Source organism: Stenotrophomonas sp. 22LJNL06-5-1 (assembly GCF_056861455.1).
The window spans coordinates 168,605-225,078 of sequence record NZ_JBSPUE010000008.1 but is presented as its reverse complement, the minus strand read 5'-3'; the positions used below and the strand labels follow the sequence as shown (position 1 = coordinate 225,078).

Genomic DNA, 56,474 nt, shown 5'->3' with positions numbered 1-56,474 from the left:
TGGCCATTCTAGCTGTCCTTCGGCATTGACTGACCGCCAGTCATTGACCGACGGTCAGTCAGTGGCTACGATGCGCGCACGTCCTCCCCCCGGGATCCACACATGCAACGTTTCCAACGTCCGGCCCTGGTGTTGGCCGCCTACCTCGGCACGTTTCTCGCCTCGCTGGACATCAGCATCGTCAACGTCGCGCTACCCACCCTGCAGCAGGCGTTGAGCACTGACATGGCCGGGCTGCAATGGGTGATCAATGCCTATGCGATCGCGTTGTCGGCGCTGATGCTGTCGGCGGGGCCGCTGGGGGATCGTTGCGGTCATCGGCGGATGTGGTTGATCAGCGTCGCCACCTTCACTCTTGGTTCGTTGCTCTGCGCCTGTGCCAACACTCTTGCGATCCTGGTGGCTGGACGCGCAGTACAGGGCATCGCGGGCGCATTGTTGATTCCCAGCGCCATGCCGATCCTCAGCCACGCCTTCCCCGACGCGCGACTACGCGCACGCGCGATCGGCGGCTGGTCGGCGTTCAGTGCGTTGGCCCTGGTGCTGGGCCCGCTGCTGGGCGGCGTGCTGGTGCAGCGCGCCGGATGGCCCAGCATCTTCCTGATCAACCTGCCGCTGGGCCTGCTCGCGCTGGCGCTGGGCGCCTGGGGAATTCCGGAACGGCGGCATCCGCAGCACGCTGCACTGGACCCTGCCGGGCAGCTGCTCAGCGTCGTCGCGCTGGGTGCGCTGAGTTATGGCCTGATCGCGATCGGCGAGCATGGCCTGCTGGCCCCGGTCACCCTGCTGGCGCTGGGCGTCGCAGCCGTCGGACTGGTCCTGTTCGGCATCGTCGAACGCCGGGTGGCACGCCCTTTGCTGCCGCTGGACCTGTTTGCCGACCGCCGTTTCGGCATGTTCAACCTGGCCTCGTTCGTGCTCGGCTTCACTGCCTATGCCAGCCTGTTCTTCCTGTCGCTGTTCTTCCAGCAGGCGCAGGGGCACAGCGCCGCGCAGGCCGGCTCCCAGCTGGCTCCGCAGTTCCTGTTGATGGGTGTCGTCTCGCTGTTGTTCGGTCGTCTGGTCGCCCACCTCGGGCTGCATGCCGCGCTGGTGCTGGGCTACGCCCTGGCCGGGGTGGCGCTGTGCGCGATGGCCACGTTCGATCCGGCAACTTCGCGCGCTTTTGCCAGTGCTGTGCTGGTGCTGCTTGGCATTGGAATGGGACTGGCAGTGCCGGCGACCGGCATGGTGGTCATGGCCAGCGCGCCGGTCGAACGCGCGGGTATCGCCTCAGCCACGATGAACGCATTACGCCAGGCAGGCATGAGCCTGGGCATCGCGCTGCTGGGCAGCCTGATGGGCCAGCGCGCCGTAGAGCAGTTCGCCGCTTCCGCACAGGAGGCCGGGCAGCGGGGGCTGGTGGCACAGGCGCGCGAAATGATCCTGCAACCGAGCTCGATGCACGCCACGCCGCAGATGCTTGCGTGGTATCGCAGTGCGATGGCCAGCGGTTTCGGCTGGGCGATGGCTGTTGCCGGTGCGCTGGCCCTGCTTGCGGCGCTGGGTCTGTATCGGCAGCGCGCACCGGCCTGACGCGCAGCATTCAGCCCTGCTGGCGTTGCGGGCCCTCTGTCGTGCGTTCGATCTCCTGAGGCTGTTGCTGCTGCTGGCGCGCATTGGCGTGGCGGGCGTGTCCACCCTCACGGCCGATCGTGGCCATGTGCTGGCGGTTGCGGCTGATCGCCTCGCCGCCCTTGCGGCCTGCGACACGTGCTTCGGCCGGACTGAATTCATGCGCGTTGCCGGAGGCATGTGCGGCACGCCCGCCTTTGGCGGCGATCGCGCGCTGCTTTTCCTGGTCCATTGATGCGAAGCCCCGGTTGGAGCTGCGCGGATTCTGCTCAGTCATGTGAAATCTCCTGCGATGAGGGCGTCGCCTTCGTAGACGACGGCATCCATGCTTGGCCATCGCACGCTAAGTCCAGGTCGCCATCTTCGCTACGATTTTCACGCGCCCTGCGCACGCGGCTGATCGCGCAGCCATTCAGGCGGGTGCTGCCTTCGCTGCAGCCAGCGCCATGCCACTGACCACCGCTGCGATCGTCTCCACGTCTGCCAAGGGTGCTCCCTGGTTCAATCGTGCCTGCAGCGCCCCATGGGAGACGGCGAAGACGATCGCCTGGCCGAGCAGGGCGTGGGTGCGCAGCACCGGCTCGACGCCGGATGGTTCGCTGCCGCGCAGGCACGCCACGCACGCGGCCAGCGAGGTGTGCAGGGGTTCGAACAGCGTACGGTGGGCGCTGGCGAACGCGGCCGTTGGTTGGATCTGTTCGCGCGCCAACAGCAGCGTGCGTGGACCCGCATCCGGCGCCGACAGCAAGGCATGGACAAATGCCCGCATCAACTGCTGCAGTTGCTGCGCGGCCTGCCGCGCGCCAGTCGGCGGTGCTGCCGGCAGCGGCAGTCGTTCGGCAATGGCTTGGGCACAGCGCTGCAGCACGGCGGCATACAGTTCCTGCTTGCCGCCGAAATGATACGGAATGGCTGACTGGCTGCAGCCGGCCATGTCCACCAGTTGGCGGGTACGTACACCCTCCACACCGAATGCGCTGAACAGCTGCAGCCCCGCGTGCAGCAGTCGGCCTCGGGTCTGCCCGCTGCGCGTCTCGGCCGCGCGCCGTCGTGCCGGTGTCTGCAGATGGGCGATGAACTCAGGCATCGGCCTGCATCAGCCGTGTCGAGTTTTCATTGAGCGCGGTACCCGCGTCCGCGCCGACGATGACCGTACCGCCGATGTTGGCCATGTGCCGCCCGAATGCACAGTTCGGTTCGAAGGCGAAGCACATGCCAGCCTGCAAGGGCAGTTCGCGCCCGACGGTCGGCAGCGGCGCGATGTGCGCATAGCGCGCGGCCTCCGGCAGCGCTTCGATGCCTGGTGCACGGCCGAAGCCAATCGGTCCATAGGGGTTGAGGCTGTGGACCAACGGATGCACGTGCCAGCCGCCCGCCTCCAGCAGGGGCGCTTCCATCGCGTCGACGACATCGCCGAAGGTATTGCCCACGCGCAGTGCGAACAGGCCTGCTTCGTAGCTGCTGCGGGCGACGGCGGCGGCGCGATGGATGTCCTCGTGCACCTCGCCGATGGCCACCGCGGCCTGATGCTGGGTTTCCATCAGTCCGTACAGTGCGAAGATCTCCGACAACACCAGGTCACCATCGCGCAGGATGCGCGGCGGCTGTGCACGGTACTGCCAGGCGGGTGGTCCCCAGCCTACATACTCGGGACCCGAGCCGAGCAGCACCTCGGCGGTATAGCCCCCCAGCGAGAAGCAGGTGGCGGTCACTGCGGCAACCAGTTCGGCTTCGGAAACACCGGGGCGAGCAGTGGCACGCAGCGCCTCGCTCATGGATTCACCGATCCAGGCGGCATGCGCGATCAGCGCCAGTTCTTCCTGGCTCTTTACCGAGGCGCGCTGGAAGAACGCACGATACACCGGTACGAATTCCGCGCCCGGCACTGCCGCCTGCATGCCCAGCAAGGTGCGAGCAGGCATCGCGCCGTCGAAGTAGAACGGCGGATAGGGCTCCAGCCCCAGCACGCCGATACGTGCCGAGTGCAGGCCACACTGCTGCAGCCAGCGGCCTACCTCCTGCCCGGATTTGCCCACCCACAGCTGTTCGGGTGCGATCCACTGCAGGTCGCCGCGCAGGCCGGCCTGCAGGTGGTCGGCAATCATCAGCGAGGCAAAGGTGAACACCCGGGGTGGCTGGTCGCCGACGAACACCACGATCGAGCCGGGCCGGTCATTGGTGAAGTAGCAGTCCGGCGAGAAGCCGGCCGGTGCAGCGGCTTCCCGGTCGCCATGCACAACCAGGGCATCGAGGCGTTCACTGGCCATGATGTCGCGGGCCAGGGCCCAGCGGCGGTCGCGTTCCATCAGGCTGAGCGGTGCGGGCGGCGTGCGCATGAGGAGTACTCCAGGGGAAGGAGCGCGCAGGCTCGATCACGCAGATGAATGAATCAACCGCTTGAATCGGCATTGCATGTGCGCTGCTGCGGGGGCAGTTGAAGTCGGCGATTGAGCAGCGTTGCCGATCATCGTGATGGGACCACCGCCGCTGTTGATAGGATGCGCAACGACGCCACTCGCCTGGCCACGACAGGGACGTAGAACATGAACCGGATTGGATTGATCGCATTGCTGGCCTGTACCGCCCCCGCCTATGCAGCCAGCCCCCTGTTGTCCGGCAGCTTCGTCCACGTCGGCTACTCGGGCAGCGACGAACAACTGCCGGCCGCGCAGTTGCCGCTGTTCCTGGATGAACTGCAGGACCTGGGCAACGACACGATCATCCTCGGCCAGGTGCGTGCCACGCGTGCCGGCGTGGGATGCGCCAGTGGCGTGCAGGATTTCGAATGGATTGCCGGCTTTCCCGGCAAGCTCGGCACCGTGCTCGACGCGGCGGCCGCGCGCGGCATGAAGGTCGTGGTCGGCACCACCTACAGCTCGGGGCAGTGCGCCACCTTCTGGCAGGGGCAGAACGCAACGGCCGTGGCACAGGATGCCGCGCAGTCGCTGGCGCAGCTTGGCCAGCAGTACGGATCGCATCCGGCGTTCGCGGGCTGGTACATCACCGACGAACCGGCACAGGTGCCGGCTGATCGCGCGCCGTTCTACCGTGCGATCGTGACGGCGCTCAAAGGCAGCACACCCTCACGGCCGGTGATGGTCGCGCCCTACCTGGCGTCATCCAGCGTTGATCCGGCCAGCGTGGGCCGGGCTGCTGCGCAGTTCCGTACGGCCACCGGCGTGGACGTGCAGATCTGGCAGGATGGCATCGGTGCCGCCTCGCATGCACGCTTGTTCCAGTGGGATCGCCCGGGTTATTCCACCGAGGCGTATTACGAGGCGCTGTCGGCGGCACTGGGTGCCAGCGGCCTGTGGGCCGACATCGAACTGTTCAACCATGGCAGTCCGTTGTTCCTGCAGACCGGCAACGGGCTGTCCGGTGCCTATCGGTCCGCGTCGGTGCAGCGCATCAACCAGCAGTTGTGGAGTGCGCGTTCGGCCGGCAAGCGCGTTGCCTGGCTCAACCAGTACCACATGTCCGAGGTGGTCGGCCCCGGCCAGGGCTATGGCGAATCGCCGCGGCTGATGAACACCTATCGCGGGTTGTATGGCATCGGTGCGTCCTACAGTGTCGATCCGGTGCAGACCACCTACAGCTACAGCGTGGCGCCGGATGCGAACTATCCGGACAGCAGCGGTCACGAGCTGTTCGATCGCCGGGTGGGAGATCCGCGCAATCCGATGGATGCCGGCTGGGTGGGCGTGCACGGCAATGTCAGCATCACCATCGACCTGGGCCAGCGCCGGCGGGTGGACTGGATCGGCCTGCATACGATGACCCGCCCGGCGTGGGGCATCGTCACGCCGACGTCGGTGGAGGTGATGTGCGCTGAGCCGGGAACTGCCGCAACCCGCATCGGCGTGCTGTCGGCGCCATTCACCCAGGCCGGGCTGAGCGGTTCGACCGAAGAGGAGTACGTGCTGGGCAATGCCGCGCCGCTTGCCGCGCACTGCCGCACGCTGGAGCTGCGGTTGGTCAATGGCAGCTGGACCTTCCTCAGTGAAATCGAGATGGCAGCTGAGCAGTAGGCGCCTCAGCGCTGGGGTGTGTCGCGCAGTCGCTGCGCGAACGGCCGCTGCTCAAGCGCCTGCAGTGCGTCGCGCAGCACCTGCTCCAACGACTGTCCAAGATCGGCATCGAGGCTGCGCGCCGCGCGAGCCGTGGCCTGCCACTGCGCCTGCAGCGCCGGCAACGCCTGCAGTGCGCGCGGGCTCAACTGCAGGATGCGCTCACGGCTGTCTTCACCGACCGCAGCGTGCAGCCAGCCGTCGCGCACCATTGCTGAAACCGTCTGGCTGAGCGCCGAATGGCTGAGCCCGCAGGCCAGTGCGAGGTCCTTGATGCGGCAGGGGCCTTGCGCCATCAGCGTGCGCAGTACCGGGGTGTAGCGCGGCCGGTAGTCCAGTTTCAGGTCGCGGTAGGCCTGTTCGACCGCCGGGTCGAGCTGGTCGAGCAGGGCCCGCAGCAGCGTTCCCAGGGTGGCGTGTTGGAGATCCATGCTGGCGATGATATATAAGCACTTACATATCATCAACGTGGGGTGCGGTCATGGCGGTTTCGTGGATGCTGGGCGCGCTGCTGGCGGCGTCCTGCCCGGCCCAGGACGCGGTGCTGCAGGCGGCGGCCACGGCGATACAGGCGCAGTACCTGGACGTGGCCGAAGGCGCGCGCATTGCCGAGGCGGTGCGCGGCTGGTCCAGCCAGCAGCGCTATGTGGACAGCTGCGCGGACCCGAAGGCTTTCAGCGCACGCCTGAACCAGGATCTGGACGTGTTCGATGGCCACTTCCATGTCGAGCGGGTGGATGCCAGCGGCGGCCAGGACGACTGGTTGATGGCCTGGCGCGCGGATGCGCGCAGCAATGGTGCGGGTGTGCGTGAGGTGCGGGTGCTGGAAGGCAACATCGGCTACCTGCGCCTGAGCACCTTCTACCCGCTCGATCTGGCCCGGCCGAAGCTGGCCGCGGCCTTCACCCTGCTGGCCGACACCGATGGCCTGGTGCTGGACCTGCGCCAGAACGGTGGGGGCGATGACGGCAGTGCGGACCTGCTGGTGCGGACCCTGCTGGCGGCCGAGATCACCCAGGTACAGTCACTGCAGCGCCGTGGCCAGCGCAGTCCGGTACCGCTGCCACCGGCGAGCCTGGGGCTGTACCTGAAGCCGCTGGTGGTGCTGATCGACCGCCGCACGGGGTCGGCCGCCGAATTCGTCGCGTACTCGCTGCAGGCGCAGGGGCGGGCACGTGTTGTTGGTAGTCGAAGTGGCGGCGCGGCACATATGTTCGATGATCCTGTGCTGCTGCCGGATGGCTATCAGATCAGCATTCCCGACCGGCAGCCGATCAACCTCCGTACCGGGACCAACTGGGAACGTACCGGCGTCACGCCTGATGCAGCAGGCGGTGACGATCCGCTGTTCGTCGCCCGGCAGCTGCTGGCCCGCTCGGCATCGCCAGAATGAACGCACAATTGCAACCGCGCCCTATCGCAGACGACATGCAGCGTGCCTAGAATCGATGCATCCCGGTAGTTCCCGGGCGCTTCGAGTGAATGGACTCAATGAAGATTCTGTTGACCGGCAGTTCCGGGCGGATCGGGCGTGCGATCTTCGGCGCGCTGGCGGCGGCCCACGAAGTGGTGGGGCTGGATCGCAGCCCATTTGCCACCACCCGCATCATTGCCGACGTCACCGATCGCCAGGCCGTGATGCGGGCGGTGCAGGGCGTCGACGCGGTGATCCATACCGCCGCTCTGCACGCACCCCATGTCGGCCTGGTGCCGGATGCGGTATTCCAGCAGATCAATGTGGAGGCGACCGCACACCTGTTGCAGGCTGCCCGCGAGGCCGGGGCACGCCGCTTCGTGCTGACCAGCACCACGGCGCTGTATGGCCATGCGGTGGTGGCGGGCGGTTGCCGCTGGATCGATGAAGATACCGAGCCGTTGCCACGCACGATCTACCATCGCAGCAAGCTGCAGGCAGAGGCATTGGCCGAAGCGGCTGCGGCGCCGGGCTTCAGCGTGCGTGTGCTGCGCATGGCCCGCTGCTTCCCCGAGCCACCGGAGCGGATGGCGATGTTCCGCCTGCACCGCGGCATCGACGCGCGTGACGTGGCCAGCGCACATGCCGCGCTGCTGCACGATGAGGGCGCTGCCTTCGCACGCTACATCGCCTGCGCACCGACGCCGTTCCTGCGCGAGGATTGCCTGGAACTGGCGACCCAGCCGCGCAGGGTGCTGGCCCGCCGCGCCCCGCAGCTGCTGGCCGAGTTCGAGCGCCGTGGCTGGCCGCTGCCGTTGAGCATTGACCGCGTCTACGACAGTGCACTGATGCGCGGCACACTGGGCTGGCAGCCGCGCTTCGGCCCGGACGACGTGCTGCAGCAGTACGCGGTTGGCAGTATCGAGGTGTTGCCTCGGGCGCAGTGGATCAAGGATCGGGTTGCCGAGTAGGACGGATCGGGGCGGGTTCCTGACCCGACCCTGAGCAGGTTCAGGAATGTGCAGGCGGACCGCCTCAACCTCGTTCGCAGGCGGCCGCTAACCCGGTGCGCTTCCAGCGCCGGGGGTGTCCCGGCGGCCGGTGGCCTGCGCGACGGATCGCGCACCTGCGCGGTGCCCTCGCGGTGCCGGTCGTCCTGAACTGCCTTGCGGACCCTTCCATGCCTTCTCCCCGTTCCGCCGCTGCCCGCCGCCCGGGCAGCATCGCCCACAAGCTGATGCTGGGCACCGCTGCGATCGCGCTGCTGTGCTTCGGCCTGACTGCGTTCCTGATCTACCGCCAGGCCAGCGCCAGCTTGATCGATGCCTCGCGCCAGACCATGGCCAGCGAAGCCACCGCCGAAGCCCGCCAGGTTGCGGCCGATCTGGGCACCGCCTTTGCCAGCAACGACGCCATGGTCGAGACCGTGCTGGCCCAGCGTGCGCGCGGCGATGTTCCGGATCGTGCCAGCCTGGCTGCCGTGCTGGGCGAGCAGCTGCGCACCCACCCGGAGTGGCTGGGCAAGAGCACCATGTGGGAGGCCGATGCCTTCGACGGCAAGGATGCCGAGTTCGTCAACACTGAAGCGCACGATGCCACCGGTCGTTACATGAGCTACTGGGCCTGGCACGATGGCAAGCCGCAGCAGTCGACGATGACCGACTACACCGAGACCGCCAGTGGCTCCGGTGACTGGTACATGGTGCCCAGCCGCGACAAGCTGGCGAAGGTGAGTGAGCCCTATTCCTACGACATCGGTGGCCAGCAGGTGCTGATGAGCACGCTGAGCACTCCGATCATCGAGAACGGCAGGTTCCTCGGTGTATTCACCGTCGACTTCTCGCTGGCGGCGCTGCAGAAGCACCTGGCCACGCTGAAGCCGATGGGCGCCGGGCGGGTCGAACTGCTCTCGCCGAATGGCGTGGTGCTGGCCTCGGCGAACGCCGCCGAGATCGGCAAGCCGCGCAACGACGCATTGACCCGCAGCATGCTGGCCGACGTCGCCGCCGACCGCCGGTTCGAAACCTTCACTCCGGATGCCGCCGGCAACGTGCGCGTATACGTGCCGCTGCGCGTGGGCGATGCGCCGCAACGCTTCGCGCTGGGCGTGGTAATGCCGCATGCGGTGATCGTGGCCGAAGCACGCCAGCTGCTGTGGCTGACCCTGCTGGTTGGCGTGGTGGCTGCGCTGACGTTGAGTGCCGGTGTCTATGTGCTGCTGCGCCGGTTGGCGATCCGCCCACTGGCCGAAGCCGTGCGCGTGGCCGGCGACGTCGCCGCCGGCAAGCTGGACAGCACCCTGCCGGCACGCAGCAACGACGAAGTAGGCCGCCTGCTGGACGCGATGCAGGGCATGCGGGGTCAACTGCAGTCGGTGATGGCGGCGCAGGCGGAGATGGCGCGTCGCCATGACGCTGGCGAGATCAGCTACCGCATGGACGCCGCGGCGTTCCCGGGTGAGTACGGCCGGATGGTGGCCGACAGCAACCAGCTGGTGGCCTCCAGCAACGCCGTCACCCAGCGTCTGGTCGACGTGATGCAGCGCTACGCGGTGGGTGACCTGAGCGTGGACATGGAAGTGCTGCCGGGCGAGAAGGCGGTGTTCACCGCTGCAATGGCCACCACCAAGAGCAACCTGGCGGCGATCAATGAGCAGATCCAGCAGTTGGCCGCCGCCGCCGCCGCCGGTGATTTCGCGGTGCGCGGCGACACGCTGCGCTTCGACCACGACTTCCGCCGCATGGTGGAAACCCTCAACACCATGATGCAGGTCAGCGACCACAACCTGGCCGAGCTGTCGACGCTGCTGCGCGCGATCGCCGCAGGCGACCTCAGCGCGCGCATGCAGGGTGACTTCCACGGCGTGTTCGCAGTGATGCGCGATGATGCCAACAGCACCGTGCAGCAGCTGACCCAGATCGTCGGCCAGATCCAGCAGTCGGCGGCCAGCATCCGCCTGGCGGCGGGCGAGATTGCCGCGGGCAACAGTGACCTGTCGCGCCGCACCGAGCAGCAGGCGGCGAACCTGGAAGAGACCGCGGCTTCGATGGAGGAGCTGACCTCCACGGTGCGCCAGAATGCAGACCACGCGCTGCAGGCCAACACCCTGGCCGGCTCCGCAGCGGGCGTGGCCAGTGAAGGCGGGCAGGTGGTCAGCCAGGTGGTGCAGACCATGGAGCAGATCGAGGCCTCGTCGCAGCGTATTGCCGAGATCATTTCGGTGATCGACGGCATCGCGTTCCAGACCAACATCCTGGCGTTGAACGCGGCGGTGGAAGCGGCGCGTGCCGGCGAACAGGGCCGTGGATTCGCCGTGGTTGCCAGCGAAGTGCGCGCGCTGGCCCAGCGCTCGGCAGGTGCGGCCAAGGAGATCAAGGAGCTGATCGACGCCTCGGTGGCGCAGGTTGGGGCCGGTGCGCAGCTGGTGCACGGCGCGGGCCGCACCATGCAGGAAATCGTCGGCCAGGTCGGTCGAGTGAACGAGATCATGGCCGAGATCTCGGCAGCCTCGCGCGAGCAGTCGGCGGGCATCGAGCAGGTCAACCAGACCGTGGTGCAGATGGATGAGACCACCCAGCAGAACGCCGCGCTGGTGGAAGAAGCCAGCGCCGCCGCGCGGGCGATGGAAGAACAGGCCGAGCAGCTGGCGGTGGCGGTCTCGCGCTTCCGTTTGCAGGCCGAGCCGGTAGCCGTGGCACGCCGCGCGGCCTGAAACCAGGCACGCGTACATGAAGACGCCCGGCCAAGGCCGGGCGTCTTCATTTCTGCTCGATGCTGTGCCTGGCCGGAGTGCGGCGGCAGCGCAGCGTCAGAACATGCCTTCGAAGGGGTTCCAGCTGGCTTTGCCCTTCACCTGCTCCAGGTAGTAGCTGTAGTTGGTGCTGGAGGCGACCAGGAAGTTCAAGGCGATGAACAGCGCGCGGGCGACGATCTCCGGCAGGAACAGGGTGACGGCGACCAGCACGATGTTGATGCCGATTACCACCAATGCCTTGCGCCACATGCCCAGAATGAACAGGTAGATGAAGCCGAAGAAGAAGGCGAAGAAATTGATGTTGACCTTGAGGCGGTCGCCGAAGGACAGCGCCTTCCAGGCTTCCTTGAAGCGGGGCTCCTTCGGAGCGCCATGCTGCTGGAAGAAGTTGAAGCGGAACTGCCACTTCGGGCTGAAGCGGGAGAGATCGACTGCGTTCATTGACGATTACGTCCTTGTAGGAAAACGGTTACATGATATGAGGTGGATGGTTCAGGAAACTACCCTCAACCGTCAAAAATGTGACGCGCCCGGCATGTGCAGGCCTGCGGCGGGGCGCCGCACCGTCACCCATCCGCCTTGTTTTTAGGATAGGGTGCGCAGTTCCGCTGCCGCCCCAGCTGATCCCGGGCGGCGGCGGGATGTCCATGGAGGTTGCATGACCACACCTGCTACACCGGAAAACGCACCGGGACCGGTGCTCCTGCCGACACCTGAAGTGGTGCAGGCACAACAGCTGCTCGCACGCCAGCAACTGGCGGTGGCGATGGACCGTGCACGCACGGCCGCTACGCAGAACGCGGCCGCGGCCGCGCTGGAAAGCGAGTAATCCGCAACACCGTCGATCGCGCTGGCCTGCCGCCAGCGCGATCGCGGCGCGCACCGCCGGTCAGAACCGCGCGGTCATGCTCATGAAGTAGCTGCGGCCGGCCACGAAGTAGTCGGTGGAGCCTTCGGCATACAGCTTCTTGTCGGCCAGGTTGCTGACGCCGCCGCGCAGGGTCAGTACCTCGTTGACGTTCCAGGCAGCGGTCAGGTCATACAGCGTGTAGGCCTTGAGGAAGGTCGTCGCCGTGCCGGTCTGCTTGCCGGTGTACTGCGCCGACAGGCTGCTGGAAAACACCGTGTTGGGCGTCCAGTCCAGCGACGAATAGCCGGAGAACTCCGGTGTATCGATCAGGTTCCTGCCGGTGGTCAGGTTCTTGGCTTCCTTCATCCAGGTGGCCGAGGTGCGCCAGCGCCAGTGTTCGCCGAAGCGGAAGTTGAGGTTGCCTTCCATGCCGCTGGTGCGCGCGCGCTGCACGTTGCTCATGCGCGTCCACCAGATTCCGTTGAACTTGCCCAGCGGCGCATACTCGATCTTGTTCTTGAAGTCGGTATGGAAGTAGGTCAGGCCGGCATCGAACAGGTCATTGTCGAAGCTGATGCCGATCTCGCGGTTGGTGCTGGTTTCCGGATCCAGGTCCGGGTTGCCGGCCATGTAGCAGCCACCGCGGGTATAGCCCAGCGGGATCAGCGAGGTGCAGCCGCGGCCGCCGGACTGGGTGGCCGCGCTGGGCGAGTTTTCGGTCAGGCTGGGGGCGCGGAAGCCCTTGGAAACACCACCGCGTATCGTCCACTGTTCGGCCGGGTGCCAGACCAGGTAGGCGCGGGGGCTGACGTGGCTGCCGAACTTCTCATGGTGATCCAGGCGCGCGCCCAGGGTCAGCGCCAGAGTGCGATGCAGCTTCAGTTCGTCCTCGACGAACAGTGCCCAGGTATCCACTTCCAGGTTGGAACCGCTGACGGCATTGCCGGCATAGTCGATCGGCGCGCGGCCGATGGTGTCGGTGTTGGTCAGTTCCTGGCGCTTCCACTGGCCACCGACGGCGAACTGGTGTTCAACACCCAGGGTGAAGGGCGTGGTCAGGCTGCCTTCGATGATCGTATCGGTGGCTTCGGAGCGGCCGGTGGCGCCGATGTCGTTCTTGTATTCGGTCCAGTACGCACTGATCTTCGAGTTGCCGAAGCTCCACTTGCCATCGTGGTTGAGCGCCAGCGAGCTGCGCTTGAGTTCACTGGCACCCCAGGCGCCTTCGTCCTGCTTCTCCAGCGATGCGTCGATGAAGGACTGCTGCACGCCGTGGCCGGCTTCCAGCGACAGTTCCTGCGCATCGCTGAGCTTCCACTGCAGCAGCGCGTCGACATTGCGGTCCTTTTCGCCGGCGTAGGCGTTGCCGTAGACACCACCGTTGGAGCGGTCCGAGTCGCGGCGCATGCTGTTGGCACCGACGCGCAGGCCGAAGCGCTCGCCGAGCGGGCCGGAGAACGTCGCACCGATCTGCTGGGTATCACCGCGCTTGCCATCGCCCGGGCGGGTATAGCTGTGGGTGGCGCTGCCGTTCCAGTCATCACCGATGCGCTTGGTGATGATGTTGATCACGCCGCCCATGGCGTCGGAGCCGTACAGCGACGACATCGGTCCGCGCACCACTTCGATGCGTTCGATCTGGTCGGGCGAGATCCAGTTCAGATCCTGGCGGCCGAGATCGGGGCGGTAGTTGGTCGAGGCCGAGCTGCCCATGCGCTTGCCGTCCACCAGCACCAGCGTGTAATTGGACGGCATGCCGCGCAGCTTGATCTTGGACTGCTCGCCGACCGCACTGAGGCCGCCGGTCACGCCCGGCACGCGGCTGAGCAGGGTGGCCAGGTCGTGCACCGGCTGGCGCTCGATGTCCTCGCGGCTGATCACGCTGATGCTGGCCGGCGCATCCTTGATCCATTGCTGGTTGCCCGAGGCGGTGACCACCACGGTATCCAGATCCTTAGTGGAGGCATCGGCACTGGCCTCTGCGGCGGCCAGGCCGGGCAGGGCAAGCAGGCAGGCGGTGGCCAGGGCGCAGGCCAGGCGGGTGCGCGGCAGTCGCGCGGAAGGGGTACGGAACGACAGGGACATGACGGCTTCCATCGGAGGAGGGGGACCCGGTGGAAGCAGCAGGCGCACGCAGACAGCAGGCAGCCCCCTTCCATGGGTCGTTGGGCGCTGGGTTGGAACCGGCGCAGCTGGGTGGGTCTCGGCCGTGCGGAAGACGGTGACCTGCCTGGTTAATGAAATGATAACCGTTCGCGTTTGTTACGATCCAGTACCTGGGGCGACGAAGTGACATCCGTTCCCCTGCCCCGGCACTCGCCTGCTGTTTGCTGAATGGGGATAAATCCCGGCGTAGACCTTCGCACTCGGCTTACATCCGGCGCCCTAGACTGAGCCGCATTTTCGATTCCGCCCCGTTGGAGATCGTGTGGGTTCCGGTAGTGACAGACAGCGACTGCGTGGCGTGACGCCGACGCAGCCAGGACAAGTGCGGGCGCCGGGAAAGCGCGCCGGGAACCTTGGTGCATGCAGCCCGGCCGGGATGGCCGGCCGTGCCGGCTGCGCGGAGTAGGCGGCAATGGGGGTGCAGACCATCCATGCGGAAGCAGATACGTCCCGGCCTGATGCCGGCTGGACGCTGCTGCCGGCCGAATCGCCGTTGCAGATGCCCGAGCAGACCCTGCGCGAAGGCCAACTGAAGGTTCGCCGCCACCGCACCTCGCCGCGGCTGATCGGCCTGCGCCGGTTCTACATCTTCGGCGGCACGCTGGCGATGACCGCCATCGCCACCCGGATGATGTGGCGGGTGCTGTCGGCCAATGGCATCAGCGTGCTCGAAGCCTGCCTGCTGGTGCTGTTTGTCGGCTTGTTCGCCTGGATCGCGCTGTCTTTCGCCAGTGCAGTGGCCGGCTTCCTGACCGCCGTGTTCGACCGGGGTTACCGCCTCGGCATCGACCCGGACAAGCCGCTGCCGACGGTGCACAGCCGCACCGCGCTGCTGATGCCGACCTACAACGAAGACCCGCGCCGGCTGCTGGCCGGCCTGCAGGCGATCTACGAGTCGGTGGCCGCCACCGGCCAGCTCGACCGGTTCGACTTCTTCGTGCTCAGTGATACCCGCCGCGAAGACATCGCACGGGCCGAGGAGCAGGTGTTCGCCGAACTGCGCGAGCGCGTGCCCGATGGCCAGGCGCGGCTGTTCTACCGCCGCCGTGGCGACAACAGCGGGCGCAAGGCCGGCAATATCGCCGACTGGGTCCGCCGCTTCGGCGGCGCCTACCCGCAGATGCTGATCCTCGACGCCGACAGCCTGATGACCGGCGACAGCATCGTGCGCCTGGTCGCGGGCATGGAACACAACGCCGACGTTGGCCTGATCCAGACCCTGCCGTCGGTGATCGGCGGGCGCACCCTGTTCGCGCGCATGCAGCAGTTCGGCGGCCGCGTGTATGGTCCGGTGATCGCCCGTGGCGTGGCCTGGTGGCATGGTGCCGAGAGCAATTACTGGGGCCACAACGCCATCATCCGCACCCGTGCCTTTGCCGATCAGGCCGGGCTGCCGGCGCTGCCGGGGCGCAAGCCGTTCGGTGGCCACGTGCTCAGCCATGACTTCGTCGAAGCGGCGCTGATGCGTCGTGGCGGTTGGGCCGCGCACATGGTGCCGTACCTGGGTGGCAGCTATGAAGAAGGTCCGCCGACCCTGACCGATCTGCTGGTGCGCGACCGGCGCTGGTGCCAGGGCAACCTGCAGCACGGCAAGGTGGTCGGCAGCCGTGGCCTGCACTGGATCAGCCGCATGCACATGCTGATCGGCATCGGCCACTATTTCACTGCGCCGATGTGGGCGATGCTGATGCTGATCGGCATCGCCATCCCGCTGTTCCAGGAAGGCATCGACTTCAACGCCCTGCTGCACCTGTCACCCAGCGTGTACTGGCGGGCCCAGGACGAGCAGCAGGTGGTGCGCCTGTTCGCGGCGACCATGGCGGTGCTGCTGTTGCCCAAGGTGCTGGGTTACCTGGCGATGCTGCTGGACCCGGTCGACCGCCGCGGGTGCGGCGGCGCGCTGCGCGCGTTCGTTTCGATGCTGGTGGAAACCGTACTGGCCGCGCTGATGGCACCGGTGGTGATGTACGTGCAGTCGCGCGGCGTGGCCGAAGTGCTGTCCGGCCGCGATTCCGGCTGGGACGCGCAGCAGCGTGACGACGGTGGCATCTCGTGGCTGGCGTTGATCCGTGGCTATGGTGGCCTGGGCGTGTTCGGTGCCTTCATGGGCCTGCTGGCCTGGGCGGTGTCGCCGTCGCTGGCCGCGTGGATGGCGCCGGTGGTGATCGGCATGGTGCTGGCGGTACCGGTGGTGGCGCTGACGTCTTCGCGCGGTCCGGGTGCCTTCCTGCATCGCCTCGGCCTGCTCGATATTCCCGAGGAGAACATCCCGCCGCCGGTGCTGGTACGCGCCGCGCAGCTGCGCCGGGAAGCCGCCGAACAGCCGCCGCTGTACTGATCGTCCCGCGGCAGCGGCATAATGCGGCTCGAACTTGAAGGAGCCGCATCATGCTGCAAACGGTGGAACAGGAAACCGGCGCCTCGCCGCAGTGGTCGGTGATCTGGCTGCACGGCCTCGGCGCCGACGGCCACGACTTCGCGCCGATCGTGCCGGAGCTGGTGCGGCCGCACTGGCCGGCGCTGCGCTTCGTGTTCCCGCATGCACCGGTGCGGCCGATCACGATCAACAACGGCGTGCCGATGCGTGGCTGGTACGACATCGTCGGCATGGACTTCCGTTCGCGCGCCGACATGGCCGGCGTGCAGGAATCGGTGGTGCAGCTGGATGCACTGATCGCGCGCGAGATCGAGCGCGGCATCGCGCCGGAGAAGATCTTCCTGGCGGGCTTCTCGCAGGGGGGCGCGATCATCCTGACCGCCGCATTGTCACGCACCGCGCCGCTGGCCGGCCTGATCGCACTGTCCACCTACCTGCCCGAAGCCGACGGCGCAAAGCGCGCTGAAGGCGCGGTGCAGGTGCCGGTGTTCATGGCCCATGGCAGCAGCGATCCGGTGATTCCGCAGGCGGTGGCCGCACACAGTGCGCAGGCATTGCAGGCGCTGGGCCTGGAGGTGGAATGGCACAGCTACCCGATGGCCCACCAGGTCTGCGCCGAGGAGATCCAGGCGCTGGGTGACTGGTTGCAGGAACGCATGGGCGCCGCCTGAGTCATGTCACCGGCCAGCGCTCCGCCCTGGATGCCGGAACTATGCCGCCTGCCGCGGCTGGCGGCGATGCTCGGCCTGGCCGAACTGGTGGTGGTGGTGCTGGCCCTGGCGCCGGATGGCAGCCGCCACTGGACCGTGGGCGAACTGCTGTCGGCCAGTGGTTTCGCGTTGTGGCTGGCGCTGGCCGTAACGGCCAGCCTGTGCCTGCTGCGGAACGCGTTGTCGAGGTTGCCACAGGCCCTGGGGGCGGTCTCGGCCATCGCACTGGCGACGCTGATCGCGGTGGTCTGCGCGGGCATCGTGCATGCCCTGTACGCGGTGCTTGGCGACAACTTCGCCCGCGGCATCAGCTTCTGGCGCTTCACGCTGGGCAGCGCCGCGACGACGGCGCTGATCACTGCGTTGGCCCTGCGCTACTTCTATGTGAGTGATCGCTGGGCCGCGCAGGTACAGGCCAACGCGCGTGCACAGGCCGATGCCCTGCAGGCGCGGATCCGGCCGCATTTCCTGTTCAACAGCATGAACCTGATCGCCAGCCTGCTGCATCGCGATCCGGTCGTGGCCGAGCGTGCGGTGCTGGACCTGTCCGATCTGTTCCGTGCCGCGCTGGGGGCGGGCGAGGGCGATTCCACCCTGCGTGACGAATGCGAGCTGGCCGAGCGCTACCTGTCGATCGAATCACTGCGCCTGGGCGAGCGCCTGCAGGTGCGCTGGCAGCGCGACGAGCCGCTGCCCTGGGATCTTCCCCTGCCTCGCCTGGTACTGCAGCCGCTGGTGGAGAACGCCGTGCTGCATGGCATCTCGCGGCTGCCCGAGGGTGGCACCATCGAGCTGCAGCTGGTGCGCGAAGGCAATGAACTGCAGATCCGCGTGCGCAATCCGGCGCCCGACCCGCAGGCCCCCGGGCTGGCCCTGGCGCGCGGTGCCGGCCATGCCCAGCACAGCATCGGCCATCGGCTGGCCTGGCGCTTCGGCAGCGCCGCGCGGATGACGACTGGCTGGAGCGAGGGCTACTATGCCTGCCAGGTGACAGTGCCGATCCAGTGAGGGAGCGATCGTGAGGGTAGTCATCGCCGATGACGAACCGCTGGCGCGTGAGCGCCTGCGCAGCCTGTTGGCCGCGCAGGACGGCGTGGATGTGGTGGCCGAGGCCGGCAACGGCGAGCAGGCCCTGCACGCGTGCGCGGAGCTGCAGCCGGACCTGGTCCTGCTGGATATCGCCATGCCCGGGCTGGATGGCCTGGAAGCCGCCCGCCACCTGGCCAGCTTCGAGCCACGGCCGGCGGTGGTGTTCTGCACCGCTTACGATGCGCATGCGCTGTCGGCGTTCGAGGCGGCCGCGATTGATTACCTGATGAAGCCGGTACGTGCCGAGCGTCTGGCGGCAGCGATCGCACGTGCACGCACGTTCCTGGCCGGCCGCGACGGCCAGCCGCAAGGCCACCGCGGGCAGCAGGCCCGCAGCATGCTGTGCGCGCGCCTGCGCGGCAGCCTGCGCCTGATTCCGCTGGACGACATCCACTACCTGCAGGCCGAAGAGAAGTACGTGGTGGTGCACCATGCACGCGGAGAAGACCTGATCGAGGAGTCGCTGAAGTCGCTGGAAGAAGAGTTCGCCAGCCGCTTCATCCGCATCCATCGCAACTGTCTGGTGGCACGCCATGAGCTGGTGGAGCTGCGACGTGGCACGGGTGGCCAGGTGCAGGCGATGCTGCGTCATGGCAAGCAGCCGCTGGAAGTCAGCCGCCGCTGCGTGGCGACGTTGAAGCAGGAATTGCGGCATCTGTGAGTGTTCCGCGCGGCCTGCGGCCGCGACTGCTTACGAGCAACGTCGAAAGCAACAGCAACAGCAACAGCCGGTTGGTCGGCTCGTTGTTGCTACGTGCTGGGTCGGGCCGGGGTGGGGTGGCGGGACACGCTGCAAGTACATCCCTGTAAGCTCGATGGCGCCTTGCTCGTGTGCGCTGTCCTGCGCACACGGCAAGACCGGGGTTGGGCGTCCGGCCCAACCCGCCCGAGGCATGCCTCGGGCCCATGGCGCCAACGGTCCCGCCACCCCACCCCGGCCCAACCCTCTCGTTTTTCCCGCGTCGGACAGCAAAGGCATTGTTGTTATCGGGTGGGGAAAGAGGGGTCAGATCCCTTTTCCTGCGGAAAAGGGATCTGACCCCGGAAGCCGTCGGCAGTTGCTTTTGCTTCTGCTCTTTTTTCTTTTCTTTTGATCTTCCGTGGCTGACGCACACGGAAACTGTCAGAGGCCGGGCGGGGTGGGCTGCGCAGGGGCGTGAGCCGCATGGATGCGGCGACCGAGCTTACATGGACGTACTTGCAGCGGCCCCTGCGCAGTCCATCCCGCCCGGCCCAGCACGGCTGTTGCTTCAACCATACCCCCAGCCAGCCACGAGGGGCTCCGCCGTTGGCCGTATCCGCGCCGAAGGCGCGATAATGACCGGATGGAAACCGTCCGCATCGCCACCCGCAAGAGCCCGCTCGCCCTCTGGCAGAGCGAACACGTCGCCGACCGCCTGCGCCAGGCCCATCCCGGCCTGCATGTGGAACTGGTGCCGATGAGCACCCGCGGCGACGAGGTGCTCGACCGTTCGCTGGCCGCGATCGGTGGCAAGGGCCTGTTCCTGAAGGAACTGGAGCTGGCCATGCTGCGTGGCGAGGCCGACTGCGCCGTGCATTCGCTGAAGGATGTGCCGATGGAACTGGATGCGCCGTTCGCGTTGCCGGCAATGCTGACCCGCCACGATCCCGCCGATGGCTTCGTCTCCAATCTGTACGCCTCGCTGGACGCGCTCCCGATCGGGGCACGGGTCGGTACCTCGTCGCTGCGTCGACAGGCCCAGCTGCGCGCGCTGCGCCCGGACCTGGAACTGCTGGACCTGCGCGGCAACGTCAACACCCGCCTGGCCAAGCTCGACAACGGTGGCTACGACGCCATCGTGCTGGCCGTGGCCGGCCTGGAGCGCCTGGGCCTGGGCGCGCGCATCGTCGCGCGCCTGCAACCGCCGCAGTGGCTGCCGGCCCCGGCGCAGGGTGCGGTGGCGGTGGAGTGCGATGGTGGCAATGCGCGCCTGATGGCGTTGTTCGCCCCGCTTGATGACGCGGCCACGCGTGCCTGCGTGGAGGCCGAGCGGGCGATGAACCGTGCGTTGCATGGCAGCTGCCACGTGCCGGTGGCGGCCATCGCGCAGTGGCAGGGCGACGACCTGCACCTGCAGGGGCTGGTTGGCAGCGCCAGCGATGGCCGTGCCGTGCGTGCCGAGGCGGTGGGTCCGGCCAGTGACCCGGAAGCGCTGGGCCAGCGCGTGGCGAAGATGCTGCTGGATGAGGGCGCCGGCGAGCTGCTGAACGTCTGAGCCACCGCAGGTAGTGCCGGCCGATGGCCGGCAACCTCATGCCACCACTTGAATGCAGTTGCCGGCCAGCGGCCGGCACTACCGGAAGAAGAACGGGCGCCCTGGCGCCCGTTCTGCTTATTTGAACTTGTAGACCACGTTCATCGTGGTCAGCGTATCGGTCTTGCGCTTGTCCTCGGCCACGTCACTGTTGTAACGCGCCTGCCAGCCGGCCTTCAGCGCCAGATGTTCGTTCATGCTCACCGAAACACCGAAGTCGTTCTGGCCGAAGGTGTTGTAGGAACCCGATTCGACCAGCAGGGTGTTGACCAGGTCGGTGTTGTCGGTCAGCGAGTACTTCATGTCGAACAGGCCGCGGCCGATCATGCCGGTGCGGGTGCGGTCGTCCTCGGTGCTGTGGGTGCGGCGCACACCGGGGCCGATCTGTGCGTCGAACGAGAAACGCTCGGTGTTCCACAGGCGGGTGCCGTAACCCAGACCGAACGAGCTCTGGCGGTCGTAGGTGGCGAAGTCATCGCGCTCGGTACGCACCGTGGCCGTCAGCTGGCGGTGCTCGCCCAGCTGCAGCGCGCTGCCGGCACTGCCGGTGTAGCGGTTGGCGGTGGTGTTGTTGCGGCGGCTGGTGGAGCCGTCGTCGCGGGTCTCGATCACCTTGGAGCTGGAACGCAGGCCGGCCAGGTCCATGCTGTGCACCCAGTCGCCATCGGTGTAGCGCAGGCGCAGGCGGCCGTTGAAGCTTTCGGTGCTGCTGTTGCCGCGTGCCGAAGCGAAGCCGAGCTCGCCGCCACTGCCGCTCCACGGCGAGGACATCGCCGCCAGTTCGGAGGCATCCTGCGCATACGCGAGCGGTGCGCACAGCAGCAGGGGGATCAGCAGGGACACGCGCAGGGACATCGGGGCTTCTCCGAAGCGGTTGACAGCCGGTGATGATACTGGAAGCGTGATGGCGGTCCGAATCGATCCAAACGGTTTCTTCAGCAGACGTTGCCGCGATCGCCTATTCAGGGCAGATCGACGCGCAATGCCGGGTCGTTGAAGCGCGAATAGCGCAGGCGCAGCTGGAAGCTGCGGCCATTGCTGCTGCCGCTGCGGACGATCTGCCGCGGCAGGCCCTGGGCGTCCACCCAGTACTCCAGGCGTTCGCCGGGCTGCGCGCCACGCAGGCGGTAGTGACGCGTCTCGACCCCGTCCAGCGACTGGCTGCCCAGGTCTTCGGCCTGCAGATCGGCGGGCAGGGCATCGGCCGGCAGCGGGTTGCGCCATTGCTCGAGCAGGCCCGGCGGGGTCGGCACCTGCCGGATCGCGTCGTCGGCCTGCAGGAACATGGTGTCGCCGATGATCGTCTGCGGACCGGCCGGGGTCTGCACCCGGAAGCGGTCGGGGGCGACGAAGTCCATGGCGCTGCGCACCGGCTGCGGCGCACCCAGCACCTCCAGTTCGGCGTGGAAGCTGCGCAGGGCCGAGAAGCGCTGGCTGGCGCCCAGCACCGCCTGCGCCGGATCCGCTGCCGGCACGGGCGCTTCGGTGCTGGCCGGCGCGGGCGCGCGATCACAGGCGGCCAGCAGCAGGCAGGCCAGCAGGGACAGGGCAGGCAACCGGCGCATCGGGTGTTCCAGAGGGGTGGGGGCGACCACGATAGCCCAAACGTCCCACACAAGACCCGCGACTCGGACATAATCGGGGGTATGGACCGATACGAACGCATCACCGCCCTGCATCGTCTGCTCAAGTCCGCACGCTATCCGGTGACGGTGGCGACCCTGCAGGACAAGCTCGGTTGCTCCCGTGCCACCGTCTACCGCGATCTGGCCTTCCTGCGCGACGCGCTGATGGCACCGATCGAGGGCGACGGCGAGGCCGGCTTCCGCTACCAGGCCGACGAGAGCGACCGCTTCGAGCTGCCCGGGCTGTGGCTGAGCTCGGAGGAACTGCATGCCCTGCTGGCCTCGCAGCACCTGCTGGCGCGGACCGGCGGCGGCGTGCTGTCCTCGGTGCTGGCACCGCTGCAGCAGCGCATCGAGAGCCTGCTGGCAGCCCAGGCTGGTGTTTCCAGCTGGCCGGTGGACCGCGTGCGGGTGATTCCGCACCGTGGCCGCAAGTTCGATGAAGGCAGCTTCCGCAGCGTGGCTTCGGCGGTGCTGGAGCGCCGCCAGCTGGCGTTCGAGTACCGCGCCCGCTCCACCGACGAGCCGACCAGGCGCACCGTTTCGCCGCAGCGCCTGACCCACTACCGCGACAACTGGTACCTGGATGCCTGGGACCATGACCGCGAGGCGCTGCGCAGCTTTGCCGTGGACCGTATCCACAAGGCGCGGGTGATCGACAGCACCGCCCGTGACGTCGCCGACAGCGAGCTGGACGAGCAGCTGGGGGCCAGCTACGGCATCTTCTCCGGCGCGCCGAAGGGCTGGGCGACCATCCTGTTCAGCGCCAAGGCCGCGCGCTGGGTGGCCGACGAGCACTGGCATTCCAAGCAGCAGGGCCGCTTCCTGGCCGACGGCCGCTATGAACTGAAGGTGCCGTACAGCGTCTCGCGCGAGCTGCTGATGGACGTGCTGCACTACGGCTCGGATGCCGAGATCGTCGAACCGGTGATGCTGCGCGAGCAGGCCAAGGCGCTGCTTGAGCTCGCCCTGAGCAACTACGACAACTCCTGACACTCCCCCCGAGAACCCTCCCGCCCATGAAGAAGACCCTGTTGCTGCCCCTGCTCGCCGCTGCGCTGGCCCTGACCGCCTGCGGCAAGTCCGGCGAGCCCTCGCAGAAGCTGGTGGTGGCCGCTACGGCCGTGCCGCATGCCGAGATCCTTGAAGTGGTCAAGCCGATCCTCAAGCAGGAAGGCGTGGACCTGGACGTGCGCGTGTTCAACGACTACGTGCAGCCCAACGACCAGCTGGTGCAGAAGCAGGTGGACGCCAACTACTTCCAGACCGAGCCGTACCTGGACGCCTACAACCGCGATCGCAAGACCGATCTGGTGAAGGTGATCGGCGTGCACATCGAGCCGTTCGGTGCGTACTCGCGCAAGATCAAGTCGCTGGCCGAGCTGCGCGAAGGTGCCGACGTGGTGATCCCGAACGACCCGAGCAACAACAGTCGTGCGCTGATCCTGCTGCACAAGGCCGGCGTGATCGAGCTGAAGGATCCGACCAACGCGCTGTCGACCCAGCGTGACATCACCGCCAATCCGAAGAACCTGAAGTTCCGCGAGCTGGACTCGGCGATGCTGCCGCGCGTGCTGGACCAGGTCGACCTGGCCCTGATCAACACCAACTACGCGCTGGATGCGGGCCTCAACCCGACCAAGGATGCACTGGCGATCGAGAGCAAGGACTCGCCGTACGTGAACTTCCTGGTCGCACGCCCGGACAACAAGGACGACGCCCGCGTGCAGAAGCTGGCCAAGGCTCTGACCAGCCCGCAGGTGAAGGCCTTCATCGAGACCAAGTACAAGGGCGCGGTGTTGCCGGCGTTCTGACCATGCGGTAGTGCCGGCCGCTGGCCGGCAATCTGCAAATGCCGCCAAAGATCATGGGGTTGCCGGCCAGTGGCCGGCATTACCTTCAGTCGACGTGGAAGGCGAGGGTGGCCGCCACGGCCTGCTGCCATCCTGCATACAGTTTCTCGCGCCGGGCCACCTCCATCTGTGGTTCGAAGTGCCGGTCCAGGCCCCATTGCGCGGCGATCTGTTCGCGGCTGGACCAGAAACCCACCGCCAGCCCGGCCAGGTAGGCCGCGCCCAGCGCGGTGGTCTCGGTCAACCGCGGCCGCAGCAGTGGCACCCCAAGGATGTCGGCCTGGAATCCGGCCAGGAAGTCGTTGCCGATCGCGCCGCCATCGGCGCGCAGTTCGGTCAGCGCGATACCGGCATCGGATTGCATCGCATCGAGCACGTCGCGGGTCTGGTAGGCCATCGCTTCCAGCGCCGCGCGCACGAAGTGCGCCTTGCGGGTGCCACGGGTCAATCCGAACATTGCACCGCGCACATCACTGCGCCAGTACGGCGCCCCCAGACCGACGAAGGCGGGCACCAGATAGACGCCGCCGCTGTCGGGCACCTGCGCGGCCAGTGCCTGGCTGTCGCTGGCGCGTTCGATCATCCGCAGGCCGTCGCGCAGCCACTGCACCACCGAGCCGGCGATGAAGATCGAACCTTCGAGTGCATATTCCACGCGCCCGTCCAGGCCCCAGGCGATGGTGGTCAGCAGGCCGTTGCGCGAACGCACCGCCTGCGTGCCGGTGTGCATCAGCATGAAGCAGCCGGTGCCATAGGTGTTCTTGACCATGCCCGGCTGGAAGCAGGCCTGCCCGAACAGCGCCGCCTGCTGGTCTCCGGCGATGCCGGCGATCGGGATCGGGTGATCGAAGAAGAACTGTGGCCGGGTATGCGCGTACACGGCACTGGAATCGCGCACCTGCGGCAGCATCGCGCGCGGGATGTCGAGCAGCGCCAGCAGGTCGTCATCCCAGTCCAGTGTGTGGATGTTGAACAGCAGCGTGCGCGCCGCATTGCTGTAGTCGGTCACGTGCGCCTGGCCACCGCTGAGGTTCCACACCAGCCAGCTGTCGATAGTGCCGAACAGCAGCTCGCCACGCTCGGCGCGCTGTTGCGCGCCCTCCACGTGGTCAAGAATCCAACGCACCTTGGTGGCGGAGAAATAGGCGTCGATCAGGAGACCGGTGCGCTCGCGGATCAGTGCCTCGTGCCCTTCGGATTTCAGCCGCTCGCAGATGGCGTGGCTCTGCCGCGATTGCCAGACGATGGCATTGTGGATCGGCTGGCCGGTAGCACGGTCCCAGACCACGGTGGTTTCGCGCTGGTTGGTGATGCCCAGTGCGGCGATATGACGTGGGTCGATCTGCCCGCGGCTGAGCAGTTCGGTCAGCGTGGCATAGACGCTGGTAAGGATCTCGCGCGGGTCATGCTCGACCCAGCCGGGCTGCGGGAAGATCTGCGCGAACTCGCGCTGCGCACTGCCGACGATGTCGCCGGCACGGTCGAACAGGATCGCGCGCGAACTGGTGGTGCCCTGGTCGATGGCCAGCACGTAGCGGGGCGTCATGCAGCGTCTCCGGTGGCGATGGTGTTGGTAGAGTCGAGCTTGCTCGACTGCTTTTCATGTCAATCGAGCAAGCTCGACTCTACCGTCTATCGATCCACCCCTGCAGCCGCGCCACCTGCGCAGCATCCAGCCGCAACCCCAGCTTGCTCCGCCGCCACAGCACGTCCTCGGCATTCAAGGCCCATTCGTGGTCGCGCAGGAAGTCCACTTCGTGGGCATGCAGGCCGCCGCCAAAGTCCTCGCCAAGATCGCCCGTGCCCTGAACGCCCTGCAGCAGCTCCGGGCTGCGGCTGCCGTAGGCGCCGGCCCAGCGGCGCGCAATCTCCGCGGGCAACCACGGTGCCAGCGCCTGCAGGCGGGAGCGCGCCTGTGCGGCGTCTCCCCAGTCGCTGCCTGGCAGTGGGTCTCCAGCTGCCGTCCAGGCCGGTCCCATCTGTGGCAGGGCCGGCCGCAGCAGGTTCAGCGCTTCCTCGGCCAGCATCCGGTAGGTGGTCAGCTTGCCGCCCAGCACATGCAGCGCCGGCGCCGGGCCGGACTGCAGCTGCAGGCGGTAGTCGCGGCTCAGCTTTGCCGCACGCGGGTCCGGGTCGGCCAGTAGTGGGCGCACACCGGCGAACTGCCAGACCACTTCTTGCGCAGTGATCGGCTCGCGCAGATAACGGTTGGCGGCCTCGCACAGGTAGCTCACCTCGGAAGGCAGTACGCTGCAGCGCGCCGGGTCACCGCGGTAGTCGGTGTCGGTGGTGCCGACCAGCAGATGATCGTGGGCGAACGGCAGCAGGAACACCACGCGGCCATCGGGCTGCTGCAGCAGGCAGGCACTGTCATCGGGCCAGGGGCGGCGCAGCACGATGTGGCTGCCCTGTACCAGCCGCAGCGCGGGGCCGCCGCTGCGTGCCTCCATCTGCTCCAGCAGGCCGCCGGCCCATGGGCCGGCCGCATTGGCGACGGCGCGCGCGGTCACATGCTGCTGGCCATCGGCGGATTCCAGCACGGCCTGCCAACGGCCCTGCACAGGGCGCAGCTCGATGCAGCGGCTGCGCACATGTACCTGCGCGCCACGCCGGGCAGCGTCCAGGGCATTGAGCAGCACCAGGCGCGCGTCATCCACCTGCGCGTCGGCGTAGCTGAAGGCCTGCCGCAGATCCCGGGACAGCCAGGGGCCGAGCGGATCACGCTGCAGGTCCATCGCGCGCGAGGCGGGAAATGCCGGGCTGCGCCGGCCCAGGTGGTCGTACAGCCACAGTCCTGCGCGCAGCATCCAGCGTGGACGCAGGTGGGGTTCCCACGGCAGTACGAAGCGCAATGGGTGGACCAGATGGGGCGCCTGCCGGCGAACCACCTCGCGTTCGCCCAGCGCCTTGCGCACCAGGCCCAGCTCGCCCTGTTCGAGGTAACGCAGGCCGCCGTGGATCAATTTGCTGCTGGCACTGGAGGTATGCGCGGCCAGGTCATGCTGTTCGCACAGCAGCACGCGCAGCCCGCGGCCGCTGGCATCACGGGCGATGCCAGCGCCGTTGATGCCGCCACCGATCACCAGCAGGTCGACGTCGTGCATCGTGCCTCCGCATCCTGTGTGTGCTTAGAGTCGACTGTCAGTCGACTGCTCTTGCAAAAGTCGAGCAAGCTCGACTCTACGAAAGGCAGTCGAGCAAGCTCGACTCTACAGAACGCGGGTGACGGAAACGACGACGGGCCCCGAAGGGCCCGTCGCGTTACATCAGTGAAGCAGGTCCAGCCTGGATCAGAAGCGGGCGCCGATGCCGAAGCCGACGGTCCACGGATCCATCTTGGCTTCGCCGATCTTCTCGCCGCCAACCTTCACGTCCGGGCGGGCGCGCATGTAGCGGGCGTCAGCACGGGCGAACCAGGTGGAGTTGATGTTCATGTCCACGCCGACGGTACCGATCACGCCCTTGGCATCCTTGAAGCGGATGTCGGTGTCAGCGCCGTTGCCCAGCTTCTCGTTGCTGAAGCTCGACTGGTAGTAGCCCACGCCCACGAACGGGCGGAACACGTTGTCAGCCTGGCCGAAGTGGTACTGGCCGCTCAGCGCGATCGGCTGCTGCTCGACCGAGCCCAGGCGGGCGTTGTTCGGGCCCTTGAACTTGTTGTCGAACTTGTCGGCGGCGCCCCACAGTTCAACGGCCCAGTTGTCGTTGATGTAGTAGCTGAAGCTGACGGTCGGCGCCGGGCCACCATCGGTCTTCTTCACGCCGGTGATCGGGTCGTTCTTCGGTTCCAGCAGCGAGATGCCGCCAACAACGGCAAAATGCTTGCCCGAAGCGGTGTCGGTGCTGCTGCTGTCCTGGGCGAAAGCGGCCGGCGCGAAGGCGGCGGAGGTCAGCAGGGCGAGACTCAGGATACGGATGGAGCGCATGGGGGTATCTCCTAATGTTTCTTGTTTTGGGCCCCCGGTTGCGGGGCGAGCACACCGTAGTCGCCCCAACATGAATCGAATCCGACGCACGTTAAAAAATAGTTTTCCTTGTTCAGCGACTGGAGCGAAAAGCCTGTTTTCATGGGCTTTCCGGCCTTCGGCGACATTCATGCAGTTGGAGAAGATGTGAGCGAAGCAACGGTGTGCATCGGCCTGCAAGCGCAGGTGAACATGGAGTGCCGAGTGTTGCTGCTAGGTTCGATGCCCGGCGTTGCGTCATTGCAGGAGCAGCGCTACTACGCGCATCCGCGCAATCGCTTCTGGCCTGTGCTGGCCGATATCTGTGGCTTCGACGCGGGTCTGCCCTATGCGCAGCGACTGCAGGCATTACAGGCGGCAGGTGTCGGCCTGTGGGATGTGATCGGCCAGTGCGAGCGGCGTGGCAGCCTGGATGCCGACATCGTGCGTGGCACGGAAGTACCCAATGCGCTGCCGGCATTGATCGCTTCGCTTCCTGAGCTGGAGCTGATCGGCTGCAACGGTGCCGCAGCGCTGAAGGCATTCCAGCGTTGGGTGCTGCCCTGCCTGGAGACCCCGCCAAGGCTGCTGGCACTGCCGTCCACCAGCCCGGCCAATGCGGCCTGGTCGCTGCCGCGGCTGCGCCAGGCCTGGCAGCCGGTAGCCGACGCACTGGCGACATGAAGCGGACATCGTCCGGACAATACGCTACCGACTGGTCGCGGCCGCAACCCATGAGCAACAGCGTGTCCCGGCTGCGTGAGTACTGAAAACACCTGTAACGGTTGGCGCTGGCCCCCGCTGGCCGCACAATAGACGTTTCCCTACACCAGATTGCCGGAGTTATCCCCATGGCCGAAATCAAGGAAGCACTTGTCCCCGATATCGGTGACTACAGCGATATCCCGGTAATCGAGGTGCTTGTCGCCGTCGGCGACACGGTCAAGAAGGACCAGGGCCTGGTGACGCTGGAAAGCGACAAGGCGACCATGGAAGTGCCGTCCTCGGTGGCTGGCGTGGTCAAGGAACTGAAGGTCAAGGTCGGCGACAGCCTGTCCGAAGGCAAGGTCGTGGCCCTGATCGAAGTGGCCGCAGGCGAAGCCGAAGCCGCCAAGCCGGCGGCTGCCGCGCCGGCCAAGGCCGCTGCCCCGGCTGCCGCTACCCAGAGCGCGCCGGCTCCGGCCGCAGCTGCGCCGGCCGCTCCGGCTGCCAGCGGTGGTGCGGTTGAAGCGCTGGTGCCGGATATCGGTGACTACTCCGGCATTCCGGTCATCGAAGTGCTGGTCGCCGTCGGCGACACGGTCAAGAAGGACCAGGGCCTGGTCACGCTGGAAAGCGACAAGGCCACCATGGAAGTGCCGTCGTCGGTGGCCGGCGTGGTCAAGGAGATCAAGGTCAAGGTCGGCGACAATCTGTCGCAGGGTAATGTGGTCGCCATCATCGAAGCCGAGGGCGCTGCCGCGCCGGCGCCGACCAAGGCTGCCGCTGCGGCCGCTCCGGCTGCCGCCGAGACCGCCACCAAGGTCGAGCCGGTCGCTGTGCCGGCGCAGCCGGACAAGCTGGCGGCCCGCGAGATCGCCTCGGCGGGTACCCCGTCCAGCCCGCCGGTGCAGTTCAACGCCGATGGCGTGCTGCCGGCCAAGGTGCCGTATGCCACCCCGGCGGTGCGTGTGTTCGCCCGCGAACTGGGCGTGGACCTGCTGCAGATCAACGGCACCGAGAAGGGTGGCCGCATCACCAAGGGTGACGTGCAGAAGTTCGTCAAGGCCGCACTCAGTGGTGGCGTGCCGGCTGCCGGCGGTGCTGCTGCCGCTGCCGGTGGTGGCCTGAACCTGCTGCCGTGGCCGAAGGTCGACTTCAGCAAGTTCGGCGAGACCGAAGTCCAGCCGCTGTCGCGCATCAAGAAGATCTCGGGTGCGAACCTGGCCCGCAACTGGGCGATGATCCCGCACGTCACCCAGTTCGAGCAGGCTGACATCACCGACCTGGAAGGCCTGCGCGTGGCGCTGAACAAGGAGAACGAGAAGGCCGGCATCAAGCTGACCATGCTCGCCTTCCTGATCAAGGCCAGCGCCGCGGCGCTGAAGAAGTTCCCGGAATTCAACGCCTCGCTCGATGCCAGCGGTGAAAACCTGACCCTGAAGAAGTACTTCCACATCGGCTTCGCCGCCGACACGCCGAACGGCCTGGTCGTGCCGGTGATCCGCGACGTGGACAAGAAGGGCGTGGTGCAGATCGCGCAGGAAACCGGCGAACTGGCCAAGAAGGCGCGCGACGGCAAGCTGGGCCCGGCCGACATGAGCGGCGGCTGCTTCTCGATCAGCTCGCTGGGCGGCATCGGTGGCACCGCGTTCACCCCGATCGTCAATGCACCGGAAGTGGCCATCCTCGGCGTCTCCAAGTCCTCCATCCAGCCGGTCTGGAACGGCAAGGAATTCGCTCCGAAGCTGATGCTGCCGCTGTCGCTGAGCTACGACCACCGCGTCATCGACGGCGCCCTGGCCGCACGCTTCACCACGTACCTGTCGCAGGTACTGGCCGACATGCGCCGCGTGCTGCTGTAAGGCACCGCTTCGCCCCCACCGTGCGGCCGCAGCCCCTGGCGCGGCCGCGTGAACAGATGCAGTGACAGCCCACCGGCCATGCCGGGCGGGCACGAGGAAAACCCACCATGGCCACGATTGAAGTCAAGGTTCCCGACATCGGCGATTACAGCGATGTGCCGGTGATCGAAGTGTTGGTCGCCGTCGGCGACACGGTGAAGAAGGATCAGGGTCTGGTGACCCTGGAATCGGACAAGGCCACCCTGGAAGTGCCGTCCTCGGCTGCCGGCGTGGTCAAGGAAATCAAGGTCAAGCTGGGCGACACCCTGTCCGAAGGCGCCGTGGTCGTGGTGCTGGACGCTGAAGGCGCCGCCGAAGCCCCGGCCAAGGCCGCTGCGCCGGCTCCGGCTGCGGCCGCTCCGGCCAGCAAGCCGCCGGTGACCCCGTCGCACCGCGCCCCGGCTGAACCGGCCGCGCCGAAGCCGGCGCTGTCCAGCGGCAAGCCGGCCGACATCGAATGCGAAATGGTCGTGCTGGGCTCGGGCCCGGGCGGCTACACTGCCGCCTTCCGCGCTGCCGACGTCGGCCTGGATACGGTGCTGGTCGAGCGCTACGCCAGCCTCGGCGGCGTCTGCCTCAACGTCGGCTGCATTCCGTCCAAGGCGCTGCTGCACGCCGCAGCGGTCATCGACGAAGTGGCCCACGCCGGTGATTTCGGCGTCGAGTTCGGCAAGCCGACCATCACCCTGGACAAGCTGCGCGAGTACAAGGAAAAGGTCGTCAACCAGCTGACCAAGGGCCTGGCCGGCATGGCCAAGCAGCGCAAGGTCCGCAGCGTGCAGGGCGTCGGCAAGTTCATCTCGGCCAACGAGCTGGAAATCACTGCTGCTGACGGCAGCACCCAGCTGCTGCGCTTCCAGAAGTGCATCATCGCCGCCGGTTCGCAGGCAGTGAAGCTGCCGAACTTCCCGTGGGACGACAAGCGCGTGATGGATTCCACCGACGCGCTGGAGCTGGCCGAAGTGCCGGGCTCGCTGCTGGTCGTCGGCGGCGGCATCATCGGCCTGGAAATGGCCACTGTGTATGGCGCGCTGGGCAGCAAGGTCACCGTGGTCGAGTTCATGGACCAGCTGATGCCGGGTGCCGACAAGGACCTGGTCAAGCCGCTGGCCGACCGCCTGAAGAAGCAGGGCATCGAAGTGCACCTGAAGACCAAGGCCTCGGGCGTCACCGCCGATGCCAAGGGCATCACCGTGACCTTCGACGCCGCCGAGGAAGGCCAGGCGCCTGCGCTGGCGCAGGGCACCTTCGACCGTGTGCTGGTGGCCGTGGGCCGCTCGCCGAACGGCAAGAAGATCGATGCCGAAAAGGCCGGCGTGCAGGTCACCGATCGTGGCTTCATTCCGGTGGACCGCCAGATGCGCACCAACGTGCCGCACATCTTTGCCATCGGCGACATCGTCGGCAACCCGATGCTGGCCCACAAGGCCACGCACGAGGGCAAGCTGGCCGCCGAAGTGGCTGCCGGCCACAAGAAGGAATGGGTTGCCCGCGTGATTCCGTCGGTGGCCTACACCAACCCGGAAATCGCCTGGGTTGGCGTGACCGAAACCGAAGCCAAGGCCAAGGGCCTGAAGGTCGGCGTGGCCAAGTTCCCGTGGGCCGCCAGTGGCCGTGCGATCGGCATCGGCCGCACCGAGGGCTTCACCAAGCTGATCTTCGACGAGGAGACCCACCGCATCATCGGTGGTGCGATCGTTGGCGTGCATGCCGGTGACCTGCTGGCCGAGATCGGCCTGGCCATCGAGATGGGTGCCGAAGCCGAGGACATCGGCCACACCATCCATGCCCATCCGACGCTGAGCGAGTCGGTGGCGATGGCGTCGGAAGTCTACGACGGCACGATCACCGATCTGTACATGCCGAAGAAGAAGTAAGGCGCCCGCGCCTTCGCGAACGAAAAGCCCTGGCATCTGCCGGGGCTTTTTTTCTTCGATCAGTGCTGCAGCAAAGGGTGGGGCCGCAGCGCGGGTGGCGGGCATTTCGACAAATGTCCCCCGTCGCCCGCCACCCGCGCTGCGGCTCGGCTTGCGGACAGTCCAGAGCTACAGCCTGGCCCGCCTGGATGCGTGACACGCGGGGGGAAGAGGGGCTTGCGTGCGAAGTAAAGGAGGAGGTGACGGCCGTAGGCCGGCGCCGGGGGACATTCGCACGCAAGCCCCTCTTCCCCCAGCGCTCGACCAACCCGCTTCTGCTCTTCTGACAGGAACCCACAAAAAAGCGCGGCCCCGATGTTCCGGAGGCCGCGCCAGGAGAGAGAGCGTGTGGAAGGAGCGGGGGATCAGAACACGAAGCTGACGCCGGCCACCGGGCCCTTGAATTCCTGCTTCAGGCCGATGGTGCCGTCGCTGCCCTTCTTGTCCGCGTCCAGCTTGAACCAGTCGTAGCCGGCGAACACGCCGAAGTTCTTCGTGAAGCGGTAATCGACGATGGCGTTGGCGCGGCTCAGGTCGCCCTTGTAGTCATCGAAGCTGCCCCAGCGCGTGTTGAGGTACTGGCCCTGCAGGGTGATCATCCACTTTTCCGACGGGGTGAAGCTCAGGCGCGCACCGACCACCGGCGCCACGCCGTCGGTCTTCTCATTGAGGAACTGGCCTTCGTAGACGGTGCCCAGATCGGCGTAGGCCTTGGTGCTGACCTTGGCGTACTCGGCACCCAGCTGCAGGCCGAGATCGAAGGTATCGGTGTCCACCACCGAGTAGTCATAGACCAGGCTGGCGACCTGGTACTTCAGCTCACCCTTGACGAAGCTGCCGGATGGCACGTTGACATCACCGAAGGAAATGTCCTGGCCGAGGGTCTCGCGGCGGTCCTTGTCGTACTTGAAGTAGTTGAACAACAGGCGCTGGCGGTTGCTGATGCGGAACATGCCGTCGATGCGCGGTTCCCACTCCTTGCCACCCAGCTTGAAGTCCTCGGAGAAGCCGATGTCCTGGCCGGCCATGTTGGTCTTGCCGCGGAGGGTGTTGTCCGAGTCGATGTTCATCGCACCCAGGCGCAGGGCGAAGCGGTCGTCGCCTTCAGCGGCGTGGGCGGCAGTGGCGAACGAAGCGCCGGCGGCGAGAAGGGAGAGGGCGAGCAGGGTGGGTACAGGGCGCATCGAAGAGTCCTTGCAGTGGTTCATCAGAATGAAGGCCACTGTGCCGGACAGGCCCGTCCACCATCCGTGAACGTATGGTCCATGGCATGTGTACGGTTCAGTGCTGTCGCGACGATGCAAAAAGATGGCCCCGGAGCCGGGCTTCGGGGCCATCGTGGGACCTGCGGGGCGGAGCGTCGACGAGGTTGCTGCAGGCAGGTCGAAAGATCGGACCGGCGCATTCGGCGAAAGTTCCACAGTCTGCGACCAAAGTTCAATACTGCGCTGCAACATCATACGGACGCCATTGTCCCCTGGGTGGCACGCAAAAATGTAACCGTTACCGCAACTTGCGGCCTCCCGGGATGAACAGGGAGCGGTTGTCTCGCAAATTGTCCCATTGCTATAATTTGGCGGCTCGATGAGGCCCCCCTGCTGTAGTCGCCTCAGCCCTCCACTTGCAACCACGCGGGACGTCCTGTGCTGAACTCCGTTGATGCGGGTCGGCGACTGATGCTGCGCGCCGCGGTCTACCCGCTGGCCGCGGTGGCTGTCCTGGCCCTGGCCTTCCTGCTGGTAGGTCCGAAATATGCCCTCGGCGCGCTGGCGTCCGGTGTGGCCATTTCGGCCGGTGGCTGGGTGGCAGCACGGATGGCACTGGGCGGCGGGGCACTGGCCGCAGGATCGGCGATGGCTCGCCTGATCATTGCGATCGTGGCCAAGTGGGTGGTGGTTTTCGGCGTCCTGCTGGTGGGGTTCCTGGTCTTCAAGCTGCCTGCATTGGCGCTGTTGGCCGGTATCGCCGTCGGCTTGATGTTCCAGGTCCTGGCCATGGCCAGGCGTTGACAGAATTCAATTAACTGAAGGTTCCGGACACATGGCGGGCGAGGCTCTAACCCCTACCAGCTACATCCAGCATCACCTGCACAACCTGACCGCGCCGGTCGGCAAGGGTGAGGGTATGTTCTGGCATATCCACGTCGATACCTTCCTCACCGCGGTCCTGATGGGCCTGGTGATCGTGGTCGCGTTCTGGCTGGGGACCCGCAAGGCCACCGCCGGCGTGCCGGGCAAGTGGCAGGCCTTCGTCGAGATCTGCCTGGAGTTCGTCGACCGCCAGGCCAAGGACACCTACCACGGCAAGAGCAAGCTGGTCACGCCGATCGCCATCACGATCTTCTTCTGGATCCTGTTGATGAATCTGCTGAAGATGATCCCGGCCGATTTCATCGCCAAGCCGCTGGAATGGGTGGGCGTGCACTACTGGAAGCCGGTCCCGACCGCTGACGTCAACGCCACCCTGGGCATGGCCATCAGCGTGTTCTTCCTGATGCTGTTCTTCGCGCTCAAGTCCAAGGGCCTGGGCGGCTTCATCAAGGAATTCCTGACGGCGCCGTTCGGCAAGTGGATGATGCCGTTCAACCTGATCCTCAACATCGTCGAGTGGCTGAGCAAGCCGATCTCGCTGGCGATGCGACTGTTCGGCAACATGTTCGGCGGCGAAATCGTGTTCCTGCTGATCTGGGTGCTGGGTGGTGCCGGTTTCTTCGGTGCCATTGCCGGTGGTGTGTTCGGCCTCGGCTGGATGCTGTTCCACCTGCTGGTGATCCCGCTGCAGGCCTTCATCTTCATGATGCTGTCGATCGTGTACCTGAGCCTGTCGGAAGACGCTCACTGAGTTTCAAGCTTCAACGCGTTTCAACCTTCATCCGTTTCATCACCCTTAGCAACTTAAGTTCCTGGAGATAACCATGTACTTCGCCGTCCTGACCAACTTCGCGCAGATTCAGAGCTCCACCGCCCTTGCCGTCGGCATCATGATCGGCCTGGCCGCGCTGGGCGCCGGTCTGGGTCTGGCCATCATGGCTGGTAAGTTCCTGGAGTCGGCCGCCCGCCAGCCGGAACTGATCCCGGTCCTGCAGGTCCGCATGTTCATCACCGCCGGCCTGATCGACGCCGCGTTCATCATCTCGGTCGCCGTCGGCCTGCTGCTGGCCTTCGCCAACCCGCTGTCGGCTGCCTTTGCTGGCGCCGTCACCAAGGCTCTGGCCGGCTGATACAGCGGTTTGAGACGACCGGGTGCTGATGCACCCGGTTTCGGATGAAGGCCGGATGTGCCGCTTCGGCGGCACGTCCACCCCGAAACCAGCGATCGAGCTAACCATGAATATCAATTTCACCCTTCTTGCGCAGGCGCTCGCCTTCGCTGGTCTGATCTGGATCATCGCGACCAAGATCTGGCCGCCGCTGATGAACGCGATCGAGGAGCGCCAGCAGAAGATTGCTGAAGGCCTCGCTGCTGCCGACCGCAGCCAGAAAGATCTGGCCCAGGCGCAGGAGAAGGTCAACGAAGCGCTGAAGGAAGCACGCACCAAGGCCAACGAGATCATCGATCAGGCCCACGCACGTGCCAACCAGATCGTTGATGCTGCCCGTAACGAAGCGATCACCGAAGCCACCCGTCAGAAGGAACTGGCCCAGGCTGAAATCGACGCCGCCGCCAACCGTGCCCGTGAAGATCTGCGCAAGCAGGTGTCCGCGCTGGCCGTGACCGGTGCCGAAAAGCTGCTCAAGCGCGAAATCGACGCCAACGCCCACAAGGCGCTGCTCGACGAGCTGGCCTCGGAGATCTAAGGATGAGCCAGGCCCTCACGCTTGCCCGCCCGTACGCCCGCGCCGCGTTCGCGACCGCGCGCGACGAAGGCGCGTTCGCGCCGTGGTCGGACGCTCTGGCGTTCTCCGCCCACGTCGCCGCCGATCCGCGCGTGGCGGCCCTGCTCGCCAACCCGGAGCTGGGTCGTGACGACGCCGTCGCCCTGCTGGCGCCGGTGTCCCACGGCGAGACCTACTCGCGCTTCCTGGCCATCCTGGCCGAATCGCATCGTCTGCCGCTGCTGCCGGAAATCTCCGGCATGTTCGACGCCCTTCGCGCCGAAGCCGAGCACGTGGTCAAGGCCACGGTGACCTCGGCTTCCGAGCTGTCGGCCGGAGAGCTGGACGCGATCAAGGTTGCGCTGCGCAAGCGCTTCAACCGCGAGGTCGACGTGACCACCGCGGTCGATGCCTCGCTGATCGGCGGCGCCGTGATCGACGCCGGCGACGTGGTCATCGATGGTTCGCTGAAGGGCAAGCTGGCCCGTCTGCAGACCGCGCTCGCTAACTGAATTCATTTAACGTCCGGCCCCGCTGCCGGCACTAGGACTTGACGATGGCAACCACGCTCAACCCCTCCGAAATCAGCGAACTGATCAAGAACCGCATCGAGAAGGTCAAGCTGGCCGCGGAATCGCGCAACGAAGGCACCGTGACCAGCGTGTCCGACGGCATCGTGCGCATCTTCGGTCTGGCCGACGTGATGCAGGGCGAAATGATCGAACTGCCGAACAACACCTTCGCCCTGGCCCTGAACCTGGAGCGCGACTCGGTCGGCGCCGTGGTCCTGGGTGACTACGAAAACCTGCGCGAAGGCGACGTCGCCAAGACCACCGGCCGCATCCTGGAAGTGCCGGTGGGTCCGGAACTGCTGGGCCGCGTCGTGAACGCGCTGGGTGAGCCGATCGACGGCAAGGGCCCGCTGGGCACCGACCTGACCGCTCCGGTGGAGCGCGTTGCGCCGGGCGTGATCTGGCGCAAGTCGGTCGACCAGCCGGTGCAGACCGGTTACAAGTCGGTCGACTCGATGATCCCGATCGGCCGTGGCCAGCGCGAGCTGATCATCGGTGACCGCCAGACCGGCAAGACCGCCATGGCGATCGATGCGGTGATCAACCAGAAGGGCACCGGCATCAAGTGCGTGTACGTTGCGATCGGCCAGAAGGCTTCGACCATCGCCAACATCGTGCGCAAGCTGGAAGAGAACGGCGCGCTGGCCCACACCATCGTGGTGGCCGCGACCGCTTCCGAATCGGCTGCCATGCAGTACATCAGCGCCTACTCGGGCTGCACCATGGGTGAGTACTTCATGGACCGCGGCGAAGACGCGCTGATCGTGTACGACGATCTGTCCAAGCAGGCCGTTGCCTACCGCCAGATCTCGCTGCTGCTGAAGCGCCCGCCGGGCCGTGAAGCCTACCCGGGTGACGTGTTCTACCTGCACTCCCGTCTGCTCGAGCGCGCTGCCCGCGTGTCCGAGGAATACGTCGAGAAGTTCACCGAAGGCAAGGTCACCGGCAAGACCGGTTCGCTGACCGCGCTGCCGATCATCGAAACCCAGGCCGGCGACGTGTCCGCCTTCGTTCCGACCAACGTGATCTCGATCACCGACGGCCAGATCTTCCTGGAAACCGACCTGTTCAACGCCGGCATCCGCCCGGCCGTGAACGCCGGTATCTCGGTGTCGCGCGTCGGTGGCTCGGCCCAGACCAAGATCATCAAGAAGCTGTCGGGCGGCATCCGTATCTCGCTGGCCCAGTACCGCGAGCTGGCTGCGTTCGCGCAGTTCGCCTCGGACCTGGACGAAGCGACCCGCAAGCAGCTGGAGCGTGGCCAGCGCGTCACCGAGCTGATGAAGCAGAAGCAGTACGCGCCGATGTCGATCGCCAACCAGGCGCTGTCGATCTACGCTGTCAACGAGGGTTACCTCGACGACGTGCCGGTCAACAAGCTGCTGGCGTTCGAAGAAGGCCTGCACGCGCACTTCGCCAACACCCAGGGCGAGCTGGTCAGCAAGGTCAACGCCACCGGCGGTTGGGACAACGATATCGAAGGTGCCTTCAAGAAGGGCATCGCCGAGTTCAAGACCACCGGCAGCTGGTAATCGCGGTCCTGTAGAGCGGAGCCGCTGGCTCCGCTGGACCAGATGACAAACGGTTGAACAACGCGGGGCAGCAGCCCCGCGCCACGGGAAACAAGAGATGGCAAGCGGACGCGAAATCAAAACCAAGATCAAGAGCGTGCAGAACACCCGCAAGGTGACGCGCGCCCTGGAAATGGTCTCGGCCTCCAAGATCCGCAAGGCGCAGGATCGGATGAAGACCTCGCGTCCGTACGCGCAGGCGATGAAGCAGGTGATCGGTCACCTGGCCCAGGCCAGCACCGACTACCAGCATCCGTTCCTGGTCGAGCGCGAGCAGGTCAAGCGGGTCGGTTTCATCGTGATCTCCTCCGATCGCGGCCTGGCCGGCGGCCTGAACAACAACCTGTTCCGCAAGATGCTGGGCGAAGCCAAGGCATGGCAGGACAAGGGTGCGGAAGTGGACCTGGTGACCATCGGCCAGAAGGCATCGACCTTCTTCCGCCGCGTGAAGGTCAACATGGTCGGCAGCGTGACCCACATCGGCGACGTGCCGAAGCTGGAATCGCTGATCGGTGTGATCAAGGTCATGCTCGACGCCTTCACCGAAGGCAAGGTCGACCGCGTGTACCTGGTCTACAACCGCTTCGTGAACACCATGACGCAGAAGGCCAGCTTCGATCAGCTGCTGCCGCTGCCGCCGGCTGAGAAGCAGGTCGCTCACCACGACTGGGATTACCTGTACGAACCCGATGCCGCGACCGTGCTCGAGCACGTGATGACGCGTTACATCGAGTCGCTGGTGTACCAGGCGCTGCTGGAAAACGTTGCCTCCGAACATGCCGCACGCATGGTCGCGATGAAAGCGGCGAGCGACAACGCCAACAAGCTGATCGGTGAGCTGCAGCTGGTCTACAACAAGGCACGCCAGGCAGCGATCACCCAGGAAATCTCCGAAATCGTCGGCGGCGCGGCAGCAGTCTGACCGCGTTCGTTCAAAGCACACATTTAGAGGATGCAGCAATGAGTCAGGGCAAGATCGTTCAGATCATCGGCGCGGTCGTCGACGTCGAATTCCCGCGTGAGTCGGTGCCGAAGGTGTATGACGCACTGAAGGTCGACAACACCGAAATCACCCTCGAAGTCCAGCAGCAGCTGGGCGACGGCGTGGTGCGTACCATCGCCCTCGGTTCCACCGACGGCCTGAAGCGCAACCTGGTGGCCACCAACACCGACCGCGGCATTTCCGTGCCGGTCGGCGCTGGCACCCTGGGCCGCATCATGGACGTGCTGGGCCGTCCGATCGACGAAGCCGGCCCGGTGGCCGCCAGCGACAGCTGGGAAATCCACCGTGCGGCCCCGTCGTACGAAGACCAGTCCCCGGCCACCGAGCTGCTGGAAACCGGCATCAAGGTCATCGACCTGATGTGCCCGTTCGCCAAGGGCGGCAAGGTCGGCCTGTTCGGCGGCGCCGGCGTCGGCAAGACCGTCAACATGATGGAACTGATCAACAACATCGCCAAGGCGCACAGCGGTCTGTCCGTGTTCGCCGGCGTGGGTGAGCGTACCCGTGAGGGCAACGACTTCTACCACGAAATGAAGGACTCCAACGTCCTCGACAAGGTGGCGATGGTGTACGGCCAGATGAACGAGCCGCCGGGCAACCGTCTGCGCGTCGCCCTGACCGGCCTGACCATGGCCGAGTACTTCCGCGACGAGAAGGACGAAAACGGCAAGGGTAAGGACGTCCTGCTGTTCGTCGACAACATCTACCGCTACACCCTGGCCGGTACCGAAGTGTCGGCACTGCTGGGTCGTATGCCGTCCGCCGTGGGTTACCAGCCGACCCTGGCCGAGGAAATGGGCGTCCTGCAGGAGCGCATCACCTCGACCAAGAACGGTTCGATCACCTCGATCCAGGCCGTCTACGTTCCCGCGGACGACCTGACCGACCCGTCGCCGGCGACCACCTTCGCCCACCTGGACTCGACTGTCACCCTGTCGCGTTCGATCGCCTCGCTGGGTATCTACCCGGCCGTCGATCCGCTGGACTCCACCAGCCGCCAGATGGACCCGCTGGTCATCGGCCACGAGCACTACGACACCGCCCAGCGCGTCCAGCAGACCCTGCAGAAGTACAAGGAACTGAAGGACATCATCGCGATCCTGGGCATGGACGAACTGTCCGAAGAGGACAAGCAGGCCGTGTCGCGCGCCCGTAAGATCGAGCGCTTCTTCAGCCAGCCGTTCCACGTGGCCGAAGTGTTCACCGGTTCGCCGGGCAAGTACGTGCCGCTGAAGGACACCATCCGTGGCTTCAAGGCCATCGTCGATGGCGAGTACGACCACCTGCCGGAGCAGGCGTTCTACATGGTCGGCGGCATCGAAGAAGCGGTCGAGAAGGCCAAGAAGATGGCCGAGAAGGCCTGATCCGGGACGGGCGGGAGCGATCCTGCCCGACCTGACGCCGGCGCCGGGCAACCGCCCGCGCCGGTGGACTCCCACGGTGGCATTGCGCCGCCGCGAACAGCGAAGAGATTTGCATGAGCACGATCCGTTGCGACATCGTCAGCGCCGAGCAGGAAATCTTCCGTGGCGAAGCGACCCTGGTCGTGGCCACCGGTGAGCTGGGCGAACTGGGCATCGCGCCCAAGCACGCGCCGCTGATCACCCGCCTGAAGCCGGGCAAGGTGGTGGTGACCACGCCGAACGGCGAGCAGCTGGATTTCGCCATTTCCGGCGGCATCCTGGAAGTGCAGCCGCAGGTGGTGACCGTGCTGGCCGACACCGCGATCCGCGCGCAGGACATCGACGAAGCCTCGGTCCGCAAGGCCAAGGAAGAAGCCGAGCGCATCCTGGCCAACCGCGGCGAGGCGATGGAAGTGGCTGAAGCCCAGCAGAAGCTGGCCGAAGCCGTCGTCCAGCTGCAGGCGCTGGAGCGTCTGCGCAAGAACCTCAAGCACTGACACGTGCTCGGGAACCATCGGCAGCAATGCCGGTAGTGATGGAAGATCGCCGGCCCAGTGCCGGCGATTTTCGTTGAGGAGAAGGGAGGCATGCACGGAATGCAGTACGCATCGACCACGAGCATCGGCGCCACGGATGCAGCCCGCTCCCGATGGGCTCGGCCTGAAACGCTGTGGGTGGCAAGCTGGCTGCTGCTGTGCCTGCCGTGGCTGATCGGTACCAAGGTCATTCCGTACGACGCCGTGCAGCAGTTCTTCCCGGCGGTCAGTTTCAGTGCCGAGCAGCTTCGGAACCTGCAGGCCCCTTGGTGGAATCCCTACCTGTTCGGTGGCTATCCGCAGATCGCCGATCCGCAGATGATGACGCTGCAGCCGACCATGGTCCTGCCGCTGCTGCTGGCGCCCGCGTCGTTGCATCTGTTCACCGTGGTGGTGCTGCTGCATGTGCTGGCGGGTGGCTTCGGCGCGCTGCGCCTGGCGCGTTCATTCGGTCTTTCTGCACCCGCACAGTGGTTCTTTGCGATGGTGCTGATGTTCGGTGCGGTGGCAGCCTCCCGCCTGCAGCACACGCCGATGATCGTCAGCTACAGCCTGCTTCCCTGGATCTGGCTGGGCCTGTCGAATGTTCGGAACCAGGGCCGCGCGCGTGACGTGCTGCTGGCGGGACTTGCAGGAGGCCTGTGTGCGCTGCAGCTGACCCAGGTGACCTATTTCATCATCCTGGCGTGTGCCGTGTACGCCGTAGGCGCAGTGCTTTGGGCAACGGGCAAGCGACTCCGCCTCGCATTGCAGCTGTCTGCGGTCGCCCTGATTGCCGCCGCAGTAAGCGCCCCCCAGTGGCTTTCCACGTTGGCCTGGCTGGGTGACACCAATCGCGATGGCATGACCCTGGAGACGGCGCTGGCCGGTGCGATGCACTGGCAGGGACTGGTGACACTGCTTTCGGGAAATGTGTTCTCGCAGGTACGTGGGACCAGCTGGTCCTTCGGCGACATCAGCACCGACTACCTCTATTTCGGCGCGGTGCCACTGGCGCTCTGGCTGGCCTGGGGCGGCAGCGTTGTGCACAGGCAGCGACGCGCCACCTGTTTGGCGCTCGGTGTACTGCTGTTGACGACGCTGGTCGCCCTGGGTGACGTCACTCCGCTGTTCGCGTGGCTCTTCAGCGGGTTGCCGGGTCTTGATCTGTTCCGGCGGCCCTCCGATGCGCTGTTCCTTGCGGTACCGGCAGCGGCCTGGCTGGGTGCACAGGCGTTGCAGGTTGCATTGGAAAAGCGAGCACTGCGCCCGCACCGGGTGTCGTTGGGGGTGGTCGTTGTCCTCGTGTCCGTTGCCTCCTGGCTGGCCGTGAGCCACGGGCATCTGGACGCCTTCGCGTGGTTGGCGGCCAGTGCCGGCATCGGCATTGCCGCAGTACAGCTGCTGCGCCGGCACCCGGCTCCGATGCGATGGCTGATCGCACTGGTCGTGTTCGACATGCTGCTGTTCAACGTGGGAGCACGTTTCAATACATCGGGCGCCCGTCCGCCGGTAATGACGGCCGAGCGCAATGGCGCCACGCAGCGCGCCTATACGCTGCTCGCTGCCGAGCGGCAGGCAGGCCTGCCCGAGCGCGCCATCGTTTTCGGCATCGGCGTGCTGACCAATGGCGCGGCCGTGCACGCGATTCCACTGGCCAATGGCTACAACCCGTTGCTATCCAGTGACTACCAGCAGATGGTCGGCATGCCGACGGAGCCCGTGGCTGCCTTCCAGCAGAAAGCGACGACCCCTTGGGCGCCAGGCATGGACGCCCCCGTGTACGACCTGCTGGGGGTCCGCTGGCTGCTGTCACCGGAGCCGTTTGCAGGGTCTCATGACCAGGGAAGCGACGTGCAGTTGGCGCTGCGTGGGAGTGTGCTGCCGCGTACGCTCAACCCGCAACGGGTGCAGCGGCACATTGAACGCCTGCCACCGGCCGCTGAGTTCAACCAGACGGACTTCAGCCAGGTGGTTTGGCTGCCCACCGGACAGCAGACGGACTGCCCTGAACGTGAGGCGGGCCAGTTGAAGGTGCTCTCGCAGGCCTATCAGCCCGGAAGGATCGCCCTTGACGTGGACGCCGAGCATCCGGCGTGGCTGGTGATCAATGAGGTGACCGCCCAGGGCTGGCAGGCCCGGTTGGATGGCGGAGCGTCGTTGCCGCTGATGCGTGCCAACGGGCTCTTCCACGCGGTGTGCGTGCCTGCGGGGCGGCATCGCGTGGAACTTGGGTACAGCCCGCTGCAGCTGTGGCGGGATGGGCTGCCCAAGCGATTCGCGACGGGTGGAGCAGGCTGAAGGTCTCAGCGGAAGACCACATGGCGCAGCAGCAGGAAGGAGATCAAGGCGATTCCACCTTCGATCAGCGGCTTGGCCAGCCAGGCCCAATCCAATCCAAGGTGGCGGCTGGTCAAAGCGACCAGCACCGTGCTGGCAGCGGTAAGTGCGGCCCAGATCCCCAGGAAACGTGAAAATCGACGCCAGCCAAGGCGCGCGTCACCTGCGTTGGCAAAGGTGTAACGGCCGTTGAGCCAGAAGCCCAGCAGCATCCCGGCCAGGCGACCGGCAATGTTGGCAGGCACCACCGGCAGGCCCAGCGCGGTCGCGGCGACGAACACCAGCCAGTCGAGCAGCAGCTGCACGAGCCCGATGACGAGATAGGTGCTTCCCTGGCGGACGAGGCCCATCAGTGTGGTGAAGGAGGTGGGATGCACATGTTAACGGCCCACGCTCTAGAATCATCGGCAACGAACCACGGACTGCCGTTTCCATGACCCAACCCCTGCACGTCATCATCCTCGCCGCAGGCGCGGGCAAGCGCATGAAGTCGGTGCTGCCGAAGGTGCTGCAGCCGATCGCCGGCCAGCCGATGCTGGCGCATGTGATCGATGCGGCCCGCGAACTGCAGCCCTCGGCGATCCACGTGGTCTACGGCCATGGTGGTGAAGCGGTGCGTCAGCACTTCGCCGACCAGCCCGACCTGCAATGGGCTGAACAGGCGCAGCAGCTGGGCACCGGCCATGCGGTGGCCCAGGCGATGCCGCAGGTGCCTGACGCCGCGCAGGTGCTTGTGCTGTACGGCGACGTGCCGCTGATCCGCGCGCAGACCCTGCGCGACCTGCTGGCGCAGCCGGGTCGCCTGGCGGTGCTGGTCGCCGATGTCGATGACCCGACCGGTTATGGCCGCGTGCTGCGCGATGCCGAAGGCAAGGTCGGCTCGATCGTCGAACAGAAGGACGCTACCGACGACCAGCTGCGTGTGCGCACGATCAACACCGGCATCATTGCCGCCGAGTCGACCGCGCTGCGGCGCTGGCTGTCGCAGCTGTCCAACAGCAACGCGCAGGGCGAGTACTACCTGACCGACGTGTTCGCCTTTGCCGCGCACGAGTACACCCCGGCCGAGATGGCGCTGGTGGCCGACGCGCAGGAAGCCGAAGGGGCGAACGATCCCTGGCAGCTTTCGCAGCTGGAGCGTGCCTGGCAGCGCCGCGCGGTTCGGGCCCTGTGCGCGCAGGGCGCGCGCGTGCGTGACCCGGCACGACTGGATATCCGTGGCACCGTCACTGTGGGCAGCGACGTGCTGATCGATGTCGACGTCGTTCTGGAAGGCAACATCGTGCTCGGCGACGGCGTCACCGTGGGCCCGTTCAACCGGCTGAAGGACGTCAATCTTGGCCCGGGCACCGAAGTGCGCGCGCATTGTGACCTGGAAGGCGTGATCACCGAAGGTGCTGCGCTGGTGGGGCCGTTCGCGCGGCTGCGCCCGGGGACCGTGCTCGCCGACGGCGTGCATGTCGGCAACTTCGTCGAGACCAAGAAGGTCACCCTTGGTGTTGGCAGCAAGGCCAACCACCTGACCTACCTGGGCGACGCGGTGATCGGCAGCAAGGTGAACATCGGTGCCGGCACCATCACCTGCAACTACGACGGCGTGAACAAGTCGACCACTACCATCGGCGACAACGCCTTCATCGGCTCCAACAGCGCATTGGTGGCACCGGTGCTGATCGGTGAGGGCGCCACCATCGCTGCCGGTTCGGTCATCACCCGCAACGCGCCCGATGGCAAGCTGACACTGGCACGTGCACGACAGGAAACCATCGATGGCTGGAAGCGCCCGCTCAAGAAGTCCTGAGCCACGCATCCCGCATGCCGACGAACTGGGCATGCTGCCGGCAATTGAACAACGTGCCGGTGAACTGCTGAAGGGTCACCAGGCCTACCCGGTGTTTGCCGGGCATGGCCTGGACCTGCCGACGCTGCAGGATGGCCTTGAGCGTGAGCAGCTGTGGGTGGTGGATGCGGCTGACGGTGGTATCGCGGGTTACCTGCTGGCCGGTGAGCTCTGCGGTGAATTCCATGTGCTGCAGATGGACGTGGATCCCGCGCACGCGCGCCGCGGCCACGGCCGTGCATTGCTGCGCCATGCGCTGGCACAGGCGAGGATGGACGGCTATGCAGCCGCGGTGCTGACCACGTTGTCCGACGTACCGTGGAATGCGGCCTTCTATGCCAGCGAAGGGTTCGAGGTAGTGCCCGAGGCGCAGTGGAATGACGGCCTGCGCGCAGTCATGGCCGAAGAGGCTGCGCTCGGGTTTCCGATGCACCTGCGGGTGGCGATGCGGCAGGTCTGGTAGGTGCCGATCTTGGTCGGCACATCCACGCATGGCGTGGATCTACCCGATCAACCCACCGGCAACAGAATCGACACGCACAACCCGCCATCGCCGCGGTTCTGCAGTGATACCCGGCCGCCATGCGCTTCCACGATCTCGCGGGTCAAGGCCAAGCCCAGCCCGGTGCCATTGCGCTTGGTCGAATAGAACGGCATCAGCGCATTCTGCAGCACCTGCTCGTTCATGCCCTTGCCGCGATCCAGTACGTCCAGGCGCAGCCACTGCGGCAACCGCGTGAGTTGCACCTGTACGTCATCGTTCGGCGGTTCTGCTTCGGCGCAGGCTTCGTGCGCGTTCTTCAACAGGTTCAGCAGCGCCTGCCCGAACTGGGCGATGTCGATGCGGCTGCTCAGTTCCTCGTCCGGCTCGCGCTCCATGGTGAATGGGATCTGCTGGCGCAGGCTGGACAGGAAGGGGGCCCAGTGCACGGTCTGCAACTGCGGCTGCGGCAGCTTGGCGAAGCGCGCATAGCCGCGGATGAAGCCTTCCAGGTGGCGTGCGCGATCCTCGATGGTGGTAAAGATCTCGGGCAGCCGGTCAAAACGCTCACGCTGCACCAGTACACCGCCGGAGTGGGCCAGCGAGGCAATCGGTGCCAGCGAGTTGTTCAGTTCGTGGCTGATCACACGGATCACCTTCTTCCAGGTCTGTACTTCCTGGCGGCGCAGCTCGGCGGTCAGCAGGCGCACCAGCAGCAGATCGTGCGGACGACCGTTGAGCTGGAAGGCGCGGCGCGAGAGGTGGTAGACCTGCTCGTCATCCTCATCGCCGTCCTCGCCCTCGGCATGCACCGCGAACAGGCTGTCACCGCCACGGGCGATGGCATCGCGCAGTTCCACCGGCACCTGTTCCAGCACGTCCTCCAGGCGCTGGCCTTCCAGCTTCCAGCCGCCATGCAGCAGCTTGCGCGCGGCAAGATTGGAGAACACCACGCGGGCAATGCCATCACCGCCCGAGGCGATCAGCAGCATCGCCACCGGCGTGTTCTGCACCATCGTGTCCAGCAGCAGTTCGCGTTGCACCAGGCCCTGCCGCTGCTCACGCAGTACATCACCCAGTTCGCGGTGTGCCTGCACCAGGTCGCCGAGCTCGTCATTGCCGGACCAGTGCACGCCGAAGTTGTATTCGCCGTCGCGATAGCTGCTGGTGGTACCCGCCAGGGCCCGCATCAGTGACCGCACCGGGGCGGTTGCCCGGCGCAGGGTCCACCACATCAGCGACAGCAGGATCAACGCCGACACCGTGGTCACCACCCAACCATGGTCCATCCAGTAGGCCAGCAGCCACGGCAGTGCCGCAGCCAGTGCCAACACTGGCAGCAGGCGGAGGAACAGGCGGAAAGTGAACGAGCGCCGTTTCATTCGCGCGGGATACCGTGGCGGTCCATGCGCCGGTACAGCGCCTGGCGGCTCAGGCCGAGTTCGGCGGCGGCCTGGGCGATGACGCCATGGTTGCGCGCCAGTACGTCCTCGATGCGTGCGCGGTCGGGGTCATTGCCGGCACTGGGGGCTGGGCGCGGTGCGGCGGCTGCGCGCGGCAGGTTGAGATCGGCCACTTCGATGCGGCTGCCGGTGGCCAGCAGTTCGGCGCGCTGGATCACGTTTCGCAGCTCGCGCACGTTGCCTGGCCACGGGTGCCGCTGCAGGGCCGCGGTGGCGGCACTGGACAGGGGCTTGCCAGCGGTCAGGAAGCGCTCGGCCAGCGGCACGATGTCGCCCGGGCGTTCGGCCAGCGGCGGCAGCACCAGTTCCACCGTGTTGAGGCGGTAATAGAGGTCTTCGCGGAAGGTGCCGTCTCGGATCATCGCCGGCAGGTCGGCATTGGTCGCGCTGACCACGCGGACCTTGACCTGGCGCTCGCGGTTGGAACCCAGGCGCTCAAAGCGGCCGGTTTCCAGCACGCGCAGCAGCTTCATCTGCCCGCCCAGCGACAGGTTGCCGATCTCATCCAGGAACAGGGTGCCACCATCGGCGGCCTCGAACTTGCCTTCGCGCGCCTTGTTGGCGCCGGTATACGCACCGGCCTCGGCACCGAACAGTTCGGCTTCGATCAGTTCCGAGGGCAACGCGCCGCAGTTGACCGCCACGAACGGACCCTTGGCCACCAGGGAATTGGCCTGGATGATCTGTGCGATCTTCTCCTTGCCGGCACCGTTCGCGCCGGTGATCAGTACCGGCAGTTCCGAGCGTGCGACTTGGCAGGCGAGGGCGATGACGCGCTCGCTGGCGGGGTCGGCGAAGACCGCGCCGCACAGGTCGTACTTCTCTTCCAGCGCGTTGCGCTGGCGCAGTTCACGGCTGCGGCGCCGGTCCAGTTCGCGGCGCGCCTCGGACAGTTCCAGCAGGTTGTTGACCGTGGTCATCAGCTTGCGGTCGTCCCAGGGCTTGGCCAGGTAGTCGGCCGCACCGGCCTTGACCAGGTCCACCGCGCTGCTGAGGTGGGTCCAGGCGGTCAGCAGGATCACCGGCAGATCGGGATGGCGTGCGCGGATCTGCGCGAACAGGGCCTCGCCTTCTTCGCCGGAGGTGGTGTCCTCGCTGAAGTTCATGTCCTGGATCACCAGGTCGACCGGCTGCGACTCGAGCAGGGCCAGCCCTTCGGACGGACTCTGCGCCTGCAGGGTGTCGATGTCGTGCAGGGAGAACAGCACGTCCAGCGCGGTACCCACGCTGGCGTTGTCGTCGATGATCAGGATCGCAGGCATCAAGCGGTTCTGCAGAAAGGGATGGGCGGCGCCGTTGGAGCCGTTCGTGTCCACGCACCGGGAGAGCCCGGCGCCACCCATCAAGCATAGCCAAACCCGTGGCTGTGCAGGAGCGGCCCTCGCTCAGCGCCGGGGAGGCGCCGGGGGCGGTGGCGGCGCAGGTGGCGGCGGCACTTCCAGCGCCTGGCGCCAGGTTGCAGCGTTGACCGCCACCGTCAGCTCGCGCTTGTCGCGGCGCAGCAACAGATAGGCGGTGGCTGCGTGGGAATGGCGGAGTGCCTCGGCCAGATGTTCAACCCGGCGCACCGCCGTGTCGTCCACGCGGAGGATGCGATCGCCACTGCGCACGCCGAAGCGCACTTCCGGACTGGCGGCCTCCACGCGCACCTGGCCCTCCGTCGAGCGCAACGACAACCGCGCGGCATCCTGGCGCCATTCCAGTGTCTGCGCGTTGCCACCGCCGGCCAGCGCCGGCAGTGGCAGGAGCAGCATCAGGCACATCGCGCAGGCACGCATCTCACGCGCCCCGCGTGGCGACCGCAGGCGGTACCGCCGCCGCACGCCGTGCAGGACCGAACACCGCGATCTGGCCCAGCACCCACAGCAGCAGCGCACCCAGCGGCAGGTAGTACAGCGGCATGCGCGGCAGCTCGTAAAGGTTCATCAGCGCCAGGTTGATCGCGTAGGCCGCCAGCATGCCCAGCACGATGCCCAGCGTGGCCAGCAGGAAGTTCTCGGTCTGGAAGTAGCGCAGGATTTGCCCACGGGTCGCGCCCAGCGCACGGCGGATGCCGATCTGCTTGCTGCGCTGCTGCACCCAGAAGCTCGCCAGGCCGATGATGCCCAGCGCAGTGACCACCAGCAGCGAGATGCTGACGGTGATCAGCAGGCCGACCATCGCGCGGTCGTTCTTGAAGAAGTCCTTGCGCTGGTCTTCATAGGTCAGCTTGTCACGCATCAGGCGGTTGGGGTCGTTGCGCTCCAGCGCGGCGGCACCAGCATCGAGCACCTCCTGGCGGCGTTCGGGCGAAGTGCGCAGCACATACGTGCCACCTTCGTCGAAGGTGCGCCGCATGGGCAGCAGCATCGAGTTGGTCCAGTTGTCATTCCAGCCATTGGGGGTGCTGAGCGTGTCGACGACGCCGACCACATGCAGCGGCTGCTTGCCCATGTAGTAGGTCTTGCCCAGCGCACTTCCGTTGGGTTCCATCTTGGCGGCGGTGGCTTGGGTGAGGATGACCGGGATCGCGTTCTGCTTGGCGCCGCCCTTGCTGGCGTCTTCGAAGTTCTGATACTCGTCGGGCAGGAAGTCGCGGCCTGCGATCAGGTTGATGCCCATCGTGGCCAGCCCGTTCTCGGACAGGGTGTACATCGAGGCGTTGGTGGTCGGCCGTTCCTGGTCGATCACACGCGAGATGCTGCTGCTGGAGGAGCCGTTGCGGAAGGGGACCTGGTTGATGATGGTGACGTTGCTGACGCCGGGAATCGCGCGCAGCGATGCCAGGTCCTCGCGGGTGCGGGCCATGGCGTCGGTCTGCTTGCCGATGCCACTGACGCGCAGCATCACCAGTTCGCTCTCGGCGATACCGCTGGGCATGCTGATCTTCTCCACGCGCTGGCTGACCAGGAACAGCGCGTTGCAGACGATGGCGCAGGTCAGTGCGACTTCCAGCACGATCAGGGCAGCGGCAGTCTTGTGCCGGCGCAGCGTGCTGAGGATGGGGCGGATGTCCATGGGAGTCCTCGTTCGGGTGCTTACTGCGACTTGAGCTGGATGGCCGGGGTGACCTGCATGGCGCGCCAGGCGGGCAGGAAACCGGCGGCAAGGCTGGCGAGCAGGGTCAGGCCCAGCGCGAGCAGCAGCATGTTGCCGTCCAGATGGGCCAGCTTTGCGTACTCCACCGGTTGCTGGCGCACCGCGAACAGGCCAAGCAGGGCCAGGCCGATACCCAACACGCCACCGACCACGCCGACCGCACCGGCTTCCACCAGGCACTGCAGGAAGATCTGGCCGCGGCTGGCACCGAGTGCACGGCGCACGCCGATCTCACCACTGCGGCGCAGGAACTTGGCCAGCAGCAGGCCCACCGTGTTGACCAGGCAGACACCCAGGAAGCCCAGCGCCAGCCACAGCTGCAGGCGCACGTCGCTGGGCACCGCACCATTGAAGTCCAGCCATTCCATCACGGTGCGCAGGCGCACGTTCGGCGGATGCTTGAAGCGGCCGGCCTCGCGCTGCTGGGTCGAATAGTTCTCCAGGTAGCGGCGGTAGTCGCCGGCCTTGGCCGGGTCCATTTCCACCCAGTACTGCAGCCACGCGCAGGGTGCATTGAGCGAGTAGCTGTTGCCGTCGGGGTTTTCGCCGAAGCAGTTCATGTTGCCGTTGTTGCCGAGCTTCAGGTCGAACGAGGTGGAGATCGGCAGCAGCAGGTCTTCGTTCTTGCCGTAGCTGCCGGTGGTCAGGTCGTAGAAGTGCGGCTCCGGGCTCCATTCCTTCATCACGCCGACGATGCGGTAACTCTGGCCTTCCATACGCAGGTCGCGGCCCACGCTGTTGGCCCCCTGGTACAGCTTGTCGTTGAGCGCCTTGGAGATGACCACCACGCGTGCGCGGCCTTCATCGTCCTCGCGCGTCCAGGCGCGGCCATACTGCATGGGCACCTCGAACATCGGGAAGAAGTCGGCCGAGGTCCAGCGGGTGTCGATGCTGAAGGGCTTGAGGGTGCTGTTGTCCGGTTCGATGGTGCCGCCGCCGCCGCTCATCAGTGCCTGGCGTTCACCCTTGGCTTCGCGAAGCAGCGCTTCACCGTCGAAGCGGGTCAGCTGGGTTTCCGGCTCTTCGCCGGCGACATAGGCGCCGGTCGCGGCGTCGAGCTGCACGTAGAACAGGCGGTCGCTCTTGCCGGGAATCGGGTCGCCGGACAACACGTGGAACACGGTCAACGTGGTCATCGAGGCGCCGATGCCGAGCGCGATGGCAACCACCATCAACGCGGTCAGGATCTTGTTGCGGCGGAAGCTGCGTACCGCCAGTCGGGCGTAGTAGGCGAACATGGGAGTGCCCTCACTCGTTGACGGCGACGATGTGGCGCGGCGGGGTGGCCAGTACCGGCTCGCGGACCAGGTCGGTGACCTGGCCATCAACGATGTGCACGTTGCGCTGCGCGCGCGCGGCCAGTTCCGGGTCGTGGGTAACCATCACGATGGTGGTGCCGGCGGCGTTGATTTCCTCCAGCAGCTCCATCACGCCGCGGGCCATCTGCGTGTCCAGGTTGCCGGTCGGTTCGTCAGCCAGCAGCAGGCGCGGGCTGCCGGCCAGCGCACGCGCGATGGCCGCGCGCTGCTGCTGGCCGCCCGACAGTTCATTCGGATAATGCTTCATGCGCGAGCCGAGGCCGACCTGGCTCAGCGCCTTCTCGATGCGTTCGCGGCGCTCGTTGGCGCTCATCTTCCGATAGCGCAGCGGCACGTCGACGTTGTCGAACAGGTTCAGGTCCGGGATCAGGTTGAAGCCCTGGAAGATGAAGCCGATCTTCTGGTTGCGCAGGCGGCTGCGGGCGTCGTCGCCCAGCGTGCTCACGTCCTGGCCGTCCAGCATGTAGGTGCCGCTGGTGAAGGTTTCCAGCAGGCCGGCGATGTTGAGGAAGGTGGTCTTGCCGGAGCCGGACGGGCCGGTGACAGCGACGAACTCACCTTCCTTGACCTGCAGTTCCAGTGAGCGCAGTGCGTGGGTTTCCACCTGTTCGGTGCGGAAGACCTTGGCGACCGAACGCATTTCGAGCATGTACATGGGGTGTCCTCTCTCCAGGATTCAGGTATCAGGTATCAGTTGACGGAGACGCGTTCGGCGTCCTTGAACAGGTCGCTGCCGGAGACCACGATGCGGTCGCCCGGCTGCACACCCGACTTGATTTCCACTTCGCCCAGGCTGCTGACGCCCAGTTCCACTGGACGCCGCACCGCAGTGCGGCCGTCCATTACGTAGGCGATGCCGTTGCCCTGTTCGACGAACGGGCCGCGCTCGACCTTCAGCACGTCCTTGCGGGTATCGAGCAGCACGCGCACCGACATCCGCTGGCTCTGGCGCAGGCCTTCCGGCTGCGCGCTGGCGAAGCGCACGCGGGCATTGACCTCGCCATTGACCACTTCCGGCGACACCGCGCTGATCTCGCCCGGGAACGGCTGGCCGTTGCCGCCGGTCAGCTGTGCCGGCATGCCGATGGCCAGGTCACGGGCGAAGCTTTCCGGCACCTTGATCTCGACCACGAACTTGGACAGGTCGACCACGCCCAGCACCGGCGCATTGGCGGCCAGGTTGGTGGACTGGACGGCCTGCACCTGGCCGACCTGGCCATCGAACGGTGCACGCAGGGTCAGTGCATCGACCTGGCGCTGCACTTCAGCCACCACGGCCTTCTGGCGGTCGGCCAGCAGGCGCTTGTTGCGGGCATCCAGGTCGGCACCCTGGCTCTGCAGGCGTGCGTCGGTGGTGGCGTTGGCCAGGGTGATGTCGGCCTTCTTCAGCGAGTCCTTGGCCTTGGCCAGATCGATCTGCGGCACCGCACCGCCGTCGTAGCCGCGCTGGTAGCGCTGCAGATCGCGGTCGGCGGCCTGCCGCTCGATGGTGGCCTGGTCGGTTTCCTTGCGCGACTTGGCGCGGGCCAGGGTGGCGTCCAGCGCGGCGCGGCTGGCCTCCGCTTCCAGGCCGGCCAGGGTGGCCTGCTCCTGGGCCAGCTTGCTGCGCAGTTCCGGGCTGTCGATGACCGCCAGCTCCTGGTCCTTCTTGACCACGTCGCCGGCGACCACCTTCAGGTCCACGGTGCCGGCCGAGATGGCGTACAGGATCGGGCTGTTGGCGGCGATCACGCGACCGTCGGCGGCGATGTCGCGGACCAGATCGCCGCGCTTCACTTCGGCGATGCGCACGCGGCTGCTGTCGAAGGAGCGGCTGGCGTTGGACCAGGCGTGCACGGCCCAGCCGATGCCGGCGAGCAGCACGATGGCGCCCAGTGCCGGCCAGCGGTAGCGCTGCCAGTTGGCGCGGGTGGTGCCGGCCGGGGCGGAGGAAACGATCTGGTCCTGTGCGGAAGTGTCGCGGATCATCGGGTGCGTGCCTGACGGTGGTGGTAAGTACCAAGCACGTAGCGTGCCAACTTTATTTCCTTTCAGGTCAATGAGTTGGGAGGCTTGTTGTAGTGTCCGGGTGTCCGCGGACACCTTTCCGGACACTTTCATTAAGCGGACAGGAGGGGGGGCGCGGGCCCGCAGGCTAGAATGCGGTGATCGTCTTCAAGGAAACGCGTGACATGTGTGGAATCGTGGGTGCGATCGCTGATCGCGACGTAGTGCCGGTGCTGATCGAGGGCCTGAAGCGCCTTGAGTACCGTGGTTACGATTCCTCGGGCATCGCGGTGATCGACCATGCCGAACGGCCGGATGTGCGCCGCGTGCGTCGTACCGGTCGTGTGTCGGAAATGGCCACTGCGGCCGAGGCCGAGGGCTTCAACGCGGTGCTGGGCATCGGCCACACCCGCTGGGCCACCCACGGGGGCGTCACTGAGGCCAACGCGCATCCGCACATCAGCCACGGCGTGGCGCTGGTGCACAACGGCATCATCGAGAACCACGAAGAGCAGCGCGAGAAGCTGCGCGCGCTGGGCTACACGTTCGAGTCGCAGACCGATACCGAAGTCATCGCGCACCTGATCCACCATCACCTGAAGGACGGCGACGACCTGCTGGTGGCGCTGCAGCACACGGTGAAGGAGCTGACCGGTGCCTATGCGCTGGCCGTGGTCAGCCGCGCCGAACCGGAGCGCTTCGTCTGCGCGCGCATGGGCTGCCCGCTGCTGGTTGGCCTGGGCGAGGGCGAGAACTTCGTCGCCTCCGACGTCTCGGCGGTGATCTCGGCCACCCGCAAGGTGATCTTCCTGGAAGAGGGTGACACCGCCGAGATCCGTCGCGATGGCGTGCGCATCTTCGACGAGCATGACCAGCCGATCGAGCGCGAGGTACACCTGTCCGATGTGTCGCTGGCGTCGCTGGAGCTGGGTCCGTACCGCCACTTCATGCAGAAGGAAATCCACGAGCAGCCGCGCGCGCTGGGCGACACCATCGAGGCGGCGATCGACGCCGGTGGTTTCCCGGCCGAGCTGTTCGGCAAGAACGCCGAAGCGGTGCTGTCGGGCATCGAGGGCGTGCAGATCATTGCCTGCGGCACCAGCTACTACGCCGGCCTGACCGCGCGCTACTGGGTCGAGGCCATCGCCGGCCTGCCGTGCAGTGTGGAGATCGCCAGCGAGTACCGCTATCGCGCGGCCTACGCGAACCCGAAGCACCTGATCGTCACCATCTCCCAGTCCGGCGAAACGCTGGATACGATGGAGGCGCTGAAGTACGCCAAGTCGCTCGGTCACAAGCACACGCTGTCGATCTGCAACGTTCCGGAAAGTGCGATCCCGCGCGCCAGTGAACTGGTGTGCTACACCCGCGCCGGCGCCGAGATCGGCGTGGCCTCGACCAAGGCCTTCACCACCCAGCTGGCCGCACTGTTCCAGTTGACCGTGGTGCTGGGCAAGCTGCATGGCCGCATCGACGCGGCGCAGGAAGCCGACTACCTGGAGCAGCTGCGCTTCCTGCCGGGCAGCGTGCAGCACGCACTGAACATGGAGCCGCAGATCGCCGCCTGGGCCGAGCGCTTCGCGCGCAAGAGCAGCGCGCTGTTCCTCGGCCGTGGCCTGCATTATCCGATCGCGCTGGAAGGCGCGCTCAAGCTCAAGGAAATCTCCTACATCCACGCCGAGGCCTACCCGGCGGGCGAGCTGAAGCATGGCCCGCTGGCGCTGGTGGACGAAGACATGCCGGTGGTGGTGATCGCGCCCAACGACAGCCTGCTGGAGAAGGTGAAGTCGAACATGCAGGAAGTGCGCGCGCGTGGCGGCGAGCTGTTCGTGTTCGCCGACCAGGACAGCAACTTCAACGAGTCCGAGGGCGTGCACGTGATCCGTACGCCGCGCCATGCCGGCGTGCTCAGCCCGATCGTGCACACCATCCCGGTGCAGCTGCTGGCTTACCACACCGCGCTGGCGCGCGGCACTGACGTGGACAAGCCGCGTAACCTCGCCAAGAGCGTGACGGTGGAGTAAGCCGCGCGGGCACCGCGGATGTGAAAGCAACTGCCTGCAGCAGGTAGTGGAAGCGCGGGGGCCTGGCCCCCGCGCTTTTGCGGGTCATGTCCCGGCCGGGTTGTCATGTCCGCATCATGTTGGCGGCACATAGTGCTTTCCCCTATCAGCAGGCAAAGGCGCGGGGATGGATGTTGCGCCGCCCAGGCTGGCCGAAGGCCAGTTCCGTGTTGACCAGGCGTATGCGGCAGCCCACTTCGGGAAGAGCCTGTTCTGGCAGACCGGTGAGCTGCTGCTGGCGTTTTTTCTCACCGAGGTGGCTGGATTGCCGCCCATGGCGATGGGCGCTGTGGTCGCCACCAGCCTTCTGGCCAGCGCAGCCAGCGATCTGCTGGTCGGCCGGTTCTGGCGGAACTCGCTGGCGTCGGTTGCCGGTGCCGCGCACCTGCAATGGCAGGGCGCGTGGGTGGCAGCCATCGCACTGATCGGCCTGTTTTCCACAGGCCACCTGCCACAGCACGCGAAATTGCCGTTCGCGCTGGCCTTGGCCCTGATGTTCCGCGTGGGATACAGCGTCTACGACGTGCCGCAGAACGTGCTGCTCAGCCTGGCGACCCGTACTTCGGCTGCGCGCAGCCGGATTGCATCGGTGCGGGTCGCGGTGAGCAGCCTGGCAGGGGTGTGCCTTGCGCTGGCGATCGTGCCCCTCCTGCAGGAGCAGCCTCATCAGGAGCGGGCACTGCGTTTCATGCTGCTGACCGTGTTGCTGGCCGTTCTGGCGATTGCCAGTGCGGCATGCCTGAGGCATGTGTTGATCCATGCGCGGG

At 66.4% G+C, this 56,474-nt stretch carries 50 protein-coding genes (1 of these 50 cut by a window edge); 30 read left to right on the top strand and 20 right to left on the bottom strand.

Annotated features, from left to right (window positions below; translation table 11 throughout):
• Nucleotides 1-102: 102 nt before the first annotated feature.
• Entirely contained in the window at nt 103-1,575 is a 1,473-nt protein-coding gene (locus tag AC13GF_RS17510; protein ID WP_483005455.1) for an MFS transporter, read from the top strand.
• Between the two features lie 10 nt (nt 1,576-1,585).
• On the opposite strand, the gene AC13GF_RS17505 is transcribed toward AC13GF_RS17510, so the two are convergent.
• The 3 genes from AC13GF_RS17505 to AC13GF_RS17495 all read right to left on the bottom strand — a co-directional run bounded on the left by AC13GF_RS17505 (nt 1,586) and on the right by AC13GF_RS17495 (nt 3,950).
• Nucleotides 1,586-1,891, bottom strand: a complete 306-nt coding sequence (locus AC13GF_RS17505; RefSeq protein ID WP_483005454.1) for a KGG domain-containing protein — start codon at nt 1,889-1,891, stop codon at nt 1,586-1,588.
• Nucleotides 1,892-2,026: 135 nt separating this feature from the next.
• A complete protein-coding gene (locus AC13GF_RS17500; protein ID WP_483005453.1) occupies nt 2,027-2,701 on the bottom strand; it encodes a CerR family C-terminal domain-containing protein in 675 nt (224 codons plus the stop codon).
• Nucleotides 2,694-3,950, bottom strand: coding sequence for a M24 family metallopeptidase (locus tag AC13GF_RS17495; RefSeq protein WP_483005452.1), 1,257 nt, complete (start codon nt 3,948-3,950; stop codon nt 2,694-2,696). Before AC13GF_RS17495 ends, AC13GF_RS17500 begins: the two co-directional genes overlap by 8 nt.
• Before the next feature lie 207 nt (nt 3,951-4,157).
• Between AC13GF_RS17495 and AC13GF_RS17490 the strand changes: the two genes are divergently transcribed.
• Nucleotides 4,158-5,642: a DUF4434 domain-containing protein gene (locus AC13GF_RS17490; RefSeq protein WP_483005451.1), complete on the top strand. Its 1,485-nt coding sequence runs from the start codon at nt 4,158-4,160 to the stop codon at nt 5,640-5,642.
• Nucleotides 5,643-5,647: 5 nt separating this feature from the next.
• On the opposite strand, the gene AC13GF_RS17485 is transcribed toward AC13GF_RS17490, so the two are convergent.
• Nucleotides 5,648-6,112 carry a MarR family winged helix-turn-helix transcriptional regulator gene (locus AC13GF_RS17485; protein WP_295553081.1) on the bottom strand — a complete coding sequence of 155 codons (465 nt, stop codon included), beginning with the start codon at nt 6,110-6,112 and terminating at the stop codon, nt 5,648-5,650.
• A gap of 50 nt (nt 6,113-6,162) precedes the next feature.
• Between AC13GF_RS17485 and AC13GF_RS17480 the strand changes: the two genes are divergently transcribed.
• The 3 genes from AC13GF_RS17480 (at nt 6,163) to AC13GF_RS17470 (ending at nt 10,807) form a co-directional block, all read left to right on the top strand.
• Nucleotides 6,163-7,074, top strand: coding sequence for a S41 family peptidase (locus AC13GF_RS17480; RefSeq protein WP_483005450.1), 912 nt, complete (start codon nt 6,163-6,165; stop codon nt 7,072-7,074).
• 98 nt (nt 7,075-7,172) lie between these two features.
• Nucleotides 7,173-8,066 (top strand): NAD-dependent epimerase/dehydratase family protein, encoded by an 894-nt coding sequence (locus tag AC13GF_RS17475; protein ID WP_483005449.1) that lies wholly within the window; start codon nt 7,173-7,175, stop codon nt 8,064-8,066.
• 209 nt (nt 8,067-8,275) lie between these two features.
• On the top strand, nt 8,276-10,807 hold the full coding sequence (locus AC13GF_RS17470; protein WP_483005448.1) for a methyl-accepting chemotaxis protein: 2,532 nt from the start codon (nt 8,276-8,278) through the stop codon (nt 10,805-10,807).
• A gap of 96 nt (nt 10,808-10,903) precedes the next feature.
• Here the strand turns inward: AC13GF_RS17470 and AC13GF_RS17465 are convergent, their stop codons facing one another.
• Nucleotides 10,904-11,290, bottom strand: a complete 387-nt coding sequence (locus AC13GF_RS17465; RefSeq protein ID WP_483005447.1) for a DUF2628 domain-containing protein — start codon at nt 11,288-11,290, stop codon at nt 10,904-10,906.
• A gap of 217 nt (nt 11,291-11,507) precedes the next feature.
• Here AC13GF_RS17465 and AC13GF_RS17460 point away from each other — a divergent pair, with 217 nt between their 5' ends.
• Nucleotides 11,508-11,678 (top strand): hypothetical protein, encoded by a 171-nt coding sequence (locus tag AC13GF_RS17460; RefSeq protein ID WP_167345305.1) that lies wholly within the window; start codon nt 11,508-11,510, stop codon nt 11,676-11,678.
• Nucleotides 11,679-11,738: 60 nt separating this feature from the next.
• Here the strand turns inward: AC13GF_RS17460 and AC13GF_RS17455 are convergent, their stop codons facing one another.
• Complete coding sequence (locus tag AC13GF_RS17455) at nt 11,739-13,784, bottom strand: TonB-dependent receptor domain-containing protein (protein WP_483005446.1); 2,046 nt, start codon at nt 13,782-13,784, stop codon at nt 11,739-11,741.
• A 493-nt stretch (nt 13,785-14,277) separates the two neighbouring features.
• On the opposite strand from AC13GF_RS17455, the gene mdoH reads away from it, so the two are divergent.
• The 5 genes from mdoH to hemC all read left to right on the top strand — a co-directional run bounded on the left by mdoH (nt 14,278) and on the right by hemC (nt 20,278).
• Nucleotides 14,278-16,203: a glucans biosynthesis glucosyltransferase MdoH gene (gene mdoH, locus AC13GF_RS17450; RefSeq protein ID WP_483005445.1), complete on the top strand. Its 1,926-nt coding sequence runs from the start codon at nt 14,278-14,280 to the stop codon at nt 16,201-16,203.
• Nucleotides 16,204-16,253: 50 nt separating this feature from the next.
• Nucleotides 16,254-16,913 carry an alpha/beta hydrolase gene (locus AC13GF_RS17445; protein ID WP_483005444.1) on the top strand — a complete coding sequence of 220 codons (660 nt, stop codon included), beginning with the start codon at nt 16,254-16,256 and terminating at the stop codon, nt 16,911-16,913.
• A gap of 3 nt (nt 16,914-16,916) precedes the next feature.
• Entirely contained in the window at nt 16,917-17,960 is a 1,044-nt protein-coding gene (locus tag AC13GF_RS17440) for a sensor histidine kinase (protein WP_483005443.1), read from the top strand.
• Between the two features lie 10 nt (nt 17,961-17,970).
• Complete coding sequence (locus AC13GF_RS17435; protein WP_108269981.1) at nt 17,971-18,702, top strand: LytR/AlgR family response regulator transcription factor; 732 nt, start codon at nt 17,971-17,973, stop codon at nt 18,700-18,702.
• 664 nt (nt 18,703-19,366) lie between these two features.
• The gene (gene hemC, locus AC13GF_RS17430) at nt 19,367-20,278 is read left to right on the top strand and encodes a hydroxymethylbilane synthase (protein ID WP_483005442.1); all 912 of its coding nucleotides are present in this window, start codon (nt 19,367-19,369) and stop codon (nt 20,276-20,278) included.
• Nucleotides 20,279-20,395: 117 nt separating this feature from the next.
• Here hemC and AC13GF_RS17425 read toward each other — a convergent pair whose 3' ends face one another.
• Nucleotides 20,396-21,172: a DUF481 domain-containing protein gene (locus tag AC13GF_RS17425; protein WP_010481298.1), complete on the bottom strand. Its 777-nt coding sequence runs from the start codon at nt 21,170-21,172 to the stop codon at nt 20,396-20,398.
• Between the two features lie 107 nt (nt 21,173-21,279).
• A complete protein-coding gene (locus tag AC13GF_RS17420; protein WP_049399177.1) occupies nt 21,280-21,882 on the bottom strand; it encodes a LolA family protein in 603 nt (200 codons plus the stop codon).
• Nucleotides 21,883-21,963: 81 nt separating this feature from the next.
• On the opposite strand from AC13GF_RS17420, the gene AC13GF_RS17415 reads away from it, so the two are divergent.
• Nucleotides 21,964-22,935, top strand: a complete 972-nt coding sequence (locus tag AC13GF_RS17415) for a helix-turn-helix transcriptional regulator (protein WP_126930096.1) — start codon at nt 21,964-21,966, stop codon at nt 22,933-22,935.
• A 26-nt stretch (nt 22,936-22,961) separates the two neighbouring features.
• Entirely contained in the window at nt 22,962-23,756 is a 795-nt protein-coding gene (locus AC13GF_RS17410; RefSeq protein WP_032129055.1) for a MetQ/NlpA family ABC transporter substrate-binding protein, read from the top strand.
• 85 nt (nt 23,757-23,841) lie between these two features.
• Here the strand turns inward: AC13GF_RS17410 and glpK are convergent, their stop codons facing one another.
• From glpK to AC13GF_RS17395, 3 genes are all read right to left on the bottom strand, one after another.
• Nucleotides 23,842-25,341, bottom strand: a complete 1,500-nt coding sequence (glpK, locus tag AC13GF_RS17405) for a glycerol kinase GlpK (protein ID WP_483005441.1) — start codon at nt 25,339-25,341, stop codon at nt 23,842-23,844.
• A gap of 79 nt (nt 25,342-25,420) precedes the next feature.
• Nucleotides 25,421-26,899 (bottom strand): glycerol-3-phosphate dehydrogenase, encoded by a 1,479-nt coding sequence (gene glpD / locus AC13GF_RS17400; protein ID WP_483005440.1) that lies wholly within the window; start codon nt 26,897-26,899, stop codon nt 25,421-25,423.
• Between the two features lie 186 nt (nt 26,900-27,085).
• On the bottom strand, nt 27,086-27,721 hold the full coding sequence (locus AC13GF_RS17395) for an OmpW/AlkL family protein (protein ID WP_032129052.1): 636 nt from the start codon (nt 27,719-27,721) through the stop codon (nt 27,086-27,088).
• 186 nt (nt 27,722-27,907) lie between these two features.
• On the opposite strand from AC13GF_RS17395, the gene AC13GF_RS17390 reads away from it, so the two are divergent.
• The 3 genes from AC13GF_RS17390 to lpdA all read left to right on the top strand — a co-directional run bounded on the left by AC13GF_RS17390 (nt 27,908) and on the right by lpdA (nt 32,219).
• Nucleotides 27,908-28,423: a DNA-deoxyinosine glycosylase gene (locus AC13GF_RS17390; protein WP_483005439.1), complete on the top strand. Its 516-nt coding sequence runs from the start codon at nt 27,908-27,910 to the stop codon at nt 28,421-28,423.
• A 167-nt stretch (nt 28,424-28,590) separates the two neighbouring features.
• On the top strand, nt 28,591-30,303 hold the full coding sequence (gene aceF, locus AC13GF_RS17385) for a dihydrolipoyllysine-residue acetyltransferase (RefSeq protein ID WP_126929502.1): 1,713 nt from the start codon (nt 28,591-28,593) through the stop codon (nt 30,301-30,303).
• Between the two features lie 107 nt (nt 30,304-30,410).
• A complete protein-coding gene (lpdA, locus tag AC13GF_RS17380; protein WP_483005438.1) occupies nt 30,411-32,219 on the top strand; it encodes a dihydrolipoyl dehydrogenase in 1,809 nt (602 codons plus the stop codon).
• A gap of 404 nt (nt 32,220-32,623) precedes the next feature.
• Here the strand turns inward: lpdA and AC13GF_RS17375 are convergent, their stop codons facing one another.
• Nucleotides 32,624-33,442, bottom strand: a complete 819-nt coding sequence (locus AC13GF_RS17375; RefSeq protein WP_483005437.1) for a hypothetical protein — start codon at nt 33,440-33,442, stop codon at nt 32,624-32,626.
• A gap of 459 nt (nt 33,443-33,901) precedes the next feature.
• On the opposite strand from AC13GF_RS17375, the gene AC13GF_RS17370 reads away from it, so the two are divergent.
• The 10 genes from AC13GF_RS17370 to AC13GF_RS17325 all read left to right on the top strand — a co-directional run bounded on the left by AC13GF_RS17370 (nt 33,902) and on the right by AC13GF_RS17325 (nt 43,438).
• On the top strand, nt 33,902-34,267 hold the full coding sequence (locus tag AC13GF_RS17370; protein ID WP_006394654.1) for a hypothetical protein: 366 nt from the start codon (nt 33,902-33,904) through the stop codon (nt 34,265-34,267).
• A 31-nt stretch (nt 34,268-34,298) separates the two neighbouring features.
• The gene (gene atpB / locus AC13GF_RS17365) at nt 34,299-35,099 is read left to right on the top strand and encodes a F0F1 ATP synthase subunit A (protein WP_010481316.1); all 801 of its coding nucleotides are present in this window, start codon (nt 34,299-34,301) and stop codon (nt 35,097-35,099) included.
• Between the two features lie 73 nt (nt 35,100-35,172).
• Nucleotides 35,173-35,478, top strand: coding sequence for a F0F1 ATP synthase subunit C (gene atpE / locus AC13GF_RS17360; RefSeq protein WP_005411133.1), 306 nt, complete (start codon nt 35,173-35,175; stop codon nt 35,476-35,478).
• A 106-nt stretch (nt 35,479-35,584) separates the two neighbouring features.
• On the top strand, nt 35,585-36,055 hold the full coding sequence (locus tag AC13GF_RS17355; RefSeq protein ID WP_005419512.1) for a F0F1 ATP synthase subunit B: 471 nt from the start codon (nt 35,585-35,587) through the stop codon (nt 36,053-36,055).
• A gap of 2 nt (nt 36,056-36,057) precedes the next feature.
• Nucleotides 36,058-36,585 carry a F0F1 ATP synthase subunit delta gene (locus AC13GF_RS17350; RefSeq protein ID WP_032129048.1) on the top strand — a complete coding sequence of 176 codons (528 nt, stop codon included), beginning with the start codon at nt 36,058-36,060 and terminating at the stop codon, nt 36,583-36,585.
• Nucleotides 36,586-36,629: 44 nt separating this feature from the next.
• A complete protein-coding gene (gene atpA / locus AC13GF_RS17345) occupies nt 36,630-38,177 on the top strand; it encodes a F0F1 ATP synthase subunit alpha (RefSeq protein ID WP_032129047.1) in 1,548 nt (515 codons plus the stop codon).
• 97 nt (nt 38,178-38,274) lie between these two features.
• Nucleotides 38,275-39,138: a F0F1 ATP synthase subunit gamma gene (gene atpG, locus AC13GF_RS17340; protein WP_049435859.1), complete on the top strand. Its 864-nt coding sequence runs from the start codon at nt 38,275-38,277 to the stop codon at nt 39,136-39,138.
• Between the two features lie 38 nt (nt 39,139-39,176).
• Nucleotides 39,177-40,583: a F0F1 ATP synthase subunit beta gene (gene atpD, locus AC13GF_RS17335; RefSeq protein WP_032129045.1), complete on the top strand. Its 1,407-nt coding sequence runs from the start codon at nt 39,177-39,179 to the stop codon at nt 40,581-40,583.
• 113 nt (nt 40,584-40,696) lie between these two features.
• Nucleotides 40,697-41,119 carry a F0F1 ATP synthase subunit epsilon gene (locus tag AC13GF_RS17330; RefSeq protein WP_005419509.1) on the top strand — a complete coding sequence of 141 codons (423 nt, stop codon included), beginning with the start codon at nt 40,697-40,699 and terminating at the stop codon, nt 41,117-41,119.
• 177 nt (nt 41,120-41,296) lie between these two features.
• Entirely contained in the window at nt 41,297-43,438 is a 2,142-nt protein-coding gene (locus AC13GF_RS17325; protein ID WP_483005436.1) for a hypothetical protein, read from the top strand.
• A gap of 5 nt (nt 43,439-43,443) precedes the next feature.
• Here the strand turns inward: AC13GF_RS17325 and AC13GF_RS17320 are convergent, their stop codons facing one another.
• Nucleotides 43,444-43,827 (bottom strand): GtrA family protein, encoded by a 384-nt coding sequence (locus tag AC13GF_RS17320; RefSeq protein ID WP_483005435.1) that lies wholly within the window; start codon nt 43,825-43,827, stop codon nt 43,444-43,446.
• 83 nt (nt 43,828-43,910) lie between these two features.
• Here AC13GF_RS17320 and glmU point away from each other — a divergent pair, with 83 nt between their 5' ends.
• Together glmU and AC13GF_RS17310 are read left to right on the top strand one after the other, a co-directional pair.
• Nucleotides 43,911-45,278, top strand: a complete 1,368-nt coding sequence (gene glmU / locus AC13GF_RS17315) for a bifunctional UDP-N-acetylglucosamine diphosphorylase/glucosamine-1-phosphate N-acetyltransferase GlmU (RefSeq protein WP_483005434.1) — start codon at nt 43,911-43,913, stop codon at nt 45,276-45,278.
• Nucleotides 45,247-45,780, top strand: coding sequence for a GNAT family N-acetyltransferase (locus tag AC13GF_RS17310; protein ID WP_483005433.1), 534 nt, complete (start codon nt 45,247-45,249; stop codon nt 45,778-45,780). The genes glmU and AC13GF_RS17310 overlap by 32 nt, the downstream gene beginning before the upstream one ends.
• Before the next feature lie 47 nt (nt 45,781-45,827).
• Here the strand turns inward: AC13GF_RS17310 and AC13GF_RS17305 are convergent, their stop codons facing one another.
• The 7 genes from AC13GF_RS17305 to AC13GF_RS17275 form a co-directional block, all read right to left on the bottom strand.
• Nucleotides 45,828-47,180: a sensor histidine kinase gene (locus AC13GF_RS17305; protein WP_483005432.1), complete on the bottom strand. Its 1,353-nt coding sequence runs from the start codon at nt 47,178-47,180 to the stop codon at nt 45,828-45,830.
• On the bottom strand, nt 47,177-48,523 hold the full coding sequence (locus AC13GF_RS17300; RefSeq protein WP_483005431.1) for a sigma-54-dependent transcriptional regulator: 1,347 nt from the start codon (nt 48,521-48,523) through the stop codon (nt 47,177-47,179). The genes AC13GF_RS17305 and AC13GF_RS17300 overlap by 4 nt, the downstream gene beginning before the upstream one ends.
• Nucleotides 48,524-48,646: 123 nt before the next feature.
• Entirely contained in the window at nt 48,647-49,024 is a 378-nt protein-coding gene (locus tag AC13GF_RS17295) for a PDZ domain-containing protein (RefSeq protein ID WP_483005509.1), read from the bottom strand.
• Between the two features lie 16 nt (nt 49,025-49,040).
• A complete protein-coding gene (locus AC13GF_RS17290) occupies nt 49,041-50,258 on the bottom strand; it encodes an ABC transporter permease (RefSeq protein WP_483005430.1) in 1,218 nt (405 codons plus the stop codon).
• A 20-nt stretch (nt 50,259-50,278) separates the two neighbouring features.
• On the bottom strand, nt 50,279-51,577 hold the full coding sequence (locus AC13GF_RS17285) for an ABC transporter permease (RefSeq protein ID WP_483005429.1): 1,299 nt from the start codon (nt 51,575-51,577) through the stop codon (nt 50,279-50,281).
• A 10-nt stretch (nt 51,578-51,587) separates the two neighbouring features.
• A complete protein-coding gene (locus AC13GF_RS17280; RefSeq protein ID WP_032129038.1) occupies nt 51,588-52,313 on the bottom strand; it encodes an ABC transporter ATP-binding protein in 726 nt (241 codons plus the stop codon).
• A 35-nt stretch (nt 52,314-52,348) separates the two neighbouring features.
• Nucleotides 52,349-53,626, bottom strand: coding sequence for an efflux RND transporter periplasmic adaptor subunit (locus tag AC13GF_RS17275; protein ID WP_483005428.1), 1,278 nt, complete (start codon nt 53,624-53,626; stop codon nt 52,349-52,351).
• A 203-nt stretch (nt 53,627-53,829) separates the two neighbouring features.
• Here AC13GF_RS17275 and glmS point away from each other — a divergent pair, with 203 nt between their 5' ends.
• The gene (gene glmS, locus AC13GF_RS17270; protein WP_483005427.1) at nt 53,830-55,668 is read left to right on the top strand and encodes a glutamine--fructose-6-phosphate transaminase (isomerizing); all 1,839 of its coding nucleotides are present in this window, start codon (nt 53,830-53,832) and stop codon (nt 55,666-55,668) included.
• Nucleotides 55,669-55,834: 166 nt separating this feature from the next.
• A protein-coding gene (locus tag AC13GF_RS17265) for an MFS transporter (RefSeq protein ID WP_483005426.1) crosses the window boundary here: on the top strand, nt 55,835-56,474 show its 5' end (the start). 653 nt of this gene lie beyond the right edge of the window; only the first 640 of its 1,293 coding nucleotides appear in the window; its start codon is at nt 55,835-55,837; its stop codon lies off the right edge, out of view.

Coding starts and splice junctions, on each gene's coding strand:
- AC13GF_RS17465 (WP_483005447.1), bottom strand. CDS start 11,290: ATGAACGCAGTCGATCTCTCCCGCTTCAGCCCGAAGTGGCAGTTCCGC.
- glmS (WP_483005427.1), top strand. CDS start 53,830: ATGTGTGGAATCGTGGGTGCGATCGCTGATCGCGACGTAGTGCCGGTG.
- hemC (WP_483005442.1), top strand. CDS start 19,367: ATGGAAACCGTCCGCATCGCCACCCGCAAGAGCCCGCTCGCCCTCTGG.
- AC13GF_RS17395 (WP_032129052.1), bottom strand. CDS start 27,721: ATGCGCTCCATCCGTATCCTGAGTCTCGCCCTGCTGACCTCCGCCGCC.
- AC13GF_RS17375 (WP_483005437.1), bottom strand. CDS start 33,442: ATGCGCCCTGTACCCACCCTGCTCGCCCTCTCCCTTCTCGCCGCCGGC.
- AC13GF_RS17310 (WP_483005433.1), top strand. CDS start 45,247: ATGGCTGGAAGCGCCCGCTCAAGAAGTCCTGAGCCACGCATCCCGCAT.
- AC13GF_RS17425 (WP_010481298.1), bottom strand. CDS start 21,172: ATGTCCCTGCGCGTGTCCCTGCTGATCCCCCTGCTGCTGTGCGCACCG.
- AC13GF_RS17455 (WP_483005446.1), bottom strand. CDS start 13,784: ATGTCCCTGTCGTTCCGTACCCCTTCCGCGCGACTGCCGCGCACCCGC.
- AC13GF_RS17415 (WP_126930096.1), top strand. CDS start 21,964: ATGGACCGATACGAACGCATCACCGCCCTGCATCGTCTGCTCAAGTCC.
- AC13GF_RS17495 (WP_483005452.1), bottom strand. CDS start 3,950: ATGCGCACGCCGCCCGCACCGCTCAGCCTGATGGAACGCGACCGCCGC.
- atpA (WP_032129047.1), top strand. CDS start 36,630: ATGGCAACCACGCTCAACCCCTCCGAAATCAGCGAACTGATCAAGAAC.
- AC13GF_RS17510 (WP_483005455.1), top strand. CDS start 103: ATGCAACGTTTCCAACGTCCGGCCCTGGTGTTGGCCGCCTACCTCGGC.
- AC13GF_RS17445 (WP_483005444.1), top strand. CDS start 16,254: ATGCTGCAAACGGTGGAACAGGAAACCGGCGCCTCGCCGCAGTGGTCG.
- AC13GF_RS17500 (WP_483005453.1), bottom strand. CDS start 2,701: ATGCCTGAGTTCATCGCCCATCTGCAGACACCGGCACGACGGCGCGCG.
- AC13GF_RS17420 (WP_049399177.1), bottom strand. CDS start 21,882: ATGCGCCGGTTGCCTGCCCTGTCCCTGCTGGCCTGCCTGCTGCTGGCC.
- atpD (WP_032129045.1), top strand. CDS start 39,177: ATGAGTCAGGGCAAGATCGTTCAGATCATCGGCGCGGTCGTCGACGTC.
- AC13GF_RS17275 (WP_483005428.1), bottom strand. CDS start 53,626: ATGATCCGCGACACTTCCGCACAGGACCAGATCGTTTCCTCCGCCCCG.
- lpdA (WP_483005438.1), top strand. CDS start 30,411: ATGGCCACGATTGAAGTCAAGGTTCCCGACATCGGCGATTACAGCGAT.
- AC13GF_RS17280 (WP_032129038.1), bottom strand. CDS start 52,313: ATGTACATGCTCGAAATGCGTTCGGTCGCCAAGGTCTTCCGCACCGAA.
- glmU (WP_483005434.1), top strand. CDS start 43,911: ATGACCCAACCCCTGCACGTCATCATCCTCGCCGCAGGCGCGGGCAAG.
- AC13GF_RS17305 (WP_483005432.1), bottom strand. CDS start 47,180: ATGAAACGGCGCTCGTTCACTTTCCGCCTGTTCCTCCGCCTGCTGCCA.
- atpG (WP_049435859.1), top strand. CDS start 38,275: ATGGCAAGCGGACGCGAAATCAAAACCAAGATCAAGAGCGTGCAGAAC.
- AC13GF_RS17485 (WP_295553081.1), bottom strand. CDS start 6,112: ATGGATCTCCAACACGCCACCCTGGGAACGCTGCTGCGGGCCCTGCTC.
- AC13GF_RS17290 (WP_483005430.1), bottom strand. CDS start 50,258: ATGGACATCCGCCCCATCCTCAGCACGCTGCGCCGGCACAAGACTGCC.
- aceF (WP_126929502.1), top strand. CDS start 28,591: ATGGCCGAAATCAAGGAAGCACTTGTCCCCGATATCGGTGACTACAGC.
- AC13GF_RS17300 (WP_483005431.1), bottom strand. CDS start 48,523: ATGCCTGCGATCCTGATCATCGACGACAACGCCAGCGTGGGTACCGCG.
- atpB (WP_010481316.1), top strand. CDS start 34,299: ATGGCGGGCGAGGCTCTAACCCCTACCAGCTACATCCAGCATCACCTG.
- AC13GF_RS17330 (WP_005419509.1), top strand. CDS start 40,697: ATGAGCACGATCCGTTGCGACATCGTCAGCGCCGAGCAGGAAATCTTC.
- AC13GF_RS17410 (WP_032129055.1), top strand. CDS start 22,962: ATGAAGAAGACCCTGTTGCTGCCCCTGCTCGCCGCTGCGCTGGCCCTG.
- AC13GF_RS17320 (WP_483005435.1), bottom strand. CDS start 43,827: ATGGGCCTCGTCCGCCAGGGAAGCACCTATCTCGTCATCGGGCTCGTG.
- glpD (WP_483005440.1), bottom strand. CDS start 26,899: ATGCACGACGTCGACCTGCTGGTGATCGGTGGCGGCATCAACGGCGCT.
- mdoH (WP_483005445.1), top strand. CDS start 14,278: ATGGGGGTGCAGACCATCCATGCGGAAGCAGATACGTCCCGGCCTGAT.
- AC13GF_RS17480 (WP_483005450.1), top strand. CDS start 6,163: ATGGCGGTTTCGTGGATGCTGGGCGCGCTGCTGGCGGCGTCCTGCCCG.
- AC13GF_RS17460 (WP_167345305.1), top strand. CDS start 11,508: ATGACCACACCTGCTACACCGGAAAACGCACCGGGACCGGTGCTCCTG.
- AC13GF_RS17505 (WP_483005454.1), bottom strand. CDS start 1,891: ATGACTGAGCAGAATCCGCGCAGCTCCAACCGGGGCTTCGCATCAATG.
- AC13GF_RS17295 (WP_483005509.1), bottom strand. CDS start 49,024: ATGTGCCTGATGCTGCTCCTGCCACTGCCGGCGCTGGCCGGCGGTGGC.
- atpE (WP_005411133.1), top strand. CDS start 35,173: ATGTACTTCGCCGTCCTGACCAACTTCGCGCAGATTCAGAGCTCCACC.
- AC13GF_RS17490 (WP_483005451.1), top strand. CDS start 4,158: ATGAACCGGATTGGATTGATCGCATTGCTGGCCTGTACCGCCCCCGCC.
- AC13GF_RS17475 (WP_483005449.1), top strand. CDS start 7,173: ATGAAGATTCTGTTGACCGGCAGTTCCGGGCGGATCGGGCGTGCGATC.
- AC13GF_RS17350 (WP_032129048.1), top strand. CDS start 36,058: ATGAGCCAGGCCCTCACGCTTGCCCGCCCGTACGCCCGCGCCGCGTTC.
- AC13GF_RS17440 (WP_483005443.1), top strand. CDS start 16,917: ATGTCACCGGCCAGCGCTCCGCCCTGGATGCCGGAACTATGCCGCCTG.
- AC13GF_RS17355 (WP_005419512.1), top strand. CDS start 35,585: ATGAATATCAATTTCACCCTTCTTGCGCAGGCGCTCGCCTTCGCTGGT.
- AC13GF_RS17470 (WP_483005448.1), top strand. CDS start 8,276: ATGCCTTCTCCCCGTTCCGCCGCTGCCCGCCGCCCGGGCAGCATCGCC.
- glpK (WP_483005441.1), bottom strand. CDS start 25,341: ATGACGCCCCGCTACGTGCTGGCCATCGACCAGGGCACCACCAGTTCG.
- AC13GF_RS17285 (WP_483005429.1), bottom strand. CDS start 51,577: ATGTTCGCCTACTACGCCCGACTGGCGGTACGCAGCTTCCGCCGCAAC.